Source organism: Staphylococcus sp. HMSC62B09 (assembly GCF_001839115.1).
GTDB lineage: Bacteria > Bacillota > Bacilli > Staphylococcales > Staphylococcaceae > Staphylococcus > Staphylococcus haemolyticus.
Genome location: NZ_KV840088.1, coordinates 1 through 55,830, shown reverse-complemented (window position 1 = coordinate 55,830; position 55,830 = coordinate 1). Strand labels below are relative to the sequence as shown.

General features: G+C 33.2%; 76 protein-coding genes (1 of these 76 only partly in view). 12 read left to right on the top strand and 64 right to left on the bottom strand.

Annotated features, from left to right (window positions below):
- The 7 genes from HMPREF3265_RS01475 to HMPREF3265_RS01445 all read right to left on the bottom strand — a co-directional run.
- On the bottom strand, positions 1-1,065 hold the 5' portion of the coding sequence (locus tag HMPREF3265_RS01475; RefSeq protein WP_070860896.1) for a lactose-specific PTS transporter subunit EIIC. The gene continues 687 nt to the left of window position 1, outside the view; only the first 1,065 of its 1,752 coding nucleotides appear in the window; the start codon lies at positions 1,063-1,065; the stop codon falls past the left edge of the window.
- A gap of 5 nt (positions 1,066-1,070) precedes the next feature.
- Positions 1,071-1,385 carry a PTS lactose/cellobiose transporter subunit IIA gene (locus HMPREF3265_RS01470; RefSeq protein WP_070860895.1) on the bottom strand — a complete coding sequence of 105 codons (315 nt, stop codon included), beginning with the start codon at positions 1,383-1,385 and terminating at the stop codon, positions 1,071-1,073.
- Between the two features lie 19 nt (positions 1,386-1,404).
- Positions 1,405-2,382 carry a tagatose-bisphosphate aldolase gene (gene lacD, locus HMPREF3265_RS01465; RefSeq protein WP_070860894.1) on the bottom strand — a complete coding sequence of 326 codons (978 nt, stop codon included), beginning with the start codon at positions 2,380-2,382 and terminating at the stop codon, positions 1,405-1,407.
- 3 nt (positions 2,383-2,385) lie between these two features.
- Positions 2,386-3,318, bottom strand: a complete 933-nt coding sequence (locus tag HMPREF3265_RS01460; RefSeq protein ID WP_070860893.1) for a tagatose-6-phosphate kinase — start codon at positions 3,316-3,318, stop codon at positions 2,386-2,388.
- A gap of 12 nt (positions 3,319-3,330) precedes the next feature.
- Entirely contained in the window at positions 3,331-3,846 is a 516-nt protein-coding gene (gene lacB, locus HMPREF3265_RS01455) for a galactose-6-phosphate isomerase subunit LacB (protein WP_011275156.1), read from the bottom strand.
- 15 nt (positions 3,847-3,861) lie between these two features.
- Complete coding sequence (lacA, locus tag HMPREF3265_RS01450; protein ID WP_070860892.1) at positions 3,862-4,290, bottom strand: galactose-6-phosphate isomerase subunit LacA; 429 nt, start codon at positions 4,288-4,290, stop codon at positions 3,862-3,864.
- 232 nt (positions 4,291-4,522) lie between these two features.
- Positions 4,523-5,278, bottom strand: a complete 756-nt coding sequence (locus HMPREF3265_RS01445) for a DeoR/GlpR family DNA-binding transcription regulator (RefSeq protein ID WP_070860891.1) — start codon at positions 5,276-5,278, stop codon at positions 4,523-4,525.
- 248 nt (positions 5,279-5,526) lie between these two features.
- Here HMPREF3265_RS01445 and HMPREF3265_RS01440 point away from each other — a divergent pair, with 248 nt between their 5' ends.
- Positions 5,527-6,258 carry an NAD-dependent protein deacylase gene (locus HMPREF3265_RS01440; RefSeq protein ID WP_080497799.1) on the top strand — a complete coding sequence of 244 codons (732 nt, stop codon included), beginning with the start codon at positions 5,527-5,529 and terminating at the stop codon, positions 6,256-6,258.
- A 166-nt stretch (positions 6,259-6,424) separates the two neighbouring features.
- On the opposite strand, the gene rpsI is transcribed toward HMPREF3265_RS01440, so the two are convergent.
- The 35 genes from rpsI to rpsJ form a co-directional block, all read right to left on the bottom strand.
- The gene (gene rpsI / locus HMPREF3265_RS01435; protein ID WP_011275150.1) at positions 6,425-6,817 is read right to left on the bottom strand and encodes a 30S ribosomal protein S9; all 393 of its coding nucleotides are present in this window, start codon (positions 6,815-6,817) and stop codon (positions 6,425-6,427) included.
- A gap of 19 nt (positions 6,818-6,836) precedes the next feature.
- Complete coding sequence (gene rplM / locus HMPREF3265_RS01430) at positions 6,837-7,274, bottom strand: 50S ribosomal protein L13 (protein WP_070442762.1); 438 nt, start codon at positions 7,272-7,274, stop codon at positions 6,837-6,839.
- 252 nt (positions 7,275-7,526) lie between these two features.
- The gene (truA, locus tag HMPREF3265_RS01425) at positions 7,527-8,330 is read right to left on the bottom strand and encodes a tRNA pseudouridine(38-40) synthase TruA (protein WP_070860890.1); all 804 of its coding nucleotides are present in this window, start codon (positions 8,328-8,330) and stop codon (positions 7,527-7,529) included.
- A 4-nt stretch (positions 8,331-8,334) separates the two neighbouring features.
- Positions 8,335-9,141, bottom strand: a complete 807-nt coding sequence (locus HMPREF3265_RS01420) for an energy-coupling factor transporter transmembrane component T family protein (RefSeq protein WP_070442768.1) — start codon at positions 9,139-9,141, stop codon at positions 8,335-8,337.
- On the bottom strand, positions 9,131-9,994 hold the full coding sequence (locus tag HMPREF3265_RS01415; protein WP_070860889.1) for an energy-coupling factor transporter ATPase: 864 nt from the start codon (positions 9,992-9,994) through the stop codon (positions 9,131-9,133). Before HMPREF3265_RS01415 ends, HMPREF3265_RS01420 begins: the two co-directional genes overlap by 11 nt.
- Positions 9,991-10,803, bottom strand: a complete 813-nt coding sequence (locus HMPREF3265_RS01410; protein WP_070860888.1) for an energy-coupling factor transporter ATPase — start codon at positions 10,801-10,803, stop codon at positions 9,991-9,993. Before HMPREF3265_RS01410 ends, HMPREF3265_RS01415 begins: the two co-directional genes overlap by 4 nt.
- 438 nt (positions 10,804-11,241) lie before the next feature.
- Positions 11,242-11,613, bottom strand: a complete 372-nt coding sequence (rplQ, locus tag HMPREF3265_RS01405; RefSeq protein WP_011275144.1) for a 50S ribosomal protein L17 — start codon at positions 11,611-11,613, stop codon at positions 11,242-11,244.
- A 21-nt stretch (positions 11,614-11,634) separates the two neighbouring features.
- Entirely contained in the window at positions 11,635-12,579 is a 945-nt protein-coding gene (locus tag HMPREF3265_RS01400; RefSeq protein WP_070860887.1) for a DNA-directed RNA polymerase subunit alpha, read from the bottom strand.
- An 83-nt stretch (positions 12,580-12,662) separates the two neighbouring features.
- Entirely contained in the window at positions 12,663-13,052 is a 390-nt protein-coding gene (gene rpsK / locus HMPREF3265_RS01395) for a 30S ribosomal protein S11 (protein ID WP_000101625.1), read from the bottom strand.
- A gap of 22 nt (positions 13,053-13,074) precedes the next feature.
- Entirely contained in the window at positions 13,075-13,440 is a 366-nt protein-coding gene (rpsM, locus tag HMPREF3265_RS01390) for a 30S ribosomal protein S13 (RefSeq protein ID WP_011275142.1), read from the bottom strand.
- Between the two features lie 23 nt (positions 13,441-13,463).
- Positions 13,464-13,577, bottom strand: coding sequence for a 50S ribosomal protein L36 (rpmJ, locus tag HMPREF3265_RS01385; RefSeq protein WP_001829709.1), 114 nt, complete (start codon positions 13,575-13,577; stop codon positions 13,464-13,466).
- 31 nt (positions 13,578-13,608) lie between these two features.
- Positions 13,609-13,827 (bottom strand): translation initiation factor IF-1, encoded by a 219-nt coding sequence (gene infA, locus HMPREF3265_RS01380; protein ID WP_001829792.1) that lies wholly within the window; start codon positions 13,825-13,827, stop codon positions 13,609-13,611.
- A gap of 198 nt (positions 13,828-14,025) precedes the next feature.
- A complete protein-coding gene (locus HMPREF3265_RS01375) occupies positions 14,026-14,676 on the bottom strand; it encodes an adenylate kinase (RefSeq protein ID WP_011275141.1) in 651 nt (216 codons plus the stop codon).
- 18 nt (positions 14,677-14,694) lie between these two features.
- On the bottom strand, positions 14,695-15,987 hold the full coding sequence (gene secY / locus HMPREF3265_RS01370; protein WP_011275140.1) for a preprotein translocase subunit SecY: 1,293 nt from the start codon (positions 15,985-15,987) through the stop codon (positions 14,695-14,697).
- Positions 15,987-16,427, bottom strand: coding sequence for a 50S ribosomal protein L15 (gene rplO, locus HMPREF3265_RS01365; protein ID WP_011275139.1), 441 nt, complete (start codon positions 16,425-16,427; stop codon positions 15,987-15,989). Before rplO ends, secY begins: the two co-directional genes overlap by 1 nt.
- A 19-nt stretch (positions 16,428-16,446) precedes the next feature.
- Positions 16,447-16,626 (bottom strand): 50S ribosomal protein L30, encoded by a 180-nt coding sequence (gene rpmD, locus HMPREF3265_RS01360; protein ID WP_011275138.1) that lies wholly within the window; start codon positions 16,624-16,626, stop codon positions 16,447-16,449.
- A gap of 16 nt (positions 16,627-16,642) precedes the next feature.
- Positions 16,643-17,143 (bottom strand): 30S ribosomal protein S5, encoded by a 501-nt coding sequence (rpsE, locus tag HMPREF3265_RS01355; protein ID WP_011275137.1) that lies wholly within the window; start codon positions 17,141-17,143, stop codon positions 16,643-16,645.
- A 20-nt stretch (positions 17,144-17,163) separates the two neighbouring features.
- Positions 17,164-17,526 (bottom strand): 50S ribosomal protein L18, encoded by a 363-nt coding sequence (rplR, locus tag HMPREF3265_RS01350; RefSeq protein ID WP_011275136.1) that lies wholly within the window; start codon positions 17,524-17,526, stop codon positions 17,164-17,166.
- A 31-nt stretch (positions 17,527-17,557) separates the two neighbouring features.
- On the bottom strand, positions 17,558-18,094 hold the full coding sequence (gene rplF, locus HMPREF3265_RS01345) for a 50S ribosomal protein L6 (RefSeq protein ID WP_070860886.1): 537 nt from the start codon (positions 18,092-18,094) through the stop codon (positions 17,558-17,560).
- Positions 18,095-18,118: 24 nt separating this feature from the next.
- Complete coding sequence (gene rpsH / locus HMPREF3265_RS01340) at positions 18,119-18,517, bottom strand: 30S ribosomal protein S8 (RefSeq protein ID WP_011275134.1); 399 nt, start codon at positions 18,515-18,517, stop codon at positions 18,119-18,121.
- 31 nt (positions 18,518-18,548) lie between these two features.
- Positions 18,549-18,734: a type Z 30S ribosomal protein S14 gene (locus tag HMPREF3265_RS01335; RefSeq protein ID WP_001140799.1), complete on the bottom strand. Its 186-nt coding sequence runs from the start codon at positions 18,732-18,734 to the stop codon at positions 18,549-18,551.
- Between the two features lie 22 nt (positions 18,735-18,756).
- On the bottom strand, positions 18,757-19,296 hold the full coding sequence (rplE, locus tag HMPREF3265_RS01330) for a 50S ribosomal protein L5 (RefSeq protein WP_037549744.1): 540 nt from the start codon (positions 19,294-19,296) through the stop codon (positions 18,757-18,759).
- Between the two features lie 25 nt (positions 19,297-19,321).
- Positions 19,322-19,639, bottom strand: a complete 318-nt coding sequence (gene rplX / locus HMPREF3265_RS01325; RefSeq protein ID WP_070860885.1) for a 50S ribosomal protein L24 — start codon at positions 19,637-19,639, stop codon at positions 19,322-19,324.
- 35 nt (positions 19,640-19,674) lie between these two features.
- Entirely contained in the window at positions 19,675-20,043 is a 369-nt protein-coding gene (rplN, locus tag HMPREF3265_RS01320; protein ID WP_002466492.1) for a 50S ribosomal protein L14, read from the bottom strand.
- A gap of 31 nt (positions 20,044-20,074) precedes the next feature.
- Positions 20,075-20,338 carry a 30S ribosomal protein S17 gene (rpsQ, locus tag HMPREF3265_RS01315; protein ID WP_011275131.1) on the bottom strand — a complete coding sequence of 88 codons (264 nt, stop codon included), beginning with the start codon at positions 20,336-20,338 and terminating at the stop codon, positions 20,075-20,077.
- Positions 20,339-20,364: 26 nt separating this feature from the next.
- Positions 20,365-20,574 carry a 50S ribosomal protein L29 gene (gene rpmC, locus HMPREF3265_RS01310; RefSeq protein ID WP_011275130.1) on the bottom strand — a complete coding sequence of 70 codons (210 nt, stop codon included), beginning with the start codon at positions 20,572-20,574 and terminating at the stop codon, positions 20,365-20,367.
- Positions 20,564-20,998, bottom strand: a complete 435-nt coding sequence (gene rplP, locus HMPREF3265_RS01305; RefSeq protein WP_002432945.1) for a 50S ribosomal protein L16 — start codon at positions 20,996-20,998, stop codon at positions 20,564-20,566. Before rplP ends, rpmC begins: the two co-directional genes overlap by 11 nt.
- 2 nt (positions 20,999-21,000) lie before the next feature.
- A complete protein-coding gene (gene rpsC, locus HMPREF3265_RS01300; RefSeq protein ID WP_011275129.1) occupies positions 21,001-21,654 on the bottom strand; it encodes a 30S ribosomal protein S3 in 654 nt (217 codons plus the stop codon).
- Positions 21,655-21,677: 23 nt separating this feature from the next.
- Entirely contained in the window at positions 21,678-22,031 is a 354-nt protein-coding gene (gene rplV / locus HMPREF3265_RS01295; RefSeq protein WP_001829734.1) for a 50S ribosomal protein L22, read from the bottom strand.
- Between the two features lie 27 nt (positions 22,032-22,058).
- A complete protein-coding gene (rpsS, locus tag HMPREF3265_RS01290; RefSeq protein ID WP_001829710.1) occupies positions 22,059-22,337 on the bottom strand; it encodes a 30S ribosomal protein S19 in 279 nt (92 codons plus the stop codon).
- A 64-nt stretch (positions 22,338-22,401) separates the two neighbouring features.
- Entirely contained in the window at positions 22,402-23,235 is an 834-nt protein-coding gene (gene rplB / locus HMPREF3265_RS01285) for a 50S ribosomal protein L2 (RefSeq protein WP_011275128.1), read from the bottom strand.
- Positions 23,236-23,274: 39 nt separating this feature from the next.
- Positions 23,275-23,550: a 50S ribosomal protein L23 gene (gene rplW, locus HMPREF3265_RS01280; RefSeq protein ID WP_011275127.1), complete on the bottom strand. Its 276-nt coding sequence runs from the start codon at positions 23,548-23,550 to the stop codon at positions 23,275-23,277.
- Complete coding sequence (gene rplD / locus HMPREF3265_RS01275) at positions 23,550-24,173, bottom strand: 50S ribosomal protein L4 (RefSeq protein ID WP_070442786.1); 624 nt, start codon at positions 24,171-24,173, stop codon at positions 23,550-23,552. Before rplD ends, rplW begins: the two co-directional genes overlap by 1 nt.
- Positions 24,174-24,199: 26 nt before the next feature.
- A complete protein-coding gene (gene rplC, locus HMPREF3265_RS01270) occupies positions 24,200-24,862 on the bottom strand; it encodes a 50S ribosomal protein L3 (protein ID WP_037549751.1) in 663 nt (220 codons plus the stop codon).
- A 27-nt stretch (positions 24,863-24,889) separates the two neighbouring features.
- Complete coding sequence (rpsJ, locus tag HMPREF3265_RS01265) at positions 24,890-25,198, bottom strand: 30S ribosomal protein S10 (RefSeq protein ID WP_015900978.1); 309 nt, start codon at positions 25,196-25,198, stop codon at positions 24,890-24,892.
- Between the two features lie 379 nt (positions 25,199-25,577).
- Here rpsJ and HMPREF3265_RS01260 point away from each other — a divergent pair, with 379 nt between their 5' ends.
- Positions 25,578-25,973: a hypothetical protein gene (locus HMPREF3265_RS01260; protein WP_070860884.1), complete on the top strand. Its 396-nt coding sequence runs from the start codon at positions 25,578-25,580 to the stop codon at positions 25,971-25,973.
- 43 nt (positions 25,974-26,016) lie between these two features.
- On the opposite strand, the gene HMPREF3265_RS01255 is transcribed toward HMPREF3265_RS01260, so the two are convergent.
- Both HMPREF3265_RS01255 and HMPREF3265_RS01250 read right to left on the bottom strand, forming a co-directional pair.
- Positions 26,017-27,351 (bottom strand): NCS2 family permease, encoded by a 1,335-nt coding sequence (locus HMPREF3265_RS01255; RefSeq protein ID WP_070860883.1) that lies wholly within the window; start codon positions 27,349-27,351, stop codon positions 26,017-26,019.
- Positions 27,352-27,464: 113 nt separating this feature from the next.
- A complete protein-coding gene (locus HMPREF3265_RS01250; protein ID WP_070860882.1) occupies positions 27,465-29,600 on the bottom strand; it encodes a DNA topoisomerase III in 2,136 nt (711 codons plus the stop codon).
- A gap of 148 nt (positions 29,601-29,748) precedes the next feature.
- Between HMPREF3265_RS01250 and HMPREF3265_RS01245 the strand changes: the two genes are divergently transcribed.
- The 3 genes from HMPREF3265_RS01245 to HMPREF3265_RS01235 all read left to right on the top strand — a co-directional run bounded on the left by HMPREF3265_RS01245 (position 29,749) and on the right by HMPREF3265_RS01235 (position 32,476).
- Entirely contained in the window at positions 29,749-30,621 is an 873-nt protein-coding gene (locus HMPREF3265_RS01245) for a GNAT family N-acetyltransferase (protein WP_070860881.1), read from the top strand.
- A 173-nt stretch (positions 30,622-30,794) separates the two neighbouring features.
- On the top strand, positions 30,795-31,658 hold the full coding sequence (locus HMPREF3265_RS01240; RefSeq protein WP_037549764.1) for a GRP family sugar transporter: 864 nt from the start codon (positions 30,795-30,797) through the stop codon (positions 31,656-31,658).
- A gap of 26 nt (positions 31,659-31,684) precedes the next feature.
- Positions 31,685-32,476, top strand: a complete 792-nt coding sequence (locus HMPREF3265_RS01235; protein WP_053025001.1) for a glucose 1-dehydrogenase — start codon at positions 31,685-31,687, stop codon at positions 32,474-32,476.
- Between the two features lie 68 nt (positions 32,477-32,544).
- On the opposite strand, the gene HMPREF3265_RS01230 is transcribed toward HMPREF3265_RS01235, so the two are convergent.
- A complete protein-coding gene (locus HMPREF3265_RS01230) occupies positions 32,545-33,453 on the bottom strand; it encodes an AEC family transporter (protein ID WP_070442384.1) in 909 nt (302 codons plus the stop codon).
- Positions 33,454-33,592: 139 nt separating this feature from the next.
- On the opposite strand from HMPREF3265_RS01230, the gene HMPREF3265_RS12530 reads away from it, so the two are divergent.
- Both HMPREF3265_RS12530 and mspA read left to right on the top strand, forming a co-directional pair.
- Entirely contained in the window at positions 33,593-33,760 is a 168-nt protein-coding gene (locus tag HMPREF3265_RS12530; RefSeq protein WP_176746613.1) for an SE1832 family protein, read from the top strand.
- Positions 33,761-33,905: 145 nt separating this feature from the next.
- Positions 33,906-34,223, top strand: coding sequence for a membrane stabilizing protein MspA (gene mspA / locus HMPREF3265_RS01225; RefSeq protein ID WP_070860880.1), 318 nt, complete (start codon positions 33,906-33,908; stop codon positions 34,221-34,223).
- Between the two features lie 78 nt (positions 34,224-34,301).
- On the opposite strand, the gene HMPREF3265_RS01220 is transcribed toward mspA, so the two are convergent.
- Positions 34,302-37,484, bottom strand: coding sequence for an efflux RND transporter permease subunit (locus tag HMPREF3265_RS01220; protein WP_070860879.1), 3,183 nt, complete (start codon positions 37,482-37,484; stop codon positions 34,302-34,304).
- Between the two features lie 139 nt (positions 37,485-37,623).
- Positions 37,624-38,883: a lipid II:glycine glycyltransferase FemX gene (locus HMPREF3265_RS01215; protein WP_070442394.1), complete on the bottom strand. Its 1,260-nt coding sequence runs from the start codon at positions 38,881-38,883 to the stop codon at positions 37,624-37,626.
- Between the two features lie 163 nt (positions 38,884-39,046).
- Between HMPREF3265_RS01215 and HMPREF3265_RS13065 the strand changes: the two genes are divergently transcribed.
- The gene (locus HMPREF3265_RS13065) at positions 39,047-39,298 is read left to right on the top strand and encodes a hypothetical protein (RefSeq protein WP_080365854.1); all 252 of its coding nucleotides are present in this window, start codon (positions 39,047-39,049) and stop codon (positions 39,296-39,298) included.
- On the opposite strand, the gene HMPREF3265_RS01210 is transcribed toward HMPREF3265_RS13065, so the two are convergent.
- The gene (locus HMPREF3265_RS01210; protein ID WP_070860878.1) at positions 39,295-40,056 is read right to left on the bottom strand and encodes a VOC family protein; all 762 of its coding nucleotides are present in this window, start codon (positions 40,054-40,056) and stop codon (positions 39,295-39,297) included. The genes HMPREF3265_RS13065 and HMPREF3265_RS01210 overlap by 4 nt on opposite strands.
- Before the next feature lie 176 nt (positions 40,057-40,232).
- On the opposite strand from HMPREF3265_RS01210, the gene HMPREF3265_RS01205 reads away from it, so the two are divergent.
- Positions 40,233-40,670, top strand: coding sequence for a MarR family winged helix-turn-helix transcriptional regulator (locus tag HMPREF3265_RS01205; protein ID WP_053024995.1), 438 nt, complete (start codon positions 40,233-40,235; stop codon positions 40,668-40,670).
- The gene (locus HMPREF3265_RS01200) at positions 40,667-41,872 is read left to right on the top strand and encodes an MFS transporter (RefSeq protein WP_053024994.1); all 1,206 of its coding nucleotides are present in this window, start codon (positions 40,667-40,669) and stop codon (positions 41,870-41,872) included. Before HMPREF3265_RS01205 ends, HMPREF3265_RS01200 begins: the two co-directional genes overlap by 4 nt.
- A 55-nt stretch (positions 41,873-41,927) precedes the next feature.
- Here HMPREF3265_RS01200 and HMPREF3265_RS01195 read toward each other — a convergent pair whose 3' ends face one another.
- The 7 genes from HMPREF3265_RS01195 to glp all read right to left on the bottom strand — a co-directional run bounded on the left by HMPREF3265_RS01195 (position 41,928) and on the right by glp (position 46,648).
- Positions 41,928-42,281, bottom strand: coding sequence for a SarA family transcriptional regulator (locus HMPREF3265_RS01195; RefSeq protein ID WP_011275108.1), 354 nt, complete (start codon positions 42,279-42,281; stop codon positions 41,928-41,930).
- 301 nt (positions 42,282-42,582) lie between these two features.
- Positions 42,583-43,605, bottom strand: a complete 1,023-nt coding sequence (gene moaA, locus HMPREF3265_RS01190; protein WP_070860877.1) for a GTP 3',8-cyclase MoaA — start codon at positions 43,603-43,605, stop codon at positions 42,583-42,585.
- 13 nt (positions 43,606-43,618) lie between these two features.
- The gene (mobA, locus tag HMPREF3265_RS01185; RefSeq protein WP_070860876.1) at positions 43,619-44,224 is read right to left on the bottom strand and encodes a molybdenum cofactor guanylyltransferase MobA; all 606 of its coding nucleotides are present in this window, start codon (positions 44,222-44,224) and stop codon (positions 43,619-43,621) included.
- Positions 44,225-44,230: 6 nt separating this feature from the next.
- Entirely contained in the window at positions 44,231-44,464 is a 234-nt protein-coding gene (gene moaD / locus HMPREF3265_RS01180; RefSeq protein ID WP_053024991.1) for a molybdopterin converting factor subunit 1, read from the bottom strand.
- A gap of 1 nt (position 44,465) precedes the next feature.
- Complete coding sequence (locus tag HMPREF3265_RS01175) at positions 44,466-44,915, bottom strand: molybdenum cofactor biosynthesis protein MoaE (protein ID WP_053024990.1); 450 nt, start codon at positions 44,913-44,915, stop codon at positions 44,466-44,468.
- Between the two features lie 6 nt (positions 44,916-44,921).
- A complete protein-coding gene (mobB, locus tag HMPREF3265_RS01170) occupies positions 44,922-45,392 on the bottom strand; it encodes a molybdopterin-guanine dinucleotide biosynthesis protein B (protein ID WP_053024989.1) in 471 nt (156 codons plus the stop codon).
- Positions 45,389-46,648, bottom strand: a complete 1,260-nt coding sequence (glp, locus tag HMPREF3265_RS01165) for a molybdopterin molybdotransferase MoeA (protein ID WP_070860875.1) — start codon at positions 46,646-46,648, stop codon at positions 45,389-45,391. The genes mobB and glp overlap by 4 nt, the downstream gene beginning before the upstream one ends.
- 62 nt (positions 46,649-46,710) lie before the next feature.
- On the opposite strand from glp, the gene moaC reads away from it, so the two are divergent.
- Positions 46,711-47,193, top strand: coding sequence for a cyclic pyranopterin monophosphate synthase MoaC (gene moaC, locus HMPREF3265_RS01160; protein ID WP_011275101.1), 483 nt, complete (start codon positions 46,711-46,713; stop codon positions 47,191-47,193).
- A gap of 107 nt (positions 47,194-47,300) precedes the next feature.
- On the opposite strand, the gene HMPREF3265_RS01155 is transcribed toward moaC, so the two are convergent.
- From HMPREF3265_RS01155 to modA, 5 genes are all read right to left on the bottom strand, one after another.
- A complete protein-coding gene (locus tag HMPREF3265_RS01155) occupies positions 47,301-47,807 on the bottom strand; it encodes a MogA/MoaB family molybdenum cofactor biosynthesis protein (RefSeq protein WP_011275100.1) in 507 nt (168 codons plus the stop codon).
- Positions 47,808-47,818: 11 nt separating this feature from the next.
- Positions 47,819-48,823, bottom strand: a complete 1,005-nt coding sequence (locus tag HMPREF3265_RS01150) for a ThiF family adenylyltransferase (protein WP_070860874.1) — start codon at positions 48,821-48,823, stop codon at positions 47,819-47,821.
- Positions 48,824-49,034: 211 nt separating this feature from the next.
- Positions 49,035-49,640 (bottom strand): ATP-binding cassette domain-containing protein, encoded by a 606-nt coding sequence (locus tag HMPREF3265_RS01145; protein WP_053024985.1) that lies wholly within the window; start codon positions 49,638-49,640, stop codon positions 49,035-49,037.
- Positions 49,641-50,312, bottom strand: coding sequence for a molybdate ABC transporter permease subunit (gene modB, locus HMPREF3265_RS01140; protein ID WP_037549822.1), 672 nt, complete (start codon positions 50,310-50,312; stop codon positions 49,641-49,643).
- A 12-nt stretch (positions 50,313-50,324) separates the two neighbouring features.
- Positions 50,325-51,119, bottom strand: coding sequence for a molybdate ABC transporter substrate-binding protein (gene modA, locus HMPREF3265_RS01135; protein ID WP_053024984.1), 795 nt, complete (start codon positions 51,117-51,119; stop codon positions 50,325-50,327).
- Between the two features lie 201 nt (positions 51,120-51,320).
- Between modA and fdhD the strand changes: the two genes are divergently transcribed.
- A complete protein-coding gene (gene fdhD / locus HMPREF3265_RS01130; RefSeq protein WP_070860873.1) occupies positions 51,321-52,115 on the top strand; it encodes a formate dehydrogenase accessory sulfurtransferase FdhD in 795 nt (264 codons plus the stop codon).
- 35 nt (positions 52,116-52,150) lie between these two features.
- On the opposite strand, the gene HMPREF3265_RS01125 is transcribed toward fdhD, so the two are convergent.
- From HMPREF3265_RS01125 to HMPREF3265_RS01110, 4 genes are all read right to left on the bottom strand, one after another.
- Positions 52,151-52,915, bottom strand: a complete 765-nt coding sequence (locus HMPREF3265_RS01125) for a GNAT family N-acetyltransferase (protein ID WP_070860872.1) — start codon at positions 52,913-52,915, stop codon at positions 52,151-52,153.
- Between the two features lie 34 nt (positions 52,916-52,949).
- A complete protein-coding gene (locus HMPREF3265_RS01120; RefSeq protein WP_053024981.1) occupies positions 52,950-53,498 on the bottom strand; it encodes a biotin transporter BioY in 549 nt (182 codons plus the stop codon).
- A gap of 68 nt (positions 53,499-53,566) precedes the next feature.
- Positions 53,567-54,514: a nucleoside hydrolase gene (locus HMPREF3265_RS01115; RefSeq protein ID WP_070860871.1), complete on the bottom strand. Its 948-nt coding sequence runs from the start codon at positions 54,512-54,514 to the stop codon at positions 53,567-53,569.
- Positions 54,515-54,621: 107 nt separating this feature from the next.
- A complete protein-coding gene (locus tag HMPREF3265_RS01110) occupies positions 54,622-55,539 on the bottom strand; it encodes an ABC transporter substrate-binding protein (RefSeq protein WP_070860870.1) in 918 nt (305 codons plus the stop codon).
- Between the last annotated feature and the right edge of the window lie 291 nt (positions 55,540-55,830).

The window sequence follows — 55,830 nt, the reverse complement described above, 5'->3', positions numbered from 1 at the left end:
AAAGATCCATACGTTTGCTATTGGTGCAAAAATAAATGGTATGAAAAATACTGGGTTTAATACGAGTGGTGCACCAAATAAAATTGGTTCATTTACTCCAAAGAATGTTGGTACAACTGATGCTCTACCAATTGCTTTATTTCGTTTTGATTTAGTTAACCACATAAACATAAATGGCACGACTAATGTAGCACCGGTACCCCCCATAGTTGCAACGAACATTTGTGTACCAGGTGTAATAATTTTATCTGCATGTTCTCCTGCTTGAATCAAATTTAAGTTTGTTTCAAGATTTGCATAAGTAATTGCAGCGATTGCTGGTTCAACAATAGATGGACCATGTATACCTACAAACCAGAAGAATGCGAAAGCACCGAAGATAAGTGTGACACCAATCCAGCCATCTGCCGCAGTAAATAATGGTTCAAAGATTTTTAATACGGCGTTCGCTACATTTGTATGAATAAATGTTCTTGATAATAAATCTAATGCATAAATAATGATAATAACCGCTGACAACGGGAAGATATCTTTAAATACCTGAGAAATATTTGGTGGTACTTCTTTAGGCATTTTTATAGTAATATTTCTTTTAATAAAGAAATTATAAACAATTACAGTAATAAAGGCTGAAATAAAGGCTGTTAATAATCCTTTTGTGCCCATAAATGCACTTAAAAATCCACCCTCTTTAATAGGATCTGCTGCTAAGAATAAAAATCCACTCATCGCAGCCATCATTGTAGAAATAAAGTTAATTTGATTGGTTTTATCTAATTTCCTGTTGTAGGAATCGGTTAAAGACTTAGCTGTGGTTCCAGCTACAATCAAACCAACAATTCCCATGGTATAGTTATATGGTTTCATCAATATACCTTCCATCGTTTTACTCCAAGTGAAGCCAAACACGTTAGGTACATATGTGATTAAAATAAATATACTTGAGAACAAGATAATTGGAATTGCTGCAATAAATCCATCACGAATCGCTCTTAAATAAATATTACGAGATATTTTTTCAAAGAACGGCTTTCCTTTTTCTATCCATGCTATTAACTTATTCATAGGGGTCAGCTCCCTTTTTTGTATAATTCAATTAAATGCTTCATTAAATCTTTTAATAATAACGTTGTCATTAAATGGTCTTGACCGTGAATCATTGTAATACTAAATGCAATGTCATCACCTAGCGCTTCTTGAGCTAATAAGTTTGTTTGAGCTTTATGTGCATTTGCAATACATTCATTTGCTTCCTCCGTAAGTTGTTCAGCTTTATCAAAATCACCTTCATTAGCAGCGTTTAATGCCTCTAATAATTTCGAACGTGCATCTCCTGCATATGCGACAATTTCAAAACCAAGTAATTGTACTTCTTCTCTGTTCATATGAATAACCTCCCCTAAGTTATTTTGCTTTCCAAGATGTTGCAGTTGTTTTTAGTACTTTATTTAAATCATCAATGTTTTTATATCCAGTTGTACGTAACCATTCTCTTGCAGCTTGTTCTCCTTGTTCAATATAAACTTTAACTGCACCAGACCATGTCGCACGCCCACATAACACACCATTGAAATGTGCACCTGCATCATGTGCAAATGTTAATGTTTCTTGGAATAATTCAGCTGATACACCAGCACTTAAATAAATATAAGGTAAATGTGTCGCTGCTTCTTGATCACGGAAATGTTGTGCTGCTTCTTCTTTTGTGTATACAACTTCACCCTCTGTAAATCCTTCAACAAAATTCATATTTACGGGTACTTCAACTTTAAGCACATCAACATTGAATCGATCTTCAGAGAATAACTTCATTGCTTCATTTACTTTACGAGGTTTTACTTTTGCAAATTCAGCACTTTTATTATCTGGAATATTATCATCATAAGTTAACACTTCTAAGAAAAATGGAATGTCTTCAGCAACACATTCTGAACCAATTCGTTCAATATAAGCTTTCTTTTGAATGTTAATCTCTTCTGAATCATCTACATCATAATAAAGTAAGAATTTAATTGCATTGGCACCCTGTTCTTTTAAACGTTTAGCAGACCATTCTACTAAGCAATCTGGTAAACGACCTTTTGCATTCACGTCATATCCAGTTTTTTCATATGCAAGTAATAAACCACACTCTTTATTACGTGCATCAGAAGCAGGTAAGCCATATTCAGGATCTAAAAGAATAGAAGATGCATATTGTGTTAACTCTTCTGATACAAGTACTTTTAATTGTTCAATTTGTTCAACTGTAGGAGGTTCTGTTTGATGTTCAGCCATCATTCTTTTTAATGCTCCACGTTGATCAAATGCTAAAGCTGAAATAATCCCATCTTGATTACTTAATTGTTCGATTGATGCTAGTTTTTGTTGTGATTTTGTCATGAATTACACCTCTATAACTTCAATTTGTTTGAATAGTTCTTTAAATTTATTTACATTAATATGACCTGTTTGATGCTCCATTGCATTTAACATTCCAAATGCATTAGCTTTTTTCAGTAAATCTTCATCGGATTGTTGATGAACAAGACCTGATGCAATACCTGCCACTGTAGAATCACCAGACCCTACAGGATTAACGACTTCTATTTTTGGAATATTTACTTTATAAAATGTTTGATGATGTTTAGCGAAAGCGCCATCGCCACCTAAAGAAACAATAATCCATTCAATACCTTTGAATATGGGTTGAGTAACCGCTTCTTTTAAACTATCGATATCTGTAGTGACAGTAGTGTGTAATAATTGAGATAATTCATCAATATTAGGTTTTATCACTGAAGGCTTATTTTCGCTCAACAATACATCCATTAATGATTGACCAGAACTATCTAAAATCGTAGGTAGACCTTGTTCATTAGCTAATTTCACAATATCAGCGTAGTAACTTGTATTAAGACCTTTAGGTAAACTTCCAGACATCGCTATAACATTAGCTCTTTTAAATAGTTCTAAAAGATGTGTTTTATAGCTCTCTGCTTCTTCCTTGCCAATAGTTGGTCCTTGTTCGAGTATTTCAGTTTGTTGTCCTTCATGTAGAATGGCGATACAATTTCGTGTTTCTCCTTTTATTTTGAAGAAAGACTGTTCAATTTGAGCATCCATTAATTGTTCTTCAATAAATTGACCTAATGCGCCACCTAAAAAGCCACTTGCTAACACATTTTCGCCAAATTCTGATAATACACGTGTTACATTTAATCCTTTTCCTCCAGCAGTTTTACTCGTCTTTTTAACTCTATTCACAGTATCTAGATGAAACTGTTCTAATGGGTAAGAGATATCAACTGAAGGATTTAAAGTTAATGTTAGAATCATTTCACATCTTCCTTAATCGTGATATTTACCTTTGTCCCATTTTTCTAAGAATTCATCAAAGAAGTGAGGATTAGCTTGATTATCGTTATGTGCTTCCAAATGATTAATTTTAGCAATTAATTTTTTATTTTCTTCAGTAGGTTTGTATTCCGCTTTAATAAATGCATCAACGATATCGAAAATAAATAATTCGCCTGCTACTTTACCGCCGAAACTAACAACATTAGCATTCAATTCTTCTTTTGAATAAAGTGCTGATGTCATATCACGTACTAATGCTGTTCTTACACCTGGGACTTTGTTTGCTGCATTACTAATACCAACGCCAGTACCACAAATACATACGCCTAAATCTGCTTCTCCACTAGCAACTTTTTCTCCTACTTTTTTACCGAAGATAGGATAATGTGTACGTGTAAAATCATACGTACCTACATCAATAACTTCGTGTCCTTGAGCTTTTAAATGTTGTGAAACTTCCATTTTTGTATCAGTTACAATGTGATCGCAACCTATAGCAATTTTCATTATTTATTCCTCCAATTAGCACATTTTATTTAACATATCTACACGGATTTGGTGACGTCCGCCATCATAGTGTCCATTTACAAATTCTTTAGCAATATTTTTTGCTAATGTATCGCCTACAATTTCAGAACCCATTGTAATCATGCGTGCATTGTTGTGACTACGTGTCATATATGCTGAACGTTCATCTGATACTTCAGCAGCAATCATTCCTTTTACTTTTGTAGCGACAATAAAACTACCTGCACCATAAGCATCCACTGCAATTCCTAAATTATCATCGTTCTTTTGTACTTCGTGTACAACTGCTAATGTTGAATCAACAAAGTCTAATTCTTTTCCTTCTGTTACATCTACTACATCATGGTTATTTTCTTTTAAAAATGTTTTTATAACATCTTTAAGACGTTGACCAGCGACATCTGAACAAATAAAAATTGTCATAATGATTCTCCTTTGAAAATAAGATAATTAAACACATGTGTTTGAAAAAGCGCTTTCAAATATTTACACCTAAATTATAAACATAAATAAACAAATAATCAACAATAAATGTTCGAATGTTGTTTAAAATTTTGTTTTTTTAAACAAAACATTTCATTTTTATGTTTAATTACGTTCAATTATCTAAAAAAATACCAAGATTGTTTAAATAAACAATCTTGGTATCATTCAATTAATGTATCACTTCTGTATAAGCTTTTAATTTTTGTACATTATCTTCATCATTTTTATCTACAACAACTGCTGTTAAATCTTCTAAATGACATAATTGGGTAAAATCTTCTTTTCCAATTTTTGAAGTATCAATTAATAAGTATTTTTCAAGTGAACGATGAAGTGCAAGTTGTTGTGTATACGCTTCGTCAATTGTAGAAGTGAGCACATCTGCATCTTTTATTCCATTACAACTAAAAAACATTTTACTAAATCGTTTTGTTTTAAGAAGCGTATTCGTCATTTCACCTACAAATGATTCAGTAAGTTCTCTCATTTCTCCACCTAATAAGTAAACTTTAAAATTTAGCGAACGCTTTTCAAATAATATTTGAAATACTGGAAAACAATTCGTAATCACTGTTAATGACTCTCGATCTATTAATTGAGCCAGTAACTCGATTGTTGTTCCAGGTCCCAAAAAAATCGTATCGTTTTCTTCAATTAAGTTAACAGCTTTCCTTGCGACAGCACGTTTTTCTTCAATATTCTCTGTGTGCTTTTCTTGATGAGACTTTTCTTTAATTTGAAAAGCTGAATTACTACGTGCACCGCCATGTATTTTAGTTAGTAATCCTTTTTCTTCTAGTTCAGCTAAATCACGACGTACTGTCATATCAGATACGTTAAGTTCCTCAACGATTTCATTCGTCCTAACCGTTCCTTTTTGATTTACGAGTTTAGTAATTTCTTCTAAACGATCGTATTTATTCATTCAAATTCTCACATCCAACTCTATTTTATTAAAAAGTTCTTTTTATAAGAACAATTGATTTTTTATAAAGATTTTAAACGCAATTTCATTCTATACTATTATATGTTTTAACACTATTATTTATTGTTTTTCAACATTCATTGCTTCTTGAAAACTAGAAAATAAATAGCAAAATATGTTGTAATAATAGTATAAGATTTATTTTTAAAAAAAACTATACAGTATTGATGATAAATGAGGTGCTCCGATTGGGTAATAAAATCGAAAAATTAAAAGAAATTGTTGATAAATCAAACAAAATTGTATTCTTTACTGGTGCAGGTGTATCGGTTGCAAGTGGTATACCTGATTTCCGTTCAATGGGTGGATTATTTGATGAAATTTCAAAAGAAGGTTATTCACCTGAATATTTATTAAGTGTTGATCATTTAAATGATAATAAAGAAAGCTTTATCGACTTTTATCATAAACGACTACTAGTAGCAGATAAAAAACCTAACATCGTCCATGAGTGGATTGCAGAGTTAGAAAAAGAAGGCAAATCTTTAGGTGTGATTACCCAAAATATCGATGGGTTACATGAAGATGCCGGAAGTGAACAGATTGATGAAATTCATGGTACACTGAATCGCTTTTATTGCATCAATTGTGGAAAAGAATATACGAAATCATATGTTATGGGACACAAATTAAGATATTGTGAGAACTGTGGTGATGTGATTCGCCCTGATATCGTATTATACGGTGAAATGCTCGATCAACCTACTGTCTTTAGAGCATTAGATAAAATCCAAAAAGCAGATACTGTCATTGTGTTAGGTTCATCCTTAGTCGTACAACCTGCTGCAGGCTTTATTTCTAACTTTACAGGAGATAATCTTGTAATTATTAATAGAGACGCTACACCGTATGATAGACAAGCAAGTTTAGTTATTCATAATGACATGACAGAAGTTGTTGAAGAAGTATTTAAAAAATAAATATAAAGTTCAAAAGCTAGAGGTTTTATGAATCTCTAGCTTTTATTGCATACAAAAAGCACTTCTCGAAATTGAGAAGTGCTTTAAACATTTCAGTTGAACACAAACTGCTAACGCAATTTGCATACAGAACTTGTAAGCAAACAAGTTTGCAACAATTCCAGCATTAACGTTTTGAGAATTGTGGAGAACGACGTGCTTTTTTAAGACCTGGTTTTTTACGTTCTTTCATACGTGGGTCACGAGTTAATAGACCTGCGCGTTTTAAAGAACCTCTGTATTCAGGATCTGCTTCTAATAATGCACGTGCGATTCCGTGACGGATAGCTTGTGCTTGTCCAGTGAAACCACCACCGTGTACGTTAACTAATACATCATAGTTACCTTTAGTTTCTGTAACATCAAATGGTTGGTTTAAGTCTAAGATTAATGATTCGAATGGTAAGTACTCACGTACGTCACGTTCGTTAACTGTGATATTACCTTCACCTGGTACTAAACGTACACGTGCTACTGAGTTTTTACGACGGCCTGTGCCTCTATATTCAACTTGTGCCAATGTAATTTCCTCCTTCTAATTAACCACGTAACTCGTAGTTTTCTGGTTGTTGTGCAGCGTGTGGATGTTCAGCGCCACCATATACAAATAATTTTTTACCTTGTTTTTCACCTAAACGTGAACTTGGTAACATACCTTTGATTGAAGTTTCAAGTAAACGTTCTGGATTATTACGTTTTAACTCACCAGCTGTAACTGATTTGATACCGCCTGGGTGGTTTGAGTGACGATAATAAATTTTATCTGATTCTTTTTTACCAGTTAATTCGATTTTAGAAGCGTTAATGATGATTACATAATCACCAGTGTCAACGTGTGGTGTATAAGTTACTTTATTTTTACCGCGTAAGATAGATGCTACTTCAGATGATAAACGACCTAATGTTTGGCCTTCAGCATCAATAACATACCATTTGCGCTCAATGTTTGATTCATTTGCCATAAATGTTTGACGCATAATAATTGTCCTCCTAAAAATAAATGCTTCGTTTTAGATTACAGGTACGTATCGCAGTCGAACCTACGAACGAGGCCTGCAATCTATTCATTCTGTTACGATTTTCAAAGCGTAAATGTTCATTTATTTTATTCCTGTATAATTTGCTTATATATCTTGTAACACAATAAGTTTCCGGGGCTTATCATGGGGTGGATATAAAACAATACCGTTAACTATGTTATATTTTATAACTCCATTTGTCAATGCAATTTAGTCATTTTGTAATGATTTTTTACGATGAATTTTAATATTGTCTCCAAAGTCTGTTGTTAAGTCTTTTTCTGTTAAATATATCTTCTCTAAATAGAGACCTTCTGCAGGTGCTGTAAATGGTACACTATTTCTATTTTTTTCATTTAATAGCGTTGACACTTCACTTGCATGACGCTTACCTTTTCCTACTTCAATTAGAAACGCTACTAACACGCGAACCATATTATATAAAAAGCCTGACCCTGTCACAACATAGTCAAACCCTTCATCTGTTTGGATGATTTCACTTTGATATAACGTACGTACTTTGCTTTCGACTTCAGTCTTTTGAGAGCAGAATCCTGTAAAATCATGTGTTCCAATGAAATGTTTTGCAGCTTCGTTCATTTTTGAATAATTTAAATCTTCCTTAATAAATGTCTTTAATCCACTTTCAAAAGGATTACGATGCGTTGCTTGATATACTTTATAACGATATCGCTTGCCTAGACAGTCATAACGACAATGAAAATGATCATCGACTTGTTGAACTTCTTTGACGTATATATCATCAGGTAGAGCACTATTCATCGCATACTTCCATTGCTGTGGTTCAATATTTAAGTCTGTATCAAAATGAAAAAATTGTTCATACGCATGTACACCTCTGTCCGTACGACTAGAAGGATGAATGCGAACATGTCGCCGATGCATACGCTTCAATATCTTTTCAAATTGCTGTTGCACAGTTCTTCCTTGCTGTTGAATTTGAAACCCTAGAAATTGACTTCCTTGATAAGAAATATTAACGAGTATACGCACTGTATTACACTCCAATATATTTTAATACTAATAATACTATGGCTATTGGGATGATACTTATTAAGCACATCGTGTCTCCAATATGCCATTGTAGCTTTCTATAACTTGTTCGTTTTACATTAGCATCATAACCACGTACTTCCATAGCGATTGCTAATTCCTCCGCTCTTTGAAAAGCTGAGATAAATAATGGAATCATTAAAGGAATAAATGCTTTTATACGTGTCATTAAGCCACCCGAACTTAACTCAGAACCTCGTGATTTTTGAGCTAGTATGATTTTATCTAATTCATCCATTAAAGTCGGAATGAATCTTAAAGCGATTGACATAATCATGCTTAATTGATGCACAGGCAATTTAAACCATTTTAATGGCGTTAGCAATTTTTCAAAAGCATCTGTTAAATCGATTGGGCTCGTTGATAGCGTCATTATTGTTGCAACCATAACAATTGTGATGAGACGTAATGAAATAAAGATACCTTCTAAAATACCAGCACTATCAATTTTAATAATTCCAAAATCAACTAATCTTGTACCACCGTGTGTGAAGAAGATATGCATGAAGAATGTGAATATAGTAAAAATAAATATTGGTGTTAACCCTTTTATTAAAAACCATAATTTAATCTTCGCTAAAAACATAAACATTAGAATTAATAAAATAATCCACCCAAACGTTGCAAAAGAATGAGCAAAAAATATTAAAATAATAAACATAAATACAAATAAAACTTTAGCTCGTGGATCTAGATGATGAATTACAGAGTTATTTGGTAAATATCTACCTATAATTAATTTATTCTTCATGATGTTGCCACTCCTGGTACATACTTACAAATTCCTTCTCAGTAAGTGCGGTTGTCTTAAATTTAATACCATGTTTAATTTCAATATCACGTTGTAACTGAACAATATCTGGTAAGGCTATATGCCACTCTTCAAGTTTACTACCTTGTCTAAACAACTCTTTTGGTGTGACTTGCTCGATAATATTTCCATCATTCATCACGATAATTTCTTCAGCATATTTCGCAACTTCATTCATATCATGAGATACAAGTATGATTGTTTTATTTTGTTTTAGCTGTATTTCTTTAAATAGCTCCATTACTTGTTGACGGCTCTTTGGGTCTAATCCAGCAGTAGGTTCATCTAAAACAATGACATCCGGGTTCATAGCTAAGATTGAAACAATTGCAATTTTACGTATTTGGCCACCAGACATCTGGAATGGTGACAAAGACATAACATTTCTTGGAAAACCTAACTCTAACAATAAATCAAAAGCTCTTTCTTTCACTTCTTCAACATTCATTCCAAAATTCTTAGGTCCAAACTCAATTTCTCTTTCAATATTATCTTCAAATAATTGTGATTCAGGAAATTGAAAAACTAGTCCAACTTTTTGTCTGATTGGTCTAATAAATTTATCTTTAGTTTTAGAATGAATCATAAGTTCATCATGCTCAATATTGCCATTAGTAGGTTTTAATAACCCATTGAAATGCTGAATTAAAGTTGATTTTCCACTTCCAGTTTGTCCAACAATTGCATAGTATTTACCCTGCTCAATAGTTAAATTAATGTGGTCTAACGCTTTATACTCATATGGTGTACCCTGTTGATAGGTGTATGTAACATCATTAAACTTAATTTTCATAGCTTTTCGACCAACCCTTCGTAAGTAATAAAGTGGTCATCAAATCCTAAAAGTTGATTAATTTTCATTGAGAAAGGTAAATCTAGTCCAATTTCTTGTAACAATTTTATATCTTTAAATATTGTTTGTGGATTTCCTTCTTTATAAACTGTTCCTTGATTCATTACTATGACATGATCACCTTCAAGCGCCTCAGTTAAGTCATGCGTAATCGAAATAATTGTTACATCTTTAGTTGCTTTAACTTCTTGTATTAAACTCATCAATGATTTCTTGGCTTGAGGGTCTAACATAGATGTCGCTTCATCTAATATAATGACTGAAGGACTTAATGCTAACACACCTGCAATAGCTACTCGTTGCTTCTGTCCTCCTGATAATGAATGTGGTTCACTATCAGCATAATCGGTCATTCCAACGTCACTAATAGATTGTGCTACTATTTCTTTCATTTTTTCAGTTGGAACAGCGTGGTTCTCTAAACCAAACGCAACATCGTATTTAACAATCGAACCTACAAATTGATTTTCTGGATTTTGGAAGACAATTCCAACGTGTTCTCGTATATCTTTGAAACCATTATTGGAGATTGGTGATTGATTGAAAAAAATCGTACCATTGGTCGCAATTTCAATACCAACTATTAATTTAGCTATTGTTGATTTTCCTGACCCATTATGTCCAACAATTGAAGTCCATTGATTTTTAGGAATCTTAAAGGATACATTATTTAATGTGAAGGCTGCATCGCCTTGATATTGAAAGTCAACTTGCTTAAGTTCAATAATATTAGTGTTATTCGCCTCCACTAGAATCCCTCCTAAAACTTTGTACTAGTATAGTTTACATGAATATGAATTGCATGTATATTATTGTTTTATTGCATTTTTTCAAAATAAAAAAGGGCCGGACAGAATTCATTTCGAATCCATTGTCCCGCCCCCTATTAAAGATGACTAAAACTGAAAAACTAAATAAAAGCTTTCATTTCGGTCAACTAATGCGATTTTTTCAATATAAACTATGACCATTTGAGTTCTTAAATAATAATTTATTGGTTGAATAGAAGCTAATTGCTTCTTTGAAAATAAAAAAGCGCGCACCCCATCATATTTTAGTTGAGTTCACGCTTTGAAATATATTTAATTGATGGGGCACTCTGAGCTAGACAATATTTGTATGTGGCAAACATTATCGTTGCACTCATTTGCTTTACATATAAGTAGTTAGTGTATTTATATCTTGAATTAATCTACTAATTCGATGATAACTGATTCAGCACCGTCTCCGCGACGAGGACCTACTTTAAGAATACGAGTGTAACCACCTTGACGTTCTGTATAACGTTCAGCAATTTCACCGAATAATTTTTGAAGTGCAGTTTGTGTAGTTTCATCTTCATTTAAGATTTCAACATTACGTAATGTTTTTGCAGCATTACGACGAGAAGCTAAATCTCCTTTTTTACCTAAAGTGATTAATTTCTCAACAACACTACGAACTTCTTTTGCACGAGCTTCTGTAGTTTCAATGCGCTCACTAACGATAAGTGAAGTAGCTAAGTCACGTAACATAGCTTTACGTTGATCAGAAGTACGACCTAATTTTCTGTAACCCATGAGTTGACCTCCTTTAACTTATTAATCTTCTTTTCTGAATCCTAATCCTAAATCTTCTAATTTATATTTTACTTCTTCTAGAGATTTACGACCTAAATTACGAACTTTCATCATATCAGCTTCAGATTTATCAGCTAACTCTTGAACTGAATTGATTCCTGCACGTTTTAAACAGTTGTATGAACGTACTGATAAGTCTAATTCTTCAATAGACATTTCAAGTACTTTTTCTTTTTGATCTTCTTCTTTTTCAATCATGATTTCAGCATTTTGAGCTTCATCTGTAAGACCTACAAAAATATTTAAATGTTCAGTCAAAATCTTAGCAGCTAATGATACTGACTCTTGTGGAGTGATTGAACCATTAGTCCAAACATCTAAAGTTAATTTATCAAAATCACTACTTTGACCGACACGTGTGTTTTCAACTGTATAGTTAACACGTTCAACTGGTGAGTATAGTGAATCAACAGGAATTACACCGATTGGTAAATCACTAGTATTATTTTGTTCTGCTAATGCGTAACCTCTACCCTTATTAGCAACTAGACGAATTTTTAAATGTCCACCTCTAGACACTGTTGCGATTTTAAGTTCTGGATTTAGAACTTCTACATCACTATCGTGAGTAATGTCACTTGCAGTAACTTCGCCTTCATCTCGAACATCGATTTCTAATGTTTTATCTTCTTCAGAATAAATTTTAAGTGCTAATTTTTTGATGTTCATAATAATTGTAGAAACATCTTCAACAACATTATCTATAGCTGAGAATTCGTGTAAAACACCTTCGATTTCAATGTACTTAACGGCTGCACCTGGTAATGAAGATAGTAGGATACGACGTAAGGAGTTTCCTAGTGTAGTACCGTAGCCACGTTCTAGTGGTTCAACAACGAACTTACCGAATTTAGCATCTTCACTAATTTCAATTGTCTCAATTCTAGGTTTTTCAATTTCTATCATTTACAAAAATCCTCCTTAATTACGTCGACTTAATTTTAAACTGTTTCGCTCAGTGACCTGTAACATTAACAATCTATTATAAATTAGACGCGACGACGTTTTGGTGGACGACAACCGTTATGAGGTACTGGAGTAACGTCTCTGATTGCAGTTACTTCTAAACCAGCTGATTGTAATGCACGGATAGCTGATTCACGACCTGGTCCAGGTCCTTTTACTGTTACTTCAACAGTTTTTAAACCATGTTCCATTGCAGATTTTGAAGCAGTTTCAGAAGCCATTTGAGCTGCGAATGGTGTTGATTTTTTAGATCCTTTGAAACCTAATGCACCAGCTGATGACCAAGATAAAGCATTACCAAATTCATCAGTGATAGTTACGATTGTATTGTTGAATGTTGAACGGATGTGAGCCACACCATTTTCAATATTCTTTTTAACTCTACGTTTACGAGATACTTGTTTACGTGCCATTTATATTTGCCTCCTTTACCTATTATTTTTTCTTGTTAGCTACAGTTTTTACTGGGCCTTTACGAGTACGTGCGTTGTTTTTAGTTTTTTGACCGCGAACTGGTAAACCACGACGGTGACGGATACCACGGTATGAAGAAATTTCCATTAAACGTTTAATGTTTAAGTTTTGTTCACGACGTAAGTCACCTTCAACTTTATAACTGTCAACAACTTCACGAATACGACCTAATTCATCATCTGTTAAATCTTTTACACGTGTGTCTGCTGATACGTTAGCTTCTTCAACGATTTTTTTAGCTGTTGAAGTACCAATACCATATACATATGTTAATGAGATAACAATGCGTTTTTCACGTGGGATATCTACTCCTGCAATACGTGCCATATATTATTTACACCTCTCTTTTATTAACCTTGTCTTTGTTTGTGCTTAGGATTGTCACAAATTACCATTACTTTACCTTTACGTTTAATGACTTTACATTTTTCGCAAATTGGTTTAACTGATGGTCTTACTTTCATTTTTATACCTCCCTATATTATGGAGTGACGATTATTTATAACGATAAGTAATTCTACCGCGTGATAAATCATACGGAGACATTTCTACAGTTACTTTGTCGCCAGGTAGAATACGAATATAATTCATTCTAATTTTACCACTTACGTGAGCTAAAATCTCATGACCATTTTCTAATTCTACTTTAAACATAGCATTTGGTAAAGTATCTAATACTGTACCTTCTAATTCAATTACATCTTGTTTCGCCATTGATTAACTTCCTCCCTTTTTACAATAGTAAGGTAATCGTCAATAGACAACTTCAACGATACGAATCTAATATAGTGACTAGTTAAAATAAGTTTAACAAAATGCGGGAATTATTATCGTCATTCGACACTCAGAAAATTAATTCTTGCCAGAGAAACCTAATCAAATTCACATAAATCTAGACCGTATTAAGTTGATCTATTTTAATTGATCTAAGATATCAATGACATCTTTGGTTACATCGTCAATATCTTTCGCACCATCAATGTTTTTTAGCACACCTTTTTCATTATAGTACTCTAAAATAGGTTTTGACTGTTTAACATTAACGTTTAAACGATTAGATACTGTTTCAGGATTATCATCTTCGCGTTGATAGAGCTTTCCACCATCAATATCACAAATACCATCAACCTTTGGAGGATTAAATACAAGATGATAAGTCGTACCACATTTTTCACAGATACGACGACCTGTAAGACGATTCATTAATTCTTCCTCAGGAACTTCGATGTTAATGACAGCATCGATGTTTCTACCAAGCTCAGACATAATATCATTTAACGCCTCAGCTTGATCGATTGTTCTTGGGAAGCCATCTAATAAAAATCCTTTTTTTGCATCGTCTTCAGATATTCTTTCTTTAACGATACCTACAGTAACTTCATCAGGGACTAATTCTCCACGATCCATGTAAGATTTAGCTTCTTTTCCTAAATCTGTTTCATCTTTAATCGCTTTTCTGAACATGTCACCAGTAGATATATGTGGTATTGGGAATTTCTTAACAATTTCACTCGCTTGAGTTCCTTTACCTGCGCCAGGTAAACCCATTAAAATGATATTCATAAATTGCCCTCCTACAAATTATCTACCACCAAAGCCTTTATATTCTTTTTGACTCACTTGAGCTTCAAGTGATTTCATAGTTTCAATTGCGACACCAATTACGATTAATAAACTTGTACCACCAATTTGTATAGATTGAGGTAAACTCATGAATTTAGTCGCTAATATTGGTAATATCGCAATGACTGCTAAGAAAATAGAGCCGACAAAAGTTAAGCGATAAAGTACTTTAGTAATATATTTTTTAGTTTGTTCACCAGGTCTAATACCTGGAACGTAACTACCTTGTTTCTTCAAGTTATCAGCCATTTTTTCAGGATTAACTTGAACAAAGGCATAGAAATACGTAAATGCGATAATTAATACTACATAAACAATCATGCCATAAGTGTTTGAAGGGTTTGCATATTCAGATATAGTTTGCGCCCAATCAGCTTTCGGGAAGAACAATGTTAATGTTCTTGGCAATAAGAAAAATGCCATCGCAAAAATTACTGGAATTACCCCTGCAGAGTTAACTTTTAAAGGTAGATAAGTTGCTTGTGATCCTAATCTTTGTGCAGACTGTTTTTTAGCATATTGGATAGGAATTTTACGTTTCGCTTCTAGTACATAAATAGCCCCAATTGTGAGTAAAACTAAACCTACTATTAAACCAATAACCTTTAACCATGCTAATGTAGTATCATCATTACCAACGAATGCTTGTTGCACGAATTGAATAATTGATGAAGGCAAAGTTGATAAAATACCTGCAAAGATAATGATAGAAATACCATTACCAACTCCGAATTGAGTGATTTGATCACCAAGCCAAATTAGAAATGCAGTTCCTGCTGTTAAAACAACGGCAATCAATAAATAACTCATAATAGATTGGTGAATAATTAATTTACCACCTAAATAGTTATTAAATTGGAATGCCATACCAATTGACTGTATAAAAGCCAAAATGATAGCGAAATAACGTGTTACATTGCTAAGCTTTCTTTTACCTACTTCACCTTGTTTCGCCCATTCAGAGAATTTCGGAACAATATCCATTTGTAGTAATTGCATTACGATAGATGCGGTGATGTAGGGCATGATGCCCATAGCAAATATTGAAAAGTTCTTTAAGGCTCCGCCACCAAACGTATTAAGAAGAGCGGCGACTCCTTGATCAGAACCTTGTTGTTCAAAAGGCTCAGGGTTAACTCCTGGAGCCGGAATGTAAGTTCCTATTTTGAATATAACTAACATTGCTAAGGTAAAGAAAATCTTGTTTCGAACTTCTTTAGTTTTAAAGAAGCTCACAAGCGTTTGAAACATTAGATCACCTCGTGTGCTCCACCTTTTGCATCAATTGCTTCTACTGCTGAAGCTGAGAATTTATGAGCTTTCACTGTCAATTTTTTATCAAGTGAGCCATTACCTAGTACTTTGATACCAGATTTTTCATTCTTAACTACACCAGTTTCAACTAATAAAGCTGGAGTTACTTCAGTACCATCTTCAAATTTATTAAGTTGGTCTAAGTTAACAATAGCATATTCTTTACGATTAATGTTAGTGAAACCACGTTTTGGTAAACGACGGAATAAAGGTAATTGTCCACCTTCAAATCCAGGTCTTACGCCACCACCTGAACGTGCTTTTTGACCTTTTTGTCCGCGACCACTAGTTTTACCGTTACCAGAACCAGCACCACGGCCAACGCGGTTACGTACACGACGTGAACCTTCAGCTGCTTTTAACTCATGTAATTTCATTATATAGGCACCTCCTTAATTATTTTTCTTCTACTGTCAATAAGTGTCTAACTTTGTTGATTTGCCCACGGATAGCAGGGTTATCTTCAACTACTACTGAACTATTAGTCTTTTTTAGACCTAAAGCTTCAACAGTTTTACGTTGTGTTTCAGGACGACCAATAACACTACGAGTGAGGGTAATTTGTAATTTAGCCATTATTTATTTTCCCTCCTTAATTATATAATTCTTCTACTGATTTGCCGCGTAATTTAGCAACATCTTCAGCATTTTTAAGGTTTTGTAAACCATTGATTGTAGCACGAACCATATTGATTGGTGTGTTAGATCCTAATGATTTACTTAAGATATCAGTGATACCTGCTAATTCTAATACAGCACGAACTGGACCACCAGCGATAACTCCTGTACCAGGTGCAGCAGGTTTCATGAATACGCTACCTGAACCATAACGGCCAGTGATAGTGTGAGGAGTAGTTCCTTCAACACGCGGAACAACTACTAAATCTTTTTTAGCTGCTTCAACAGCTTTTTTGATAGCTTCAGGTACCTCTTGAGCTTTACCAGTACCGAAACCTACACGACCATTTTTGTCTCCAACTACTACTAATGCAGTGAAACGGAAACGACGACCACCTTTTACAACTTTAGCAACACGGTTGATTGTTACAACGCGTTCTTCAAATTCTTTCGTTTCTTCTTCTCTACGAGCCATGTATTTGTCCCTCCTTTAAATTAAAATTCTAATCCGCTTTCTCTAGCAGCTTCTGCTAAAGCTTTTACACGACCATGGTATAAGTAACCGCCACGATCAAATACGATTTCTTTAATACCTTTGTCTGATGCTTTTTTAGCAATTGCTTCGCCTACTTTAGTAGATAAATCTACTTTAGAAGTTGAATCGCTTGCGATATCTTTATCTTTTGATGAAGCTTGAACTAAAGTTTCGCCTTTAACATCATCGATAATTTGTGCATAAATGTGTTTGTTTGAACGATATACATTTAAACGTGGTTTTTCAGCTGTACCTGATAATTTAGTACGCACACGAGCATGTCTTTTCAAACGCACTTTGTTTTTATCAATTTTACTGATCATTGTATTACTCCTTTCTTAAGAGAGTTATCTATTATTTACCTGTTTTACCTTCTTTACGGCGAACATATTCACCTTGGTAACGGATACCTTTTCCTTTGTAAGGTTCTGGAGGTCTTACTGAACGGATGTTAGAAGCAATTGCTCCAACTTGTTCTTTAGATACACCAGATACTCTAACAGTTGTGTTTTTCTCTACTGCGAAAGTAATGCCATCTTCAGCTTTAATTTCAACAGGATGAGAGTAACCAACGTTTAATACTAAGTCACTACCTTGCATTTGAGCACGGTAACCTACACCAACAAGCTCAAGTGTTTTTTCGAAACCTTGAGAAACACCTTGTACCATATTATTTAATAAAGCACGAGTTGTACCATGAACTGTTCTATCTTCTTTAGACTCAGTAGGTCTTACAACTTCGATAGTGTTTTCTTCTTGTTTGAAAGTCATTCTTTCGTTAAATGTTCTAGTTAATTCACCTTTAGGACCTTTTACAGTAACAGTATGACCATCAAAAGTTACTGTAACGTCGCTAGGGATGTCAATAATTTTCTTACCAACACGACTCATGTTATGGCACCTCCTTATTTATTATTACCAAACGTATGCGATAATTTCTCCGCCAACGTTACGTTTTCTAGCTTCTTTGTCAGTGATAACACCTTCAGAAGTTGAAACTAATGCAATACCTAAACCATTTAATACTTTAGGTACTTCGTTTGCTTTAGCATATACACGTAAACCAGGTTTAGAGATACGTTTTAATCCTGTGATAACACGTTCATTGTTTTGACCATATTTTAAGAATAAACGAATAACACCTTGTTTATCATCTTCAACGTATTCTACGTTTTTAATGAAACCTTCACTTTTTAAGATTTCAGCAATTTGTTTTTTAATGTTAGACGCAGGTAATTCTAATTTCTCGTGACGCACCATGTTTGCGTTTCTTACACGAGTAAGCATATCTGCGATTGGATCTGTCATTGTCATTGATTGTTGCCTCCTTTCAGACTCTTATATATTACCAGCTAGCTTTACGTACGCCAGGGATTTGCCCTTTGTAAGCTAATTCACGGAAACAAATACGGCATAATTTGAATTTACGATATACAGAATGTGGACGACCACAACGTTCACAACGAGTATATTCACGTACTGCATATTTTTGTTTTTTCTGTTGCTTAGCAACCATAGAAGTTTTAGCCACTTAATTAGCCTCCTTTTAGAGATTATTTACGAAATGGCATACCGAAGTTTGTTAACAATTCACGAGCTTCCTCGTCAGTGTTAGCAGTTGTTACGATAACAATATCCATTCCTCTTACTTTACTTACTTTATCATAGTCGATTTCTGGGAAAATTAATTGTTCTTTAATTCCTAAAGTGTAGTTACCACGACCATCGAATGCTGTTTTAGAAACACCTTGGAAGTCACGTACACGAGGTAATGAAACTGCGATTAATTTATCTAAGAATTCATACATTCTTTCTCCGCGAAGTGTAACTTTCGCACCGATTGGCATACCTTCACGTAAACGGAATGTTGCAACTGATTTTTTTGCTTTTGTTACTAATGGTTTTTGACCAGTGATTAATTCTAATTCTTCTACAGCGGTATCTAACACTTTAGAGTTTTGAACTGCATCACCTACACCCATATTTACAACGATTTTTTCGATTTTTGGTACTTCCATTACAGAACTATAGTTGAATTTTTTCACTAAGTTTTCAGTAACTTCAGTATTGTATCTTTCTTTTAAACGGTTCAAAGTGGATCCTCCTTTCAACTAGTTATTAATTATTAGTTTTGATTTCTTCGCCAGATTTTTTAGCGATACGAACTTTTTTACCATCAACAAATTTGTAACCAACACGAGTAGGTTCGTTTGTTTTAGGATCTAATAATTGTACGTTAGAAACATGGATTGCTGCCTCTGTTTCTAAGATTCCACCTTCAGGATTTAATTGAGTTGGTTTTTGGTGTTTTTTAATAATATTAACACCTTCCACAACGACACGGTCTTTTTTAGGTTCAGTAGCGATTACTTTACCTTCTTTACCTTTGTCTTTACCTGCGATAACTTTTACGTTGTCACCTTTTTTGATATGCATGTGGGCACCTCCTTAAATGATTTGGTTTTTATAAATTAAAGTACTTCTGGTGCTAATGAAACGATTTTCATGAAGTTACCTTCACGTAATTCACGAGCAACAGGACCAAAGATACGAGTACCACGTGGGCCTTTGTCATCACGAATAATGACACATGCATTTTCATCAAACTTGATATAAGAACCATCATTACGACGAACGCCTGATTTAGTTCTAACGACAACAGCTTTGACTACGTCACCTTTTTTAACAACGCCACCTGGTGTTGCATTTTTAACAGTACATACGATAACATCGCCGATGTTCGCTGTTTTGCGACCAGATCCACCTAATACTTTAATTGTAAGAACTTCACGAGCACCAGAGTTGTCTGCTACTTTTAAACGAGTTTCTTGTTGGATCATTAGTTAAACCTCCCTTATCTCTAATCTTGTATTAAATAATTACTGACTCTTCAACAATTTCTACTAAACGAAAACGTTTTGATGCTGATAAAGGACGAGTTTCTTGAATTTTAACAATGTCTCCTAATTTAGCTGAATTGTTTTCATCATGAGTTTTGTATTTTTTAGAGTATTTTACACGTTTACCGTATAATTTGTGTGTTTTGTAAGTTTCAACTAATACAGTGATAGTTTTGTCCATTTTGTCTGAAACAACTTTACCTACATAAACTTTACGATCGTTTCTTTCACTCACTTTTGTAACCTCCTCTTTCGAATTTATTATTGATTAGCTTTGCTTTCTTCGATTTCTCTTTCACGAGCAACAGTTTTTAGACGTGCAATTGTTTTTCTAACTGTACGAATACGTGCAGTTTCCTCTAATTGACCTGTAGCTAACTGAAAGCGTAGGTTAAAAAGCTCTTCTTTTGAAGATTTGATTTGTTCTTCGATTTCTGAAGTGGTTAAGTCTCTAATTTCCTTAGCTTTCATTTGTTTCACCACCCAATTCTTCACGTTTTACAAACTTAGTTTTCACTGGAAGTTTGTGACTTGCTAAACGTAGTGCTTCACGAGCAACTTCTTCTGATACGCCTGCAACCTCGAATAAAATTCTACCTGGTTTTACAACAGCGATCCAGCCTTCAACGGCACCTTTACCAGCACCCATACGTACTTCTAAAGGTTTTTTAGTGTATGGTGTATGTGGGAAGATTTTAATCCAAACTTTCCCGCCACGTTTCATGTAACGTGTCATAGCAATACGAGCAGATTCGATTTGACGAGATGTGATCCAAGATGTTGTAGTAGCTTGTAATCCATACTCACCAAATGTTACATAATTACCGCCTTTTGAACGACCAGTTGTTTTAGGACGATGTTGACGACGATATTTAACACGTTTTGGTAGTAACATTATTATTTTCCTCCTTCACTAGTATTCTTAGTAGGAAGAACTTCACCACGATAAATCCATACTTTAACACCTAATTTACCGTAAGTAGTGTCTGCTTCAGCATGTGCATAATCGATGTCAGCACGTAAAGTATGAAGTGGAACAGTTCCTTCTGAATATTGTTCAGCACGAGCAATGTCAGCTCCGCCTAAACGACCTGATACTTGAGTTTTGATACCTTTAGCACCAAGTTTCATAGCTCTTGAAATAGCTTGTTTTTGTACACGACGGAATGAAGCACGGTTTTCTAATTGACGTGCAATATTCTCAGCAACTAAACGAGCATCGATATCAATTTTTTTGATTTCGATAACGTTGATGTGTACTTTTTTATCAGTTAAGTTGTTTAATTTATTACGAAGTTTTTCAATTTCTGATCCGCCTTTACCAATTACCATACCTGGTTTACCAGTGTGAATAGCAATGTTAATACGGTTAGCAGCACGTTCGATTTCAACGTGAGAAACTGATGCTTCTTTTAATTCGTTATCAATGAATTTACGGATTCTTAAATCTTCGTGTAAAAGTGAAGCGAAATCTTTTTCAGCATACCATTTAGCTTCCCAGTCACGGATGATTCCGACACGAAGTCCGATAGGATTAATTTTTTGACCCACAGTGTTCCCTCCTTAAATAGTTATTAAGCTTCTTTAGCTTCTTCTTTACCGTCACTTACGACGATTGTAATGTGGCTTGTACGTTTATTGATAGCACTTGCACGACCTTGTGCACGTGGACGGAAACGTTTTAAAGTTGGTCCTTCATTTGCATATGCTTCTTTGACAACTAATTCATCAGTGTTCATGTCATAGTTATGTTCAGCATTTGCTAAAGCGGACATTAATACTTTTTCAATTACTGGTGATGAAGCTTTGTTAGTTAATTTTAAAATAGCAATAGCTTCTCCAGCATTTTTACCTCTAATTAAGTCAAGAACTAATCTTACTTTACGAGGTGCGATTCTGATTGTTCTAGCAACCGCTTTTGCTTCCATTAGGATTTCCTCCTCTACTTCTATTTATTATCTTCTAGTTTTTTTATCGTCTGCAGCATGTCCTTTAAATGTACGAGTTGGAGCAAATTCACCTAATTTGTGACCTACCATATCTTCAGTTACATAAACAGGTACATGTTTACGACCATCGTATACCGCAAAAGTATGACCGATGAAATTTGGGAAAATTGTAGAACGACGAGACCATGTTTTGATTACTTGTTTCTTTTCACTTCCGTCTTGAGCTTCTACTTTTTTCATTAAATGATCATCGACGAAAGGTCCTTTTTTAATACTACGAGCCATTTGGGCGCCTCCCTTCTTATTGTGTGCGTGCAGCAATTAAGCCGCACACCCAAATAAGTTGTTATTATTTTTTCTTACGTCCACGAACGATAAGTTTGTCTGATGATTTTTTACCACGACGAGTTTTCTTACCAAGCGTTGGTTTACCCCATGGTGACATTGGAGATGGTCTACCGATAGGTGCACGACCTTCACCACCACCGTGTGGGTGATCGTTAGGGTTCATTACTGAACCACGAACTGTAGGACGGATGCCTTTCCATCTAGAACGTCCTGCTTTACCAACATTAACTAATTCATGTTGTAAGTTACCAACTTGACCAATTGTAGCACGGCAAGTTGATAAAATCATACGAACTTCACCAGAACGTAATCTGATTAGTACGTATTTACCTTCTTTACCAAGTACTTGTGAACTTGCACCCGCTGAACGAGCTAATTGTCCACCTTTACCAGGTTTTAATTCGATATTATGGATTACAGTACCAACTGGAATGTTTTGTAATGGTAATGCGTTACCAACTTTAATGTCAGCATCTGCACCACTCTCAACTACTTGGCCTACTTGTAATCCTTTTGGAGCAATAATATATCGTTTTTCACCATCAGCATATACTAATAAAGCAATGTTAGCTGAACGGTTTGGATCATATTGAATTGAATCAACTTTTGCAGTGATTCCATCTTTATTACGTTTGAAATCGATAACGCGGTATTGACGTTTATGTCCTCCACCATGATGACGAACTGTCAATTTACCTTGGTTGTTACGACCCGCTTTTTTCGGTAGCGGTTGTAATAATGACTTTTCAGGAGTAGATTTCGTGATTTCTGCGAAATCTAAACTAGTCATATTACGACGACCATTTGTTATTGGCTTATACTTTTTAAGAGCCATTGTCGCTTACCTCCTTAATGGTAACTTTTATTTTATTGTTTAGTTGAATAAGTCAATTGAACCTTCTTTTAAAGTAACAATTGCTTTTCTTCTTTTGTTTGTATAGCCTTGGTAACGGCCCATACGTTTTTTCTTAGGTTTGTAGTTGATGATGTTTACATTTGCAACTTTAACGTCGAAAATTTCTTCAACTGCAATTTTAACTTGTGTTTTATTAGCACGAGTATCTACGTCAAAAGTATATTTATCTTCAGCCATTGCTTCAGAAGATTTTTCAGTGATTACGGGGCGCTTAAGAACATCTCTTGCTTCCATTATCCGAGCACCTCCTCAACTTTTTTCGCAGCTGATTCAGTAATAATAACACTGTCAGCGCTAGTAATATCTAAAACGTTTAATCCTTGAGCTGTACTAACTTGTACACCAGGAATGTTACGTGCAGATAATTCAACGTTTACGTCTTCGCTATCAGTAACTACTAACACTTTTTTAGGTTGTTCAAGTGTAGTTAATATATTTTTGAATTCTTTTGTTTTTGGAGCTTCAAAACCAAAATTATCAACGATAGTGAAGTTGTTTTCTTTAACTTTGAAAGATAATGCAGAACGTAATGCTAAACGACGCATTTTCTTAGGCATTTTGTATGCATAGCTTCTTGGTGTTGGTCCGAATACGATACCACCACCACGCCATTGTGGAGCACGGATTGTACCTTGACGCGCACGTCCTGTACCTTTTTGTCTCCATGGTTTACGTCCGCCACCACGTACAGCTGAACGATTTTTAACTGCGTGAGTTCCTTGACGTAATGAAGCACGTTGTAAGTTAATTGCTTCGAAAAGAACACTGTTGTTTGGTTCAATAGCGAATACTGAATCGCTTAATTCAACAGAACCTGATTTAGATCCGTCTACTTTTAATACATCATAATTAGCCATTATGCTTTTCCTCCTTTCGCTACTTATTATTTATTACCTTTTTTAATTGAAGTTTGTATTTCTACGAAACCTTTTTTAGGTCCAGGCACGTTACCTTTTACTAAAATTACATTGTTTTCTGTATCAACTTGAACTACTTCTAAGTTTTGAACAGTAACTGTATTTCCACCCATACGTCCAGGCATTTTTTGGCCTTTGAATACTCTTGAAGCATCTGAAGCCATACCTACTGAACCTGGGGCTCTATGGAAATGAGAACCGTGAGCCATTGGTCCACGACCTTGGCCATGACGTTTAATAGCACCTTGGAAACCTTTACCTTTTGAAGTTCCTGTTACATCAATAATGTCTCCAGCTTCAAAAGTATCAACTGTGACTTCTTGACCTACTTCGTATTCATCAACATTAACGTTTCTGAATTCGCGAATGAAGCGCTTAGGTGCTGTGCCCGCTTTCTTAGCGTGACCTTCAGCTGGTTTATTAGCATATTTATTAGATTTAGCATCTTTTTTGTATGCTTTTTTGTCTTCAAAACCTACTTGGATAGCGTTATAACCATCTACTTCTTCAGTTTTCTTTTGTAATACTACGTTTTGACTTGCTTCTACTACTGTAACTGGGATTAATTCACCGTTTTCTCCGAATACTTGTGTCATCCCAATTTTTCTTCCTAAGATTCCTTTGGTCATCGAAAGTCCACCTCCTAAAATTTTCTATTATAATTTAATTTCGATGTCTACACCAGATGGTAAGTTTAATCCCATTAGGGCATCAACTGTTTTTGGTGTTGGGTTAACAATATCGATTAAACGTTTATGAGTACGTTGTTCGAATTGTTCACGTGAATCTTTGTACTTATGCACCGCACGAATAATTGTATAAACTGACTTTTCAGTTGGTAACGGGATTGGTCCAGAAACTTCTGCACCAGAACGTTTTGCAGTTTCAACAATTTTCTCTGCTGATTGATCAATCACACGGTGATCGTAAGCTTTTAATCTGATTCTGATTTTTTGTTTTGCCATAATTTTCCCTCCTTATTCGTCTACTTTAAAAGTGATAGACTTCTCCACGAAAACTATCTCACACAACGCCATGGCAAAGCGGCCGGGTGTGTCAGTAACCTTTCGCTTCATCGCTTTCATCAAGTCCAACATTAGATATGTTACAGGAAAAACAGTGATAAATCAAGGTTTTTTCTGAAACTTTTTGTACTTTGTCTAACACATACCTAAGTATTGTACTTTAAATAGTTTTGTACATCAACCATTTTAAGTAAATTTTTCCCCTTTTTTTGTTTTTACTTTATAATGTATATAAGTTAAGTCTTAAATTAAGCTTCTACTATTATAATAGTAGGAATTTAAAATTTGTTTTTAATAAATAGTGGGAGGCGTAGTTATATTGAAAAGAAATACTAAAGTAGCTCTTGCCCTAATAAGTTTCTTCTTATTAGTATGTGAATTTTTCTATGGCATTCCTTTTCTAGGCGGAAGCTTTATATTAGGTTTTGGTTGGCAACCATTGTTAATTAATGCTTTTTTATATCTCATACTAGCAATTATTCTTTTAGTTGATAATCAAAATGCAATCAAGCCTATGTCAATTATTCCAATAATTGGTATTGTGGGATCTTTTGTTGCATTTATTCCAATTGTAGGAATGTTTGTTCATTGGGTGCTATTTTTCTTAATGGTCTTCTTTATTTTTATAGTATTGAGCGCACCTACCTATATTCGTAATAAAGATGCAAAAGTCATTTATACTCAGTACAAAGATGATCATTCAAATAAATGGTAAAAAAAGGACGATGTCTCTAAATAGAGCATCGTCCTTTTCCTTATTAACCGTGTACAAATACGAAATATAAAATAAATAGTACCATTAAGAAATACATAATTGGATGTACTTCTTTGTGTTTTTTTGTGATAAGCATAGTTATTGGATAAAATATAAATCCGCAAGCGATACCAGTCGCAATTGAATATGATAGTGGCATCATAATAATTGTTATAAATGCTGGAACTGCAACTTCAAATTTCTTCCAATTTATTTCTGCAAAGTTAGCTGCCATTAAAATCCCAACTACTACTAATGCAGGTGTTGTTACTGCACTTGTAACAATTTCAATTAACGGACTAAAGAATAATGCTAAAAGGAAACAAATCCCTGTCACGATACTAGCAAAACCTGTTCTCGCACCCACAGCTACACCAGAAGTAGATTCAATATAAGACGTAGTTGTTGTTGTGCCAAAAATGGCACCAATAATAGTAGCTAAAGAGTCAGCAAATAAAGCTCTACCTGCTCTAGGAAGCTTGTTATCTTTCATAATACCTGCTTGAGTAGCTACTGCCACTAATGTTCCAGCAGTATCAAAGAAATCTATAAAGAAGAAAGTTAAAATTACAATTAAAAATTGAATCGTAAATAGTTGACTTGGATCCTTAAAGGCTTCAAATGCAGCACCGAATGTTGGTGTTATACTAGGGATTTTACCAACTACGCCAGAAGGTGTTTGTATTAATCCAGTTATCATTCCAACTATAGAAGTTATAATCATACCTATAAAAATTGAACCTGGTACTTTTCTAGCATATAGAATTATTGTAATCGCAATACCAAAGATTGCTAATAAAACTGGACCTTTTGTTAAATGTCCTAATGTAACTAATGTTGAGTCATTTTTCACAATGATGCCAGCACTTTGTAAACCTACAAAGGTAATAAATAATCCTATACCAGCAGATACAGCCATTTTCATTTGATATGGAATAGCATTGATTATTATCTCTCGAAGACCGGTTGCTGTAAGTATAGCAAAGAATATACCTGAACAAAGCACGCCAGTTAAACCTATTTGCCAAGGAATTCCCATCGTTAAAACTACTGTAAAAGCAAAGAACGCATTAAGTCCCATTCCTGGCGCAAGTGCTATTGGATATTTTGCAATAAGTCCCATAAATAAAGAACCAACAAACGCTGCTAAAGCAGTTGCCACGAAAATAGCTCCTTGATCCATTTTCATGTCACCTGATACACCTTTAACACCTGCTAAACTTAATACTTGAGGATTTACAGCTAAAATGTATGCCATTGATAAGAAAGTTGTGATACCACCGATTATCTCTTTCTTATAATTAGTATCATACTCGTCGAATTGAAAGTATTTTTTCACGGTTTTAAACTCCTTTTATTAAAATACTTTAATATTTTAATATTACTTTTCGAAAAACACAATAATAAAAACGAACTTTTTTACCAACAAATATGATTAAGTTCGATTTTAAACTATAATTTCAAGTTTTTTAATGCATCTTTAAACGGATTATTCTCAAGTGAATCTTCATTATTCATATACTTTTTCATTTCTTTTTTAGATACTTTGCCACTGGATTTATTTTTAAATCGTTTATCCATCTGTTCTTGTGTTTCAGTATGACCACAGACACATCGATAAACTGCATCTTTTCCACGTCCAAATAATGTCATTTTCTTCTTACAATTTGGACAACGTGCATTTGTCTTACGTTGGACATTCTTTTTAGTTTTACATGTAGGATCTTGACATACTAACATTTGTCCATTTTTAGTTTTAACTTTAATCATGAATTTTCCACATGTCGGACATTCAGTAGTTGTTAAATTATCATGCTTATACTTTTGCTCGCTATTTTTAATAGTATTTACAATCGATTGTGTAAATGCCTTCATTTCGTCAATAAAGTGTCGAGAATTATATCTTCCTTTTTCTATTAATAATAGTTTCTCTTCCCACTCGGCAGTTAATAATGGAGATGTTAATTCTTGAGGCGCTAAATCCAGAATTTGCTTTCCTTTAGATGTTACTTTGATTTTGCCATCTCTAGATTCGATTGCATTAAGATTAAATAGTTTCTCAATTATATCTGCTCTTGTAGCAACTGTGCCAATCCCTCCAGTTTGTCTCAATGTGTTAGCATGTTTCTTTTCTTTAAGTTGTATATAATTTTGAGGGTTCTCCATGGCTTTTAGCAATGAACCTTCGTTAAAGTAATCAGGTGGTGTTGTTTCATGTTCATTTACTTTTAAACTTTGAAGGTGATACTTTTCCCCTTTTTGAAAAGCAACTTTCTTTACCACATTATCACTGTTCATTTTAAGTGCTTTATAACCTAGTTGACGTGTGGCTTTTTCATTAAAAACGAAGATATATTGGCCAACAGTAACATTAACTCTAACCGCTTCATATTCATGAGGTGCCATTAAAGATTCTAGGAACCTTTCAGCTACCATCATATATATCTTACTTTCTCTGTTACTCAAACTTTGCATATCCGGACGTACTTCTGTTGGAATAATTGCGTGATGATCTGATACTTTATGATTATTAAAAATCCGCATTTTACTTGAATAAGATTGCCCCAACAATGATTTGACTTGTGATTTATAGTCAGTTGCTAATAAAGCATAAAGTCGTTCTTTAATAGTATCCACCATATCATCTGTTAAATAATTAGAATCTGTACGTGGGTAAGTAAGAACTTTATGGCGTTCATATAAATTTTGAATGGTATTAAGTGTTTCCTTAGGCCCCATTTTGTATCGTTGGTATGCCTCTTGTTGCAAATCAGTTAAGTTATACAGAGGCTTAGGATGACTTTTTTTAACTTTCTTTTCAACACTATCAACATTACCTTCTACATGTTCTATTTCATTAGCAATTTGAGTTGCGTCATCTCTAGTCATGTGTTGCTTATTTGTCCTTAATTGGAAAGTTAATCCACCTATTTCAGTAGATAGAGTATAATATTTCTTCGGTTTAAAATGATTGATTTCTTGTTGTCTGGCATTAACTAATTGGATTGTTGGTGTTTGAACTCGACCCAATGATAATTGAGCGTCATATTTCGTCGTTAACGCACGTGTTGCATTGATACCCACAATCCAATCCGCTTCACTTCTAGCTAATGCTGCTTCATAAAGATGTTGAAATTCACGTCCGTCTTTAAGCTTTTTAAATCCCTCTTGAATTGCTTTTTTGGTTACGGAGCTAATCCACAAGCGCTTAATAGGTTTTTTATTATGAACTTTATCCAATATTAACCGTGCAACTAGTTCCCCTTCTCTTCCAGCATCAGTTGCTATAATAACTTCTTTCACTTTTTTATCTAAAATCAGTGACTTAACAGTTTTAAATTGTTTACTTGTTTTACTAATAACTACTGTTTGCATGTGCTTCGGTATGATAGGTAAATCTTTAAGTTTCCATTCCTTGTACGCTTTATCATAGTGTTCCGGCTGTGCATTAGTGACTAAATGACCCAATGCCCATGTGACAACATACTTTTCGTTTTCAATATATCCATTACGTCTTCCCTTTATGTTCATAGCTTCAGCTATATCTCTAGCTACGGATGGTTTCTCTGCCAAAATTAATGATTTCATAGAACTTTCCTTTCAATAAAAGATCTCTTAATACATGTATTTGATGTAAATACAATTGTAACACGATAGACAATAGTCTAAACTTTCAATTACTAATAAATAAACTTATAATTAATTTAACAAAATGATATTGAAATGGAGGTACGCTATGGACATAGTCAAAGTAAGCAACCTGAACCAAATCATATCTTTTATTAATACATCATCAGACACCCTTGCGTCTTATATATATAAACTTCATACGTCTAAAGGTGATGTAGAACAGTTACTAAATGAATCTATCCATACCACTGGTGTTTTCTGTTTAATAGAAGATGATTCAATTGTCGCATTAATCACTGGAATTTTATATGAAGAAGATAAATACAAAGTTATTGGACCATTTGTTAGTAAAGATTTCACTCTTACAGATAATCATTTTATCTCATTATTTTCTGCATTAATGGAATCACAATCTGAGCATGCTACTTTTAACTTCTCTTATAATGATTGTGCACAAGATTCAAAACCTTTAATGAAGCTAATTCATGCGAATTATAACTTCACAGATTACTATTTAAATGTTTATAAATCATTAAATGAACCCGAAACAGATTTCAATATCATTGAATATCAGCCAGGGTTCCAAAGAGCTTTCAGTAAGTTACATGAACAGACGTTTAGACACAACGCATTAACTCCTAAAGAAATAGTCAATACTTTAGATGAACATAACCGATTATTTTTATTTGTTAGTGAAGGCTTGTTAAAAGGATACCTTTATTTACAAATAGACACGCTATCATCACTAGCTGAAATACGATATTTTAGTTCACATACTGATTATCGTCTCAAAGGGATAGCATTTGACTTACTTTTATATGCAATTCATTATGCATTTGAGCATTTTTCTATTGATAAAGTTTATTTTAAAATACGTAGTAAAAATGTCACTTTAGTTGAACGATTTAATGAATTGGGATTCGAAATTGAAAGTGAATATACTAAATATAAAATTGATCCAAGTCAATTGAATTACTAGCATGCCATTAGAGCATATTAAGATAATTACACATTAAATCTTAATATGCTTTTTTTATTTACTTCAACGTATGAGCGTTTACATTTTAAAAGTTATTTTTTTCAGATAAAATGTTCACGAGTGTTATAGGAAGGAAACACTTGAAGTAAATAAATAAGGAGAGTGTTTACATAATGCAATTTATAGATATACTTATCGCATTATTACCTGCCCTATTTTGGGGGAGTGTCGTTTTAATTAATGTTTTTGTTGGGGGCGGACCTTATAACCAAATAAGAGGTACAACACTGGGTGCACTTATAGTTGGTATTGTATTGCTCTTAATTGGTAAAGCACAATTTGATAATTTAACAGTGATTATTGTTGGTTTAATATCAGGTGCTTTGTGGGCCTTTGGACAAGGTAACCAATTACGTTCAATTAGTTTAATTGGCGTTTCTAAAACAATGCCTATTTCTACAGGTATGCAATTAGTTGGTACTACATTATTTAGTGCTATTTTTCTTGGAGAATGGAGTACTGGTATTCAAGTAACAATGGGAATTATTGCCATGGTTCTATTAGTTACAGGTATCGCGTTAACCTCTTTACGCGGTAAAAATGAAGGAAAATCGAATGATCCAGAATTTAAGAAAGCAATGTTAATATTAGTGATTTCAACAGTTGGCTATGTCGGATATGTAGTAATAGCCGATATCTTTGGTGTCAGTGGTACTGATGCATTATTCTTCCAATCAATTGGTATGGCTATAGGTGGCTTCTTGTTATCAATGAAACATGAAACTAATATTAAATCTACAGCCCTTAACTTAATACCAGGTGTTGTATGGGCGATTGGTAACTTATTTATGTTCTATTCACAACCTAAAGTTGGTGTTGCAACAAGTTTCTCATTATCACAATTACTCGTAATCGTTTCTACACTAGGTGGTATTTTCTTACTAGGTGAGAAAAAAGACAAACGCCAAATGATTGGAATTTGGTCTGGTATAATCTTAATCGTTATTGCCGCATTTATACTCGGTAATCTTAAATAAATTAACATTACAAAGGAGGAACCAAAATGTTTTCAGATTTAGAAGGTAAAGTCGTAATTATAACTGGTGCTGGGAGTGGTATTGGTAAATCCTTTGCAGAGAACTTTGGTAAATCAAAAGCAAAAGTAGTTTTAAATTATCGCTCTGACCGTCATTTAGATGAAATTGAAGAAATTAAGCATATGATTAGTGATGCTGGTGGTGAAGCAATTGCTGTACAAGCTGATGTGGCTGTCGAGGAAGATGTAAAACGATTAGTTCAATCTGCTGTTAAAGAATTTGGCACGCTAGATATTATGATAAATAATGCAGGATTTGAAAAACCTATCCCAACCCATAAAATGTCAGTTGATGAATGGCAAAAAGTGATAGATATTAATTTAACTGGTGCATTCATAGGTTCTAGAGAAGCGGTTAATCAATTTTTAAAAGAAGATAAAAAAGGAATAATCATCAATACATCAAGTGTACATGATACGATTCCATGGCCTAATTATGTTAATTATGCTGCTAGTAAGGGTGGCTTAAAGTTAATGATGGAAACAATGTCTATGGAATACGCACAATATGGTATACGCATAAACAACATTTCTCCAGGTGCGATAGTCACTGAGCATACTAAGGAGAAATTCTCTGATCCAGAAACTCGTGCTGAGACATTGGAAATGATTCCAGCTAAAGAAATTGGTGAAGAACAAGATGTAGCTAATGTGGCATTATTCTTAGCTTCAGATTTAGCGAACTATATTCACGGTACTACCATTTACGTTGATGGTGGTATGACTAACTACCCTGCCTTTATGGGTGGTAAGGGTTGAATTTCAAACACTATGCAATAAAAAGCAAGCAATCCTTAAAGTAGAATTGCTTGCTTTTTTCTATTTAATCAAACAAATATCGCTTGATAAACATATAAAATGATTATACTCAAGATAATCGAAATGTTAGTAACCATACCTACTAAAGGCAATGTCTTGTATTTAAATTGAATAGAATACGGAATAATCGCTACTCCTACTGGTAATAACCAAGCAATGAGTAATGTCGTTTTAATCATATTATCTGAAACGGGTAAGAAGAAATGAGCGAGTAAACCAGCTAATAAACCTAAACCATAATGAGCTAATAAATATTTAACTGCGATTGGTAGGAAATGACGTTCAATTTTAAAATTAAGCATAACACCTAAAAGAATCATTGATAGTGGCATATTCGCTTTAGATATTATAGTGAAAAAATCAATTGATACTTTAGGCAAATGAATATTTAACATATTTAAAGTAAACATGACGATATATGTGACAAGGGGCACAGAAGTAATTAATTTTTTGCCTAAAAATTTAAAATCAAACTGATCTCCACCTTGACTGAAATAGCTTCCTACAAAATAAGTTACTCCAAACATAATAATTGCCCCACCTATATCAGCCATTCCAAAATAAATCATTCCATTTTTGGGCCAAATCGTATCAACAAGTGGATATGCAAATAAACCTATATTAAGTGATGCAGTCATCATTCCAACTGTACCTTTAATATGATTGTTATGCTTATTAAACAGCCACAATACAGTGACTTTAGCAAGGACGCCATACACAATCATCATTATAGGTAATATCGAAAATGAAAAATCTAATTCTGCACTATTGAGATTGACAATGACTAAAGAAGGTAGTGTGACATTGAGTACTAATGTTGATAATACTTGACTATCTGCCGCTTTTAAAAAGTTTATCCGTTTCAATAAATAACCTAATGCTATTAAAAGAATAATCATCATAAACTGCTCTGTCACGATAGTTCCTTCCTTCTTTTTAACATTATTATTACAGTTAATTACTTTAACATAATTTACTTCATTTTTAGAAGTGGATTGTTTCATGATATAATTCAATGTGATTGTTAAATTTTGAAATTAAAGGGGTTTAAGATTAATGAATTTAGAATCACAATTAGATGAATTAAAGTATGATTATGTTCGTTTACAAAATGACCTCGAGAAACGGGAATCTTTAAATCAAAATATAGACCCTCTCGTTAAGCAACTTAAAAATATTGAATTACAAATCTCTGAGATACGTTCAAAGTTACGTCAGAAATAAATAATTTTTCTATCTTATGAGATGATTAAAGTTGTGTAAATCTAGTATGATTTCTATTCAATAATTCAATCAGCTACTTCGAATTTGTTATATAGAATCAAAATTATATTTTGTCTAAGGTTCATTATAGAAAGGAAGACAACAAGTGAAACTTTACTTATTATTATTGCCTATTTTATATCTCATCGTTAGTTACATAAGCATTTTTAAAATGCATTCGATTATTACTCGCATTTTACGCATTATTATGGGTGTATTATTACTGTTTGTACTAGCAGTTACAACTCTACAATTCCCTGCTGAAAACTGGTGGGTATTTATTGTTTTAGCATTACTGGTTGGTAATGTTGAAATTACCGCATTCAAAGAATTGAAACATGATACTAAAGCTGTTTCAATTTTAAATATTTTATCAGTTATATTATTTATCATTTATGTTATTTTAACTTTTATCATGTATTAAATTAGTATAATTCAGTCAACTACTGTCAATATATAGTTATAGCCTGAGACATTGATTAATGTCCCAGGCTTTTGTTCTTTATTTTCTTGTTAACCTACCTTTAAGTGTAAAGAGAATTTCGTAAATTACGGGAACAACAATTAATGTAAGTAGTGTAGATGAAATCAATCCTCCGATTACAGTTGCTGCCATACCTTTTGAAATTAATATTGAACTATCTTGTCCAAATAATAAAGGCAATAATGCACCAATTGTTGCAATGGCAGTCATAAGAATTGGTCTAATACGAGTGCTTCCCGCTTCTAACAATGCCTCCTTCATTGGCATACCTTCATGTTCATTTGTTATCACACGATCAATTAACACTATGGCATTGGTTACTACGATACCAATTAACATTAACATTCCAATTAAACTTGGAACAGATATTGTTTCACCTGTAATCAATAATGCTAATACGACACCAATAATAGTAAATGGTAGTGAGAATAGTATTGTGAAAGGTGCTAAGCCACCTTTAAATGTGATGACTAATACTAAATATACGATAACAATAGCGACTAACATGGCGAATGCCAATTGAGTCATTGCTTGATTAATGTCATCAGTAGCACCACCCACATTAATTTTAACGTTGTCTGGTTTATCTACATGATTGATTTTATTCATTACCTTACTAGATACACCACCTACGTCTGAATCAGTAATTTTACCGGAAACAGTTGTTGCGTAGTCACCATCTTCTTGAACTAATTTACTTGGCGTAGTTGTACGTTCTAGTTCGGCTATATCTTTAAGTTTTACCGTTTCGCCTGTTGGGGATTTTAATTCCATATTATTTAATTTATTTCGAGACCAATCCGTCTGCTTGTTTTGTTTTACTTTAACATCGACTTTATTGTCATTTTCTTTAACTGTAGTAATCGTCTTTTCAGGCAAATTCTCATTTAAATTTAATGCTAATTGTCCTGCAGAAATACCTTTCTCTGTTGCTTTATTTTGATCTACTTTAATTTCATATTGATCATAGGTTTGCGATAAATCTGATTTTACATTGGTGATCCCGTTTACTGATTTTATCTTTTGCTCTACTTTAGCAACTGTATCTTTAATTGCATTCGTAGATGGCCCTTTGACTGTAACTTCAACTAAATCATTACCAGAACCATTTCCCATGTCTTGATTTTTCCATTCACCTGGTTGATTCATTTTTGATAAATGGGAGATAACTTTATCAGGCTCTTCTTCAAAGTTAGGTGTATCTTTGTCATATTCAACCATAATAGCCATACTATTCGTACTACCAGTTAGGTCTGCTGGCGAAGGACCTCCCACGGAATATTGAACTGTTTTTACTTTATCCTTGGATTGTAAATATTTTTGTGCTTGCTTTGCATGATCTAAAACAGCTTTTTCAGTTTCACCGGGTTTAGGTGTATAGGTTACGGCTAAGAATTTGTCATCACCTGTTGAAATATAGCTTGTACCTAATTTTGCACCACCTAACGCAATGCTTCCTACTAGAATAACGACACTAATAATTAAGACAATCCATTTATGATTTAATGACCAGTTTAAAATTTTACGATAACTCTTGCTTACAACACCTAGTCCTCTATCATTCTGATGTTGTGAATTACGTTTTAACTTAATACCTTTTTTGAAAAATGTAGAAGCCAATGCTGGCACCACAGTAATGGATACAAGTAAAGATGCTAATAAACTAAATGCAATTGCTAATGCGAAAGGTCTAAACATTTCACCAACTGAACCTGACACAAATGCTAGTGGTAAGAACACGATTATAGTAACAATTGTAGAAGATAAAATCGGTTTAAATACTTCTCTTGTTGCACTAATGACTAAATTGTTGCCAGACAATTCTTCTTTAGGATCTGATAATCTTCGATAAATATTCTCTACAACAACAATTGAGTCATCTATCACACGACCAATAGCAATTGTTAATGCACCTAATGTCAAAATGTTTAGCGATACATCACTTAATTTTAATGCGATAAGTGCTATTAAAATCGAAAGCGGAATGGAAACAATTGAGATAGCCGTTGTTCTAATATTTCTCAAGAATAATAAGATAACTATAATTGCGACAATCGTTCCTAAAGCTGCTTTTTCAACCATTGTATATAATGAATCTTCAATTGGTTTAGCAGTATCCATGGTTTTCGTAGCTTTTATGTCATCAGTATTTTTTACAAATTCATCAATTTTCTTTTGAGCTTCTTTAGCAACTTGAACTGTGTTGGCATCTTGTGCTTTCATAATTTGTACATTAACTGCATCTTTACCGTTCGTCTTAGAAATTGACTCACGTTCATCTCCTACAGTTATTGTTGCTAAATCACTTAATGGGAGGCTAGGCATTTCTCCACTTGAAGCTTGAGATTGATTAGTCATTTGAGATTGAGAACTTGAAGATGATGTATTATCTCCAGTACTACTCATCTCACTACTTGATTGATCATCACTACTGCCTGATTGACTCTGGCCACTTATTGTTAATGGGATTTCTAAGTCTTTGAGTGCTTTAACAGATTTAAATTGACCATCAACTACTAAAGATTTTTCATTTTTTCCAAATTGAAATAATCCTAGAGGTGTTTCACGAGTTGCTGTTTTTATGTAATTTTCTACGTCATCAGCTGTTAGTCCCGCTTCATCTAATTTGTTTTGTTTAAATTTCAATGTAACTTGTCTCGTTGTTTGACCATTAAGTTGAGCATTCTGAACGCCATCAACGGTTTGTAATTTAGGAATAAGTTGGTCATTAATTTCTTTTGTTGTGGTTTTTAAGTCATCATTTTTATTAGTAAATGAATAAGCTACAATTGGGAATGCATCCATAGAATTTCGTGTTAATTCTGGCTCACTAACCCCATCTTTTAAGTCTAATTTATCTATTTCTTTCTTTAATACTTCTTCAGCTTTATCCATGTCTGTACCGTTATTATATTCAACAGTTACAATTGATGCATTTTGTATCGACTGTGTCTCTACACTTTTAACATATGCTAGAGATCGTACTTGGTTATCAATTTTAGAACTAATCTCATCTTGGGTTGTTTGAGGTGTAGCACCTGGCATTGTTGTTTGTACAGATATAACTGGATTTTCGACATCTGGAAGTAATTCTAATTTTAATTTAGCACTAGAATATACGCCTCCTAAAATTACTAAAACAACCATTAAGAAAATTGCGAATTTATTTCCCAACGAGAACGTTAACATCTTCTTTATCACTTATTTACTTCCCCCATTCTTTTTCTTTTAAAAAGCTATAATTTTTTTTATTTTTTAATTATTCCTATTATCCTAAAAAAATCTGAACGTCACAATGATTATTGTGGAATCGTTCAGATTTAAATTTAATCGTTAATGACTATTTGCCTTTTAATTTACGAGAAATTTTAATTTTAGCTTTTGTTAATCGCGGTTTAACTTGTTCAATTAATTGATAAAGGGGTTGATTTAATACATAGTCAAATTCGCCTATCTTTTCACTTAAATAAGTGCCCCAGACACGTTTGAATGCCCATAAACCGTAGTGTTCAGAGTCTTTATCTGGATTATTATCAGTTCCACCAAAATCATATGTTTTAGCGCCATGTTCACGCGCAAACTTCATCATCTCATATTGCATATGATGGTTAGGCAAGAAGTCACGGTAATCATTCGATGAAGCACCATATAAATAATATGATTTAGATCCTGCAAACATTAACAATGCACCAGATAAATAAATTCCATTAGGATGTTTTGCTAATAAGTCAGTCATGTCGTCTTTTCTTTCAATAGATTTTTGAATTTTAGCTTCGACATCGTTTAATTTATTTTTAGTCTTGTTACTTTGCTTTCTCTCATATTTATTTTGAAGTTGTGTTTTTTCGTTTTCAAGTTCCTCAAGTTCATTATCAATATCATCTAAGACAGGTTTTGGTTCTAATTTCACAAGGAATAATTCAGCATCGCCATCTTCATGAAGTGAATCATAAATATTTTGGAAATAGCTTAAATCACGTGTTAAAAAGCCGTCACGTTCTCCTGTTATTTTCATTAATTCAGCGAAATTTTTAAGCCCTTCTCGATTTGAACGTTCAACTTTAGTACCACGTTTCAATGAGAGTCTTACTTTAGAACGATTACGGCGCTCAAAACTTTGGAACATTTCCTCATCTGATTTATCTATTGGCGTAATCATTGTCATACGTGGTTGAATATAGTCTTTAGACAACCCTTCTTTGAAACCTTTATGTTTGAAACCTAGCGCATTTAAATTTTTAAGTGCATCTATGCCTTTATCAACTTCTACATCTGGATCAATTTTAATAGCATAGGCTTTTTCTGCTTTAGCTACTTTTTTAGTTTCTTCTAATAACTGTTCCAATGCAGCTTTATCACTATAATCCGTTACGAAACCACGAGAAACGTAACATAGCGTGAATGGTAGTTTAGGTATCTTTTTAAATAATAATTGACCTACACCTTTAATCTCACCATCTTCGCCCACTGCCACACGCTTTGAATACCATCCTGTTAGGCGTTTAGTTTCTGCCCATTTTGTTAACTGTAATAAATCACCATTAGGATGAGCTTTCACAAACGCATCATGCTCTTGGTTAGTGATATTCATCTTTTCCATGCTATAAAAACTCCTTTTTCTTTACATTAATTATAATTATACAATGTCATGTTTTGAGTGTCGACAAACTCGCCGTGCAATTAAAATATTATTTCTAGTTTTAAATATTTGATATAATATATAAACTTAAAATTTTAAATTAGTCTTTAAAAAGAGGTTTAACATGCGATATTTATTATTAATACTATTTATTTTGTTTAACGCGATAGCTATTGTTGTCACTATGACTCAACCTTTAACAGTTTCATATTTTAGTTTAAGAGTAATGTTCGTTGGACTGTCATTCGTCTTAACTATCTTTTTCTTGCTTTTAAGGAAGTCTAAAGTAACTACATATCTCAGCATATTATCTCTAATACTTTCAATCGTTCATATGTCACTAATCGCCCATAGTACTTATATTTATCTATACTAATCTTCAGGCTCGAATCGATATTTTGCACCTTTCGTAATAATTGAGTATGGTACAGTTGTTTCTGTATCTTTAAATATAATCGTGTTATAGCCTGACGTTTTACCATCTTGAATACGGTAAATAATATGGTCTACCGTTAATTGTACATCTGTATAATTATCTCCTTCTTCAAGGATAGTCACATCGAACCATTTTTTCCATTTAGATAGTGTTTTAGAGCGTTTTTCACTATCAATAATTATTTTATGGATTTTAAATTGTTTTTGGAAAAGAGTGTCTAATTTCTGATTGTGCACTTCTTCCCTTTCCTCCCATTCTATGAAAAATGGAGGCTTTACCATGTAATCAGGGTCTGCAATGTAAAGTAATTTCCAATTTACTTTATCGTCTTTTTTATTCTCTCTATGCATTTCGACTGGTCCAATCGTATCAATGTTGCGTTCTTCTAAAGATTGTTTTATTAATTCAATATTTGATGTTCTTAATGCAATTGTTTTAAACCCTTGTTTGTAGTGATCTTGAACGATTTTAGTCGCAAAAGCAACACGACCTTCTTCTGTTTTAGCCTCTTTATTTAATTTTTCTTTATCTTCTACATCTATCAATTCTATGTAATTTTCATTAATATATGATAAACGATTGAATGTTCCAAATTTGTGATGTTTGCCACCAGAACTAATTTTCAGAATTTCTCCTGGATATTTAAAATTTTTAAGATTGTCTACATAATGAATAATATGGTCAAATCTGAGTTCCATTGATCGTATTCCCCTTTAATTGTTCGACTTGCATCTATCTTATCAAACTTCTTGTATTATTACTTCTTTTATTCACATAACTTATTGATTTAGTATTGCATTTTTTAAAAAAACGTCATATAATATTTTTCGTCTCAAAATAGTTAGCAAAGCTAACTTATTGGAAGGAGTCTATTATGTTAACAAATGAATTTTTTAACAGTTTCATCGGTTTATACCGACCATATATGAAACGAACGCAATCGATACTCGACCAATTTGATTTACATCCTGGTCAATGGTTGATCTTAAGAGATATTGCCAGTACCTCTCCAACGACCTTAGTTCATATTTCTAAACGTCGTTTTATAGAAAAACCCACTACACGTAAAATTATTAAAGTGTTATATGATAAAGAGTTATTAATTGTAGAACCAAGTAAGGAAGATAAACGTGAGAAGTTACTAAGTCTCTCTGATAAAGGTCAAATATTATATGAAGACGTTTATCGTAAGATATTACCAGTTCAGCGTGAGCTTATTAAAAATGCTGGATTATCTGACGTAGAACTTGAAAATGTTATTTCAGTAATGAACAAACTTCATCATGCATTCTTAGAGGAGGAATCAGAATGACTCAGAATAAGAATGTAAAGCAGCCTATTTTCACGAAAAGTTTTACAGTCAATTTCTCAATCAATTTTTTCGTTTATTTATGTATGTATCTTTTATTAGTAATTATTGCTGATTATTGTAAGACTACTTATCACGCCTCAGATAGTTTAGCTGGATTAGTAGTAGGATTATTTATTATCGGTTCTTTAATAGGTAGATTTGGAACTGGTAAATATGTAAATAAATTTGGTCCAAAAAAAATATTAATTACTGGATTATTATTGCTTGTGATTACACAATTACTTTACTTCATCCCTGGATCAATCACATTCTTAATGTTCGTACGTCTAATTAACGGGATTGCAACTGCTATAGCTACTACTGCAACTGGTACTATTGCAGCACATGTCACACCTGTTGAGCGTAAGAGTGAAGGTATTAGTCTATTTTCACTTAGTTTAGTACTTGGTACAGCTATAGGCCCATTCTTCGGTATCTTATTATTAAAATCATTCTCTATCAATTTACTATTTGCTATATGTGTAGTTTTAGGTGTGATCAGTTTAATAATTTCACTATTTATTAAAATTGATTTTGATGCTGTTCTTAATAAAACAGATGCTAAAATTGCTAAAGCATCAGGCTTTAATATACACAACTTCATTGCAAAAGAAGCAGTACCAGTATCAATAGTTATGATGATTATTGCACTGAACTATGCTTCTATACTGACTTTCTTGAAATTTTTTGCTGAACAACGTCATTTATTAGAAGCATCTAGTTACTTCTTTATTTGTTACGCGATCGCTTCTTTAATTACACGTCCAATTGCAGGTCAAATGATTGATGCACGTACTGAAAATGTTGTCGTTTATCCTGCATTTATCGCACTTATCATTACTTTTGTAGTATTAGTATTCAGTTATAGTGGATGGATGTTATTACTAGCTGGTGTCTTCTTAGGTATTGGTTATGGTAATTTATCATCATCTATGCAGGCTATTGCCATTAAAGTGTCACCTACTAATAAATATGGGATTGCAACTTCAACTTACTTTATTGGTCTAGATATAGGTATAGGATTTGGTCCATCTTTATTAGGCTTATTCACAGGTTTCATTAGTTATACAGAAGTTTATATCATAATGGCTATCGTCGCTGCACTTAGCACCGTACTTTACTTTATTGTTCATGGAAGAAAAGTAAAAACACAATTAAATTAATATCTAGAAAGCGCTAGAAAATATGTCAATATTTCCCAGCGCTTTTTATAATCTATTAATTAGCAATACTAATTGCTTCAATTTCAGATTTCATTTTATCAAGTAATTTCTGTTGCGTTGCATTAAAGAAATAAAATACTTGTCGTTCATCAGTTTCAGATCGTAATTTAGAAATAAGTTCTTTCTTATAAATTTTACGTATTATTACATCTATTTTACTTGTATCCCACAACATCTCGAAATGTAATGTGTCACGTAACTCCTTACCACTAATTTTCTTACCTTCATAAACTTTAAATAACACTACAAATTCCTCTATTGAGATTTTGTACGATGATTTTAACCAATGTTTCAACTGGCTTAATTCTCTTTCTGCTGCAATAAAACGTTGTACTTTTTCTGTTGTCATAATTAAAGCCCTCCAATGTAGATTCTAAGATGTAGTTATAGCTTTATAAATTGAATTTCCTTAATAAAATTATATAACATATACACAATTTAATCTATTACAAATTTTATTTATTTTCCGATTAATATTTAATACAAATTCAGTTATTCATATACTCAATGCTATTATGATAATCATATTCTTTAATCATAGGTATTACATTCAATAATGATTTACTTTAAATTTAAACTATTAATTGAATATATTTTCCAAAAATAAAAAACTCTAGCAATAGTCGTAAACCATTGCTAGAGAAGTATATCTAACCACCTATGTAGTTCATATTAATTTTTTTGCGTTGTCTATTTTTAACCGTTTGCTCTGTACGTTCATCTGAATAACGATCATCTCGAACATTCCATAAGCTTATAAGTTGTTCTCTTAATTCGTCATCAGTTACGCCTGATCGTATAAATGATTTAATATTAAAGCCCTCAACAGTACTGAATAAACATCCGTAAAATTTACCATCAGATGATAATCGTGCTCTCGTGCAAGTAGAACAAAATGATGCTGACACACTTGTAATTAAACCAAATTGAGCGCCATTATCTTTGTGCTTATAGTACTTCGCTACTTCTCCGAAATATTTTGGGGGTACTGGTTCAATATCAAAATGAGACTCAATCATATATAGCATCTCATTTTTAGTTACAACTTTACTAAAATCCCACCCATTATCATTACCTACATCCATGAACTCGATAAATCTGATTTCAATATTCTTATCTTTAAAGTAATCTACCATTGGAATAATTTGATCATCATTAATACCTTTTTGAATGACAACGTTTACTTTAACATGGAAACCAATAGAAACGGCGTAATCAATTTGATCTAAAATGGTAGTTGCTTTGATATTGCGATTATTTATCGCTTGGAACACTTCATTATCTATGGCATCTAAACTAACATTAATGCGACGCAAACCGGCATCGTATACTTTTTGTCCATGTTTTTTTAATAATAGACCATTAGTGGTCATACCGATATCTTCAATACCATCAATTTGATTTAACTCAGCTATAAGTTGATATAAATTTCGTCTAAGTAGTGGTTCGCCACCAGTTATACGTAACTTCTTCACACCAAGTTCTGCATACACTTTCGCGATTCTAACCATTTCTTCAAACGTTAATAACTCATCTTTAGGTAGGAATACATAGTCATCACCGAAGATTTCTTTAGGCATGCAATAGTCACATCTAAAATTGCAACGGTCTGTTACTGAGATACGCAAATCGCGAATGGGTCGACCTAATTTATCTTTGATTTGTGCAACCATAAATGGACCCTCCTTAATGATTTATCTGTTGTTTCAAGTCATCTAAATCTTCTTGATAGTTGATATTCTTATACCAATATTCAGGTGATTGTATGTTAGTAACATCTAAACATTCCGTCGTCACATTGTTATAAACATGTCGTAAACTATAATCATTCGAAGCTAAAGCTTCATCCATAACGTTTATACAATTTGGATGATAAAAGGCCATAGTTGGTATAACTCGATCATGTTCAGAATAAGCAGCTATATCAATTTGATCTTCTATGAGTCTTGATACTAAAAATTGGTATAAAGCACTAATAGCCTTACCTGTTACCATAGGGGTATCAACAGATATTACAAAAAACAGTTCTTCATCGTTGTATTGTTTCATTACAGTATGAATACCAGCAAGTGGACCTTTATCTTTATTGTTAGCGTCATCTATAATAACATTGTCATGTTTAAATTGATTAGCTAATTGATCATTGGTGCTTATAATAATATCATTAAACATATTAGTTTCTTGTAAGGTTTGAACAATTCGTTGGTAAAATAATTGTCCATCTATTTCGGCAAATGCCTTTGCCTTACCAAAACGTTCTGAATGACCACCTGCTAAAATAATTGCTTTCATTTCCCGTTAACCTCCACTTACTGGAGGAATCAATGCAACAATGTCTGTTGGTTGTATGATATCCTCATCCTGTACAAATTCTTCATTTACTGCAACCTGAAACTTTTTAGATTTAATTGAAGGATGTCTTTCAAACAGATATTGATTAAAAGCATCAACGTTAATTGCTTCATTAATATCAATTGTTTCACTATCAGTTTGCAAAATTTCTTTTATTTCAGCGAAGTATAATACCTTCACGTTAGTCCTCTCCTTTAGTAGCTAGATCGTGGCTACCTCTTTGATGTCCTTGCCACTCTGCACCGTCTTCCCAAATTTCCTTTTTCCAGATTGGAACGACTTCTTTAATACGTTCAATAGCATATTCGTTAGCTCTATATGCATCTTTACGATGGGGTGATGAAACTGCAATTAACACCGCTATATCTGAAATTTGAAGTGGCCCAATGCGATGAACAATTGTTGTAATCGTCCCTGGCCAACGCGTTTTTATCTCATCGCCTATTTGTGCTAATTTTTTCTCTGCCATAGGTACATATGCTTCGTATTCTAGATATTCTGTTTTAATACCTTTAGTCCATTCTCTTACATGTCCTGTAAATACAACTACAGCACCTTGGTGTTCATTTATAGTAAATTCTCGGTACTGTTCTGTTTGGATGGGTTTAGTAACGATTTCAAATTGTTTCATTTAATGTCAATCCCTTTGCTCTATCCATTGTAATAACCAATAATCATATTGTGATAACGCGTGTTTATCATGAACATAATAACAATATTTAACACCAGTTAATTGCTTTAACTGTTCTAATTCTTCAGTAGTCTGATAGACGACCACTTTATCAAAATGTTCATCTTTAAACCCTTCAACCAAAATGATATTACAATCAATTGTAACAGATTGGTCAATCATTTGAGTAAGATTTTGTTTATATGCACGCGTGACAGTTTGTTGATAGTGTTCACCTTGCACAATACTTTGATCTGCTCCAGCATTAAAATGTTTCATATGATCTACATGGTCTTCTTGAAGCGTTATATCATCACCAATGTGGCCATGATGCTTGATTGTGACTATTGTGTAACCATAAGATTTTAAAAATTGTATCGTATGTTGCATCAAGGTTGTTTTTCCTGAATTTTTAAAACCAACTATTTGCAAAATCATAGTGTCATTTCCGTTTCATAGACATTCGATTCAGTTAAAATAACATTAACTGTATGACCTGCTTTAAATCCTCTAGTGCCCCCTGGCAACATAATCATTGAATTGCTATGTGCAATTGCTACTACTGCACCAGATTTATTAAATCCTGATGGCACTACTGTCGCACCACTCTGTGAAAATGTAGCAGATGCTCGAATAAAACGAGTAAAGGGATTCGCCTTAGTAAAATCTTCCATTAAAGTAGCTTTAACAACTTGAGGGTAATAGGCAGTTGCCCCCATCATATGTCGAATCGCAGGTTTGACAAATAATTCAAATCCAGTGAAACAAGCTGATGGATTACCTGATAAACCAAACAAATATTGCCCATTTGCAACAGCTACGGTTGTTACACTACCTGGTCTCATTGCAACTTTATTAAATAACACCTCTGCATTTACAGCTTTGTAAATTTCAGGTAGATAGTCAAAATCTCCAACAGAAACGCCACCCGTAGTAATTACGATGTCATGTTTTGACATGGCATCTTTGACAACTGAAATACTATTTTGCAAATCATCTTGTTGAATTTTATATGCTTCAACGTTTAATCCAGCTTTTGCAGATAGTGCTTTGATCATTGGACCATTTGAATTGCGTATTTTACCTGGTTGTAATTCATCATCCACATCTAATAGTTCACTACCAGTTGCAATGACTGCAATACTTGGGCGTTGTGTCACAGGAACTTTAGAGTAACCATATGTTGCTAGAACGGCTATTGCACCTGGATTAATGATTTGACCTTTTTTCAAGACAATATCACCTGTTGTTGTTTCTTCACCCTTAAGAGATACATTTTCATTTGCTTCAAATGACTTACGTATTGTAAACGTATCTCCATCCTCAACTGTTTGTTCAAACATGACTACTGCATCTGCACCTTCTGGAATTTGGGCTCCTGTCATAATACGTACTGCTTCATTTTGACCTAGTATTTTATCTGAAACTGAACCTGCGCCTATATGATCAATCACTTTAAATTGTTTACGATTTTCTGAGTATGCACCAGCAGAATCTTTACTTCGAATAGCAAACCCGTCATAAGGTGATTTATTAAAACGAGGAATATCATAAGTTGCAACAATATCCTCCGCAAGTACATATCCTAAGCTATCTTCTAACATCACTTCTGTAGTATTCAAATATATATCCTGTTGAACAACACGATTTATCGCTTCTTTAACTGGTATTGCGTTTCTTTTTTCAACTGACATACTTATCATCTCCAAATTATAATTTAAAATCATGATATACTAACCCTATCAGGAGGGTTATTATGTCAAAATTCACTCATATCAATGAACAAGGTAATGCTAAAATGGTAGATGTATCAAATAAAAATATTACTAAACGTACTGCTCAAGCTCATTCTAGCATTACTGTTAATGAAACAATTTATCAACAAATTATAGATAATACTAATAAAAAAGGCAATGTACTTAACACTGCACAAATTGCCGGTATTATGGCAGCTAAAAACACATCGACGATTATACCTATGTGTCATCCTCTACCTTTAACAGGTATAGATGTTCAATTTAACTGGCAAATTAATGATAATACTACATACACATTAAATATCACGGCTATTGTCTCCACTACAGGAAAAACAGGCGTTGAGATGGAGGCATTAACAGCCGCTTCTGCAACTGCTTTAACTGTTTACGATATGACCAAGGCAGTCGATAAAGGTATGATTATCGGTGAGACTTACCTTGAATCAAAATCAGGTGGCAAATCAGGTGACTATCGTCGTTAAGTTATTTCGAGCGCTCATATAATGTTTCAATTTAAATAATAAAGTCATGGATGCAAAACTTCAATTAGGGAAACCTATCATTTAAGTTTAAATCCATGACTATTTTTTTATTTATTCAATTCATGCAACATATGGTTTAATTCTGGCTTGATTAACTTTTCAATAGCCAATTTCACAGCTCCAGTAGATCCTGGTAGAGTATAAATTAATTTGTTCTTCACTGAACCAGCGACTGCTCTTGATAACAATGCTTTAGTTCCGACATCCTCTGTGTAACTTAAATATCTGAATAATTCTCCAAAACCTTCGATTTCTTTATCCAAAAGTGGCTTAACCGCTTCTATCGTAACATCTCTTTGTGCAATGCCAGTTCCACCAGTTGTAATTATGACATCAATATCAGATGCCAACCATTGTTCAATTTGAGATTGAATAGCTACTTTATCATCTTTGACAATAGCATAGTTTGAATTTAATACTTCGACATTGATATCTTGTATTAAAGTTTGTACAAGTTGACCACCTTTATCCGTCTCTTTATCCCTAGTATCAGATACAGTTAAAACTGCACATTGAATCATTCTATCTACTTTCGCGTGATCATGTTGATGCATTAATTCCACTCCTATCCGAATAATTGATTGATTAAATGAATGGCATCTAACGTCTTCGTAGTACCATGTATAAGCATTCGTCCACCCTCAAAACTAACAATTCGATGTCCTTTATATTCAAACATTATCATATATTTATTTTCTCGATAATTAAGGTGATGTTGCTTAAGAAATTCACGTACCATTTCCTGGGAAATTTTATCATTATCATATTGTACTGTATCTCTACCACATAACGTTGCATATAATGTATGCTGTTTATTTAAATATGGAAAGGAAGGATTTGAACCACATGTTGGACACTCTTTTCTAAACATACGGCTAAAACCAAATGTAAAATGTTGACCATCCCATATATCTCCATAAGTTAATTTAGTAGGCACTGATTGCTCAGTTAATAATTTAAAGGCATCTCGCAATTGAAAACTTGTAGTCATCGTAACAGCAGGTTGTATAACACCTACAGTGTCACAAGTTAAATTAATTGCTGGTAGTTGAGGCATTAAACAGTTAAAACAAGGTGTCTCTCCTGGAATAAATGCTGCTTCTATATAAGTACTCTGCACGACCCCACCATATATCCAAGGTATATTCTCTTTAAAAGAAAAGTCATTAATTAATTGTCTTGTTTCAAAATTATCTGTCGCATCAATAATAAGATCTACATGTTTAGCATACTTATCTAAAAAATAATAATCGACATGTGTAATAAAAGTTTTTAGTTTCAAGTCATGGCGCAATGCTTTTAAATGGCGTTCCGCTGCTACAACTTTAGGCAACATAGTATTAGCATCTTCTTCAGTAAATAATGTTTGTCGTTGTAAATTGCTAAATTCAATATAATCTCTATCTACAATTGAAAGTGTTTTGATTCCCGCACGAACGAGACCCTCAGCAACATGGGTTCCTAACGCTCCCATACCAACAATGAGTACATGTTTTTGACTAATTTTCTGTTGTCCTTCGTGTCCTATTCCTTTAAACAAAGTTTGTCTAGAATAACGTTCACTCGTCATTTTCATTGCCCTCTCTAGTTAATATCCATTTCTATCATTATATCGAACAAAGCGGGAGTGGTACAGAATTCAATATGAATTCATCGGCCACACCCGCAATGTTGACTAGATTTAATAATAGTCTATTATAAGCATCTTGTTAACTTAGATAATAATCATAATTCTGCTATAACGCTAAAATTTTATAATTTTCATCCCAATCTATCTTTAATTAACCTATCTTAATAATTTTATCAGCCAATACTTCAGCTTCAAAATTAGAATGTGTGACAAAGATGATTGGTATTTTCCATTCTTTAAAAATACGTTTAATTAACTTTATTCCTTCATCTCTCGTTGCATCATCTAGACTTGAAAATGGCTCATCTAATAAAATCAAGTCTGGCTTTGTACTTAGTGTTCGAGCTAAAGCAACACGTTGAGATTCTCCACCAGAAAGTGTCGATGGATATTGCTCTTTTAGATAATGAATATTTAGACGATCCATTAAATCATCTATATGGACAGATGGTTTAGACATAAAAGTTATATTTTTGTAAACTGTCATATTAGGAAACAATTGGTAATCTTGGAATAAATAGCCAATTTTGCGATTTTGTATTTTCAGATTGACTTTATGCTCAGTATCAGTAATCAGTCTGTCATTGACTTTGATATAGGCTTTATCTGGTGTTCTTAAACCTGCTATCATATTTAGCACTGTGGTTTTACCTATTCCAGAAGGCCCTCGGATTGCGTAAATTTTAGGGACTGTATCGTTAATGTTAATATCAATACATGTCTTTTTTAATTGATATTGAAGCTTTAACTCTAACATCTACTCTACCTCCCTATATTTATCTTTATTCGCAAAATTCAATACACCAATTACCGTAATTGAAAATGCGACTAACACAAGCACCCATAACCAAGCTTGATTTTCTCTACCTTGTTCAACTAAGAAATAAATTTCAAGTGGTAACGTGTTAGTTTTATTGGGTATATAGCCTGCAACCATTAATGTTGCACCGAATTCACCTATTGCACGTGCAAAACTCATCATTATACCCGCTATAATTGAACGTTTAGATAGCGGTAAAATTAGACGATAGAATATTTTATTCTCACTTGCCCCCATGATGCGAGCAGTATTTAGCATTTTCGGGTTAATACTTCTAAATCCTTGAATAGTGTGTTGATACATTAACGGAAAACTAACAATGACAGATGCAATTACTGCACCTGTCATTGTGAATACTACTGGAAGATGTAGTATGTTTTCAAAAAATTGTCCTACAACACTTCTAGGAGAAAATATTATAAGTAAAATAAACCCTAGCACCGTAGGAGGTAGAACAATGGGTAATAATATAAAACTTTCAAGGAGTTTAGTAAGATGCCCTTTTCCTTTATAAAGCAACCGGCAAACAAAGATACCTAGTACTGATACAATAATGGTACTTATGACAGCCACTTGAATCGAAATCCAAAAAGGTGTAATGTCAGGCATACTTATTACCTCCTAAATTTCAAAATGATATTCTTTCAAGATATCTTTTGCTTTTTTAGATTTTAAGAAGTCCATCCACTCTTTTGCAAGTTTCTTATCTGAAGTAGCACCTGCTTCGTAAGTGATTGGTTTTTTAAGTTCAGCTTCTTTAATTTCGTTTACTTTATCTGTTTTCTTTTTATCAGTATATAAATCAGTTTCATAAACAAAGCCCATTTCAGCGTTGCCTTTTTCAACATAATTTAATACTTGTTTAACATCTTTAGCGTAAACTAAATTATCTTTAACTTCACCGTATAAACCTTGATCTTCTATGTATTGTTTCGCATATTTACCTGCTGGAACTGTTTTAACTTCACCAATCGCTAATTTTTCATTATCTTTTAAATCTTTAACTGATGATTTATCGCTATTTTTATCTCCGACTAAGACAAGTTTGTTATGAGCGTATTTATATATATCTTGTGCTTTGTCTTTGTCTTTTAACATATCAACATCTTTAGTATTTGCAGACATGAATACGTCAGCTGGAGCACCTTTTTCGATCTGTTGTCTTAATGCGCCTGAACCACCATAGTTAAAGCTTACATCAACATTTTTATGATCTTTTTTAAATTCTTTTTCTAATGCTTTACTAACATCACCTAAGCTCGCTGCTGCCGAAATTTGTAATTCTTGTTTTTTGTCATTATCTTTTTTACTAGAATCAGATGATTTATTGCCACTATCATTACTACCAGAATTTGAACATCCTGCTAAAATAATTACTAAAGTAGCAATCACTGCCATGAAATGTTTAATATTCATTTCTTAATCCCTTCCTTTTATACATTCAATTATACGCTATTCTTAATCTTTTGAAAGGTATAAATTATAAAAATTCACCTAATATCCATATTATTAAATACATTTAATATACTATTAATTATTTATATGTAATTTAAATCTTTTCAAATTGTGACTAAAAGTTTTAATATAGAATTACATATCCTTAAAGGAGAAATATAAATGAACAAAGATGTGTTACAGGGGCAATCTATTATCCGCTATGAAGATGGACAATTAATAAATACAACAGATAGTTATGTTACAGAATTTCCATTGACTATCAATGTAAACGGTACGGAATTCGCAACGGTTATTTGTAGCCCGACACATATGGAAGAACTTGTAATTGGATTTTTAGCCTCAGAGGGAGCTATTTATAAAAAAGAAGAAATAAAAACATTACAAATAGATGATAGCAAAGGCTTTGCACATGTAGAGTTAACTAAAGATTTAGGCAATCGCTTTGAATACTCTACTAAACGCATGATTGCATCTTGTTGCGGAAAAAGTAGAGAATTTTACTTTCACAATGATGCGGCAATAGCTAAAACCTCAATGTCAAAAATAACATTAACTCCTAAACAAGTACTCAATATGATGACTGGATTACAAACTGCAAGTACATTATTTAAACAAACTGGTGGGTTGCACAATGCCGCCATTAGCGATGGTAATGAATTTTTCGAACATAGACAAGATATTGGTCGCCATAATGCTCTAGATAAACTATATGGGTTTTGTCTTGAAAGACGTATTCCTGTAAGAAATAAGGTGCTTATTTTTAGTGGACGTATTTCATCTGAAATATTATTAAAGGCGGCTAAAATAGGTGTAGGTGTTATATTATCTAAATCCGCACCTACGACTTTAGCTATTACATTAGCCAATGATTTAAATATTACTGCTATTGGCTTTATTAGAGATGGAAGTTTTAATGTTTATAGTCACCCTGAACGTATTAAAGCCACAGAGTAGTTGGAATAATTAGTTTAAACTACTCTGTGGCTTATTTAATTAACTTCTTCTTTAACTATGTGGTAAACAAAACTTTGATACGTATAACCTTGTTTTAAATACATATCTTTTGCTGTGTCTTCTCCATCAGCTACAAGTATAACTGGTCGTTCATTTGCTAAGTTACCTATGTATGCTTGTATTGTTGATCCAATACCTTGTCTTTGAAATTGCTCAATTACACCAAAGCTATCAATTTCAATAGTTTCGTCAGTAATAATAACATCAACAGTCCCTACTGGTTCATTTTCAACATAAGCAACTAATCGTTTTTTATTGTCTTTTTTTTGTAGGATGGTTTGTCTTACATTATTAACACTTTCAATAGCAAATGGTTTACCATAAGGCAATGCAAATGAATAATAGATATTCAAATAATCTTCTATATTGCTTTCATCAACTTCTTTAATGTCTACATCATTTCTACTAGTTAACTGTGTTAATTCAGTTCCTTCTATAATATAGAATTCAAGTATGCCTAATTGAAAACCTCTATCTTTAATTGCATTTATCCACTCCTGGCTTAATCTTTCATTCTCTGGAAAAGTAAACGCTAAGTGATTTGAATCCTGTTTTTGATGCAGTTCATATTGAGAGGTCATATCCTTGAACCACTGATCTAATGTCGGCATTTCTTTATAAAACCACTTATTCGTATCATACTTAAGCGGTTCTAAAGGTGTTAAATAAATAATTTTCTGCTTATCTTCATGATATAAATGCCCATCTTGCGCAATATTATGTATTGATATATTTGACATAGCTATATTCACCCACTCTATTAGCTTGATAAATTTATTGTATCAAACTTTTAAACCGTGAATGATTTAAAAGAGTTACACCAATTAAACTTGCAATAATGGCTTTAATAATATCTCCAGGTATAAATGTAAATGACAATAAGAATGCTTTGCTTGCATGGATATTTATAATGAAGCCCATAATAATCGTACCCACGATATCTAAGAATAATACACCAATAACTAAAGTAGCGACTAATAATATCGCAAAGTTAATTTTATTAAAGTATCGGTCTCTCACTAATCCTATACCAAATGCAACTACTGGATATAAGAATAAGAATCCGGCTGATGGTCCCGCAAATACTCCGATTCCTCCACGTCCACCAGATAGAACTGGTAAACCTGCAGCAGCTAATAGTAAAAAGACGATGATACTCAGTGTCCCATATTTTTTACCTAGAATAATACCCGCTAAAAATATGCCTATATTTTGTAAAACAATAGGTACTGGCATAATTGGAAGCGGGATTCCTGGTACCAATCCTAAAACACAAATAATTGCTGTCATTAAAGCTGTGTAAACTAAATTTCTTGTATTCATGTTGTATCCTCCTTCTACGAAAATGATTATACCACTAATGTAAACTTTATAAAATATAAAGTTTACATTTAAGAAGGAGAATCTACTTTTTTAGCTAAATCAGTAATATAATTAAAGAAGTCATCATGCTTAACATCAGTGACAACTTTGATAGAACGCCCACTTTCTTTAATAAATGTACGTCCTTGACTAGGCCCTTTAAATTCTACATCTACATTCAATGATTTATATTGAACTAAATCAGGTTTCCCTATATAAGCAGTGGTTAAGACATCCCATAAGAAGTATGTAGAATTTGTAATAAAGTGTGTCAAAGGCGGTACTGCAGCATAGCTAACACCTAAAAAATCTACACCTGGATATTGACGTTCATCAGCCCACATTTGTCGAATGTCTAATGTTAACGGAACTTGATTGGTGCTTTCTAAAGCTACCATATCTATCGCTATTTCACTATCAAATACTGTCTTAACCGCATCCGGATCCCAAAACGCATTCCACTCAGCTGTACCATCATGTTCAGGCTCTTCTACGTTACCTTTTTCGAGGAACGTTCCGCCCATCCAAACTAATTTTTCAATATTATTTTGAATGGTAGGTTCAATTTTAAGCGCTTTAGCCAAATCTGTTAGTGGTCCAGTAAATAGTAAAGTTACAGGTTCACTTGATTGACTTAATACTCTCATAATGTCCTCATACGCTTCTATATCACTGATAGTAGACTGTTCATTGGTAGTTGATTCATTTAATATGGGTAACGCATCCATAAAGAATGCATGCATTCTCCATTCTTTTGGAAAAGGATTAGCCCCACGTTCATAGGACAGCGCAACCTGTAAAGAATTATTAGAAAATCGATTTATAATTTTACATGAAGCGCTGACTGAAGGTTCTAAATAACAATCTGCTCCTATAGTACTAACACCTACTAATTCGATATCATCCATTTGTAATAATAAAAACAAAGATATTAAATCATCTACTCCACCATCGTGATTAAAATATACTTTACGCAAAAAGATTCCTCCTTACATACATTTGTAAATTTAAAAAAGCTACGACTACATTATATGTAATCATAGCTTAAATATCATAAATAATTGATTATAGTTTTTATATTTTATTATTTACTAGCTTTAAGTAACTTGTCTTTTAAATTTTTTCTCATAAAGTCAAGCGTATAAGGGTCATTATACCAGTATGTTTCAGCTTTAACTTCAATAACGTTATTATTTTTCACTGCAGGTAAATTTTTCCATATATTAGTTGTTTCATAACTTGGTTTAGATTTACCTTCACCAGTTGATACGATATAATCACCAGCTACGTCTTCAATTTTTTCTTGGCTTACTTCAGCCCAACCTTCTTTCTTAACTAAATCTTGTTGGCCTTTAGGCATTTTTAAATCAAAGGCTTGATATAATACTTCGCCACCACGACCCCAGTTGTCGCCGTAAGTGTAAACTTTTTTATCAAATTCATCTAAGATAGAAACTGTTGAATCTTTACCAATTGCATCTTTGATTTCTTTTCCATCTTTTTCAGTTTGTTTCTTCCATTTGTCTTCCCATTTTTTAACTTCGTCTTCTTTACCCATAATCTTACCTAACATTTCTTGTTGTTCTAAATATTTATGTTTTCCATAATCAACTACAATTGTTGGGGCAATTTTTTGATATTTTTTAATATTTTTATCAGTAGAGTAAGCAATAATTAAATCAGGTTTTTTCTTAGCAACTTTCTCAACGTCAGCTTCACCAATTTTAGTCGTGTCTTTAAATTTATTTTTTAAAATTGGACTTTGATCAACTTGATTATTTACTGCAACAATATTTGCGCCTAATTTATGTAAACCACCCGCAAAAGTAGGTGCTACTACCGCAATACGTTTAGGATCTTTAGGGATTTTTATAGTTTTATCACTATCTAATTTATATGATTTTGTTTCTTCTTTTGAATCGGATTTACCTGAACCACCATTATTACCACATGCAGCTAAAACGATGATTAGAACAAGTAAAGGTAAAATTAACTTTTTCATAACATCCTCCTATTGAAAACGATTATCAATTTCATCAAAAATTATATCCTACTACCTCTTTATTTACAATAAAAATTTTAATAATTTGTGAAATTAAAAAGAGGCTGAGACAAAATAAAATGTCTCAGCCTACTTTATCATTTCGTCAGTAGCTGACTGATTTGAAAATGTACTTGAATCAAGCTTTTTTCAAACCTAGTCATCCTTGCCTGGTAGGCGGGGCCCTAACAAAGAGAATTTCTTAAAGAAATTCTACCAGCTAAGCAAGTTGGGGTTCGGGGCCCCAGCAAA

Bases quoted from the DNA above. Each gene is read 5' to 3' on its own strand.
- HMPREF3265_RS01470 (WP_070860895.1), bottom strand. From the start codon at position 1,385: ATGAACAGAGAAGAAGTACAATTACTTGGTTTTGAAATTGTCGCATAT.
- lacD (WP_070860894.1), bottom strand. From the start codon at position 2,382: ATGACAAAATCACAACAAAAACTAGCATCAATCGAACAATTAAGTAAT.
- HMPREF3265_RS01460 (WP_070860893.1), bottom strand. From the start codon at position 3,318: ATGATTCTAACATTAACTTTAAATCCTTCAGTTGATATCTCTTACCCA.
- lacB (WP_011275156.1), bottom strand. From the start codon at position 3,846: ATGAAAATTGCTATAGGTTGCGATCACATTGTAACTGATACAAAAATG.
- lacA (WP_070860892.1), bottom strand. From the start codon at position 4,290: ATGACAATTTTTATTTGTTCAGATGTCGCTGGTCAACGTCTTAAAGAT.
- HMPREF3265_RS01445 (WP_070860891.1), bottom strand. From the start codon at position 5,278: ATGAATAAATACGATCGTTTAGAAGAAATTACTAAACTCGTAAATCAA.
- rplM (WP_070442762.1), bottom strand. From the start codon at position 7,274: ATGCGTCAAACATTTATGGCAAATGAATCAAACATTGAGCGCAAATGG.
- HMPREF3265_RS01420 (WP_070442768.1), bottom strand. From the start codon at position 9,141: ATGAAGAATAAATTAATTATAGGTAGATATTTACCAAATAACTCTGTA.
- HMPREF3265_RS01415 (WP_070860889.1), bottom strand. From the start codon at position 9,994: ATGAAAATTAAGTTTAATGATGTTACATACACCTATCAACAGGGTACA.
- rplQ (WP_011275144.1), bottom strand. From the start codon at position 11,613: ATGGGTTACAGAAAATTAGGTCGTACTTCTGATCAACGTAAAGCTATG.
- HMPREF3265_RS01400 (WP_070860887.1), bottom strand. From the start codon at position 12,579: ATGATAGAAATTGAAAAACCTAGAATTGAGACAATTGAAATTAGTGAA.
- rpsK (WP_000101625.1), bottom strand. From the start codon at position 13,052: ATGGCACGTAAACAAGTATCTCGTAAACGTAGAGTTAAAAAGAATATT.
- rpsM (WP_011275142.1), bottom strand. From the start codon at position 13,440: ATGGCACGTATTGCAGGAGTAGATATCCCACGTGAAAAACGCATTGTT.
- rpmJ (WP_001829709.1), bottom strand. From the start codon at position 13,577: ATGAAAGTAAGACCATCAGTTAAACCAATTTGCGAAAAATGTAAAGTC.
- infA (WP_001829792.1), bottom strand. From the start codon at position 13,827: ATGGCGAAACAAGATGTAATTGAATTAGAAGGTACAGTATTAGATACT.
- HMPREF3265_RS01375 (WP_011275141.1), bottom strand. From the start codon at position 14,676: ATGAATATCATTTTAATGGGTTTACCTGGCGCAGGTAAAGGAACTCAA.
- secY (WP_011275140.1), bottom strand. From the start codon at position 15,987: ATGTTTCAAACGCTTGTGAGCTTCTTTAAAACTAAAGAAGTTCGAAAC.
- rplO (WP_011275139.1), bottom strand. From the start codon at position 16,427: ATGAAATTACATGAGTTAAAAGCAGCTGAAGGTTCACGTCGTGTACGT.
- rpmD (WP_011275138.1), bottom strand. From the start codon at position 16,626: ATGGCTAAATTACAAATTACCCTCACTCGTAGTGTTATTGGTCGTCCT.
- rpsE (WP_011275137.1), bottom strand. From the start codon at position 17,143: ATGGCTCGTAGAGAAGAAGAAACGAAAGAATTTGAAGAACGCGTTGTA.
- rplR (WP_011275136.1), bottom strand. From the start codon at position 17,526: ATGATCAGTAAAATTGATAAAAACAAAGTGCGTTTGAAAAGACATGCT.
- rplF (WP_070860886.1), bottom strand. From the start codon at position 18,094: ATGAGTCGTGTTGGTAAGAAAATTATTGACATCCCTAGCGACGTTACA.
- rpsH (WP_011275134.1), bottom strand. From the start codon at position 18,517: ATGACAATGACAGATCCAATCGCAGATATGCTTACTCGTGTAAGAAAC.
- rplX (WP_070860885.1), bottom strand. From the start codon at position 19,639: ATGCATATCAAAAAAGGTGACAACGTAAAAGTTATCGCAGGTAAAGAC.
- rplN (WP_002466492.1), bottom strand. From the start codon at position 20,043: ATGATCCAACAAGAAACTCGTTTAAAAGTAGCAGACAACTCTGGTGCT.
- rpmC (WP_011275130.1), bottom strand. From the start codon at position 20,574: ATGAAAGCTAAGGAAATTAGAGACTTAACCACTTCAGAAATCGAAGAA.
- rplP (WP_002432945.1), bottom strand. From the start codon at position 20,998: ATGTTACTACCAAAACGTGTTAAATATCGTCGTCAACATCGTCCTAAA.
- rplV (WP_001829734.1), bottom strand. From the start codon at position 22,031: ATGGAAGCAAAAGCGGTTGCTAGAACAATCAGAATCGCACCTCGTAAA.
- rpsS (WP_001829710.1), bottom strand. From the start codon at position 22,337: ATGGCTCGTAGTATTAAAAAAGGACCTTTCGTCGATGATCATTTAATG.
- rplB (WP_011275128.1), bottom strand. From the start codon at position 23,235: ATGGCTCTTAAAAAGTATAAGCCAATAACAAATGGTCGTCGTAATATG.
- rplW (WP_011275127.1), bottom strand. From the start codon at position 23,550: ATGGAAGCAAGAGATGTTCTTAAGCGCCCCGTAATCACTGAAAAATCT.
- rplD (WP_070442786.1), bottom strand. From the start codon at position 24,173: ATGGCTAATTATGATGTATTAAAAGTAGACGGATCTAAATCAGGTTCT.
- rplC (WP_037549751.1), bottom strand. From the start codon at position 24,862: ATGACCAAAGGAATCTTAGGAAGAAAAATTGGGATGACACAAGTATTC.
- rpsJ (WP_015900978.1), bottom strand. From the start codon at position 25,198: ATGGCAAAACAAAAAATCAGAATCAGATTAAAAGCTTACGATCACCGT.
- HMPREF3265_RS01250 (WP_070860882.1), bottom strand. From the start codon at position 29,600: ATGAAATCATTAATTTTGGCAGAGAAACCATCCGTAGCTAGAGATATA.
- HMPREF3265_RS01245 (WP_070860881.1), top strand. From the start codon at position 29,749: ATGGACATAGTCAAAGTAAGCAACCTGAACCAAATCATATCTTTTATT.
- HMPREF3265_RS01240 (WP_037549764.1), top strand. From the start codon at position 30,795: ATGCAATTTATAGATATACTTATCGCATTATTACCTGCCCTATTTTGG.
- HMPREF3265_RS01235 (WP_053025001.1), top strand. From the start codon at position 31,685: ATGTTTTCAGATTTAGAAGGTAAAGTCGTAATTATAACTGGTGCTGGG.
- HMPREF3265_RS12530 (WP_176746613.1), top strand. From the start codon at position 33,593: ATGAATTTAGAATCACAATTAGATGAATTAAAGTATGATTATGTTCGT.
- HMPREF3265_RS01215 (WP_070442394.1), bottom strand. From the start codon at position 38,883: ATGGAAAAGATGAATATCACTAACCAAGAGCATGATGCGTTTGTGAAA.
- HMPREF3265_RS13065 (WP_080365854.1), top strand. From the start codon at position 39,047: ATGCGATATTTATTATTAATACTATTTATTTTGTTTAACGCGATAGCT.
- HMPREF3265_RS01210 (WP_070860878.1), bottom strand. From the start codon at position 40,056: ATGGAACTCAGATTTGACCATATTATTCATTATGTAGACAATCTTAAA.
- HMPREF3265_RS01205 (WP_053024995.1), top strand. From the start codon at position 40,233: ATGTTAACAAATGAATTTTTTAACAGTTTCATCGGTTTATACCGACCA.
- HMPREF3265_RS01200 (WP_053024994.1), top strand. From the start codon at position 40,667: ATGACTCAGAATAAGAATGTAAAGCAGCCTATTTTCACGAAAAGTTTT.
- HMPREF3265_RS01195 (WP_011275108.1), bottom strand. From the start codon at position 42,281: ATGACAACAGAAAAAGTACAACGTTTTATTGCAGCAGAAAGAGAATTA.
- moaA (WP_070860877.1), bottom strand. From the start codon at position 43,605: ATGGTTGCACAAATCAAAGATAAATTAGGTCGACCCATTCGCGATTTG.
- mobA (WP_070860876.1), bottom strand. From the start codon at position 44,224: ATGAAAGCAATTATTTTAGCAGGTGGTCATTCAGAACGTTTTGGTAAG.
- HMPREF3265_RS01175 (WP_053024990.1), bottom strand. From the start codon at position 44,915: ATGAAACAATTTGAAATCGTTACTAAACCCATCCAAACAGAACAGTAC.
- mobB (WP_053024989.1), bottom strand. From the start codon at position 45,392: ATGATTTTGCAAATAGTTGGTTTTAAAAATTCAGGAAAAACAACCTTG.
- glp (WP_070860875.1), bottom strand. From the start codon at position 46,648: ATGTCAGTTGAAAAAAGAAACGCAATACCAGTTAAAGAAGCGATAAAT.
- moaC (WP_011275101.1), top strand. From the start codon at position 46,711: ATGTCAAAATTCACTCATATCAATGAACAAGGTAATGCTAAAATGGTA.
- HMPREF3265_RS01155 (WP_011275100.1), bottom strand. From the start codon at position 47,807: ATGCATCAACATGATCACGCGAAAGTAGATAGAATGATTCAATGTGCA.
- HMPREF3265_RS01150 (WP_070860874.1), bottom strand. From the start codon at position 48,823: ATGACGAGTGAACGTTATTCTAGACAAACTTTGTTTAAAGGAATAGGA.
- HMPREF3265_RS01145 (WP_053024985.1), bottom strand. From the start codon at position 49,640: ATGTTAGAGTTAAAGCTTCAATATCAATTAAAAAAGACATGTATTGAT.
- modB (WP_037549822.1), bottom strand. From the start codon at position 50,312: ATGCCTGACATTACACCTTTTTGGATTTCGATTCAAGTGGCTGTCATA.
- modA (WP_053024984.1), bottom strand. From the start codon at position 51,119: ATGAATATTAAACATTTCATGGCAGTGATTGCTACTTTAGTAATTATT.
- fdhD (WP_070860873.1), top strand. From the start codon at position 51,321: ATGAACAAAGATGTGTTACAGGGGCAATCTATTATCCGCTATGAAGAT.
- HMPREF3265_RS01125 (WP_070860872.1), bottom strand. From the start codon at position 52,915: ATGTCAAATATATCAATACATAATATTGCGCAAGATGGGCATTTATAT.
- HMPREF3265_RS01120 (WP_053024981.1), bottom strand. From the start codon at position 53,498: ATGAATACAAGAAATTTAGTTTACACAGCTTTAATGACAGCAATTATT.
- HMPREF3265_RS01110 (WP_070860870.1), bottom strand. From the start codon at position 55,539: ATGAAAAAGTTAATTTTACCTTTACTTGTTCTAATCATCGTTTTAGCT.